Here is a 57,671-nt window from a genome sequence, read left to right as displayed (position 1 = left end):
GTACGGGTCGGCGCGTAGATCGGGTCCGGGTTGATCACATACTGCAGGTTGGGCATCAGCCGGATGCCCTTGTGCACCGCCCAGCCATAGCTGAGCTCGGCGATGATCTCGTCGGCGTTCGGCCCGCCGCTGCCACCGTTGCGCGCGCGGCGGTCGCGCAGGAAAGCGATCTGCTCATCGCTGAAGTGGGTGTTGGAGACGAACATCGCCAGCGTGTCCTGGTCGCGGCCGGCGAAGGTGCCGGTCTTGACGAAGCCGACCGCGGCGAACTGGTCCACCGGCGCTTCGTTGCCGGTATTCACGTAGGCGCGCGCGAACAGCGCCAGATTGCGCTTGCCCTCGCCGCGCCACACGGTCTGGTCGGCCATCGCGTACCAGCCTGCGCGTGCGCCCGCCTGCATCGCCGTGGGCTTGCCGGTCAGCGCGGCCGAGTTGCCATTGGCATCGAAGTAAGAGCTCTTGCCGCCGTCGGTATTACGGTACATGCCCACCCGGTAGGTGCGCGGCAGCCGGTCGTTGGCGAAGCTGGTCTGGTAGCCGGCTTCATAGGCGGTGATGGTGCCGGTGCCTTCGCCAACCGAGAAATCCAGCCCGTTCTTGCCGGCCTTGTTCAGCTCGTTGTTGTAGTCGAACGCGCCGCCCTGCACGTACCAGCGATCATTCACGTCGTAGCGCAGGATGCCGGCCCAGGACGAGTTGGGGAACGCGGTGATGCCCAGGTCGGTGATCGCGCCATACGGGGTGAGGCACATCGCGTTGCTCATGAACACGCAGTTGAGCGCGGAGTTGTTGAAATAGCTGTTCACCGGCGCGCGGCCGGCGGTGATGCTCAGCCCGTTGTCGAAGCGGTGGCGTACGGTCAGCCGGGTCAGGCGGCCACCCGCCACCGGCCGCCAGGTCTGCTGCGCGCTGATCGAATTGCCGATCTTCTCGCGGGCCAGGTTGCGCCCGGCAAACCAGGCCCACTGCGCGTCCACGTCGGTGTTGTGCACGCCGAACAATGCATCCAGGTCGAACTTCGACTGGGCCATGATCCAGTACGAACCTTCGGTGCCCTGCTCCACCCCGCCCACAGGGTTGGAGGCAACGTTGCCGACGAGATCCAGGGTCAGGTCGACGCCCTTGGGCAGGGTGCCCTCGGCGGCCGCCGGGGCGGCCAATGCAGCGCTCAGCAACAGCGCCAGCGGTGTGTGACGGAGGATGGACATGAAAACTCCCTCCCCGCTGCCGTGGGCAGCGGGTTCAATGCAGTCAGGTGGGCGCCGCGGGCCACCCGCGGCGCGTCAGTCAGGCTTCGCGCACGCCGAGGTGGCGCAGGCGGGCGCGGCGGGTGCCGATCTGGGCAGCCATCACTTTCTCGTCCAGCTTGCCTTCCCACTTGGCGATCACCAGCACGGCGATCGCGTTGCCGACCAGGTTCACGAACGTCAGGCCTTCCGCCAGGATGCGGTGGATGCCCAGGATCAACGCGATGCTGGCTACCGGGATGGTACCGGTGGTGCCAAGCGTCGCTGCCAGCACCACGAACGCGGCGCCGGCCACGCCGGCAGCGCCCTTGGAGGTCAGCAGCAGCACCGCGATCAGCCCGAACTGGTGCCACACGGTCAGCTCGGTATTGGTCGCCTGGGCCAGGAACAGCGCCACCGTGGTCAGGTAAAGGCAGGTGCCATCGAGGTTGAACGAGTAACCCGCCGGAATCACGAAGCCGACCACGCCTTCCTCGCAGCCCAGCTTCTTCATCTTCTCGATCAGGCGCGGCAGCACCGTTTCGGTGGAGGTGGTGGCTGCCACGATCACGATTTCATCGCGCAGGTAAGCCAGCAGCCGCCACAGGCTGGCGCCGGTCCACCAGCACACCGCGCCGAGCACGAACACCGTGAACGCCGCGCAGACCACGAAGAATTCGATGATCAGCTCGCCCAGCGACAACAGCGAACCGGCGCCGAACTGGCCGACGGTGAAGGCGATGGCACCGAACGCACCAATCGGCGCAAAGTACATGACGTAGCCGATGATCTTGAACAGTGCCGACGACGTGCCTTCGACGACCTTCATCACCGGCGCGCCGCGCTCACCGATGGACGCCAGCGCCACGCCGAACAGCACCGCCACGAACAGCACCTGCAGCACGTGCGCCTCGGTGAATGCACTGACCAGTGTGTTGGGGATGATCGCCATGATGTAGGACACGATCGACTGGTCGTGCGCGGAATGCACGTAGCCCTGGATGCTGGCCATGTCGATGGTGGCCGGGTCGATGTTCATGCCGGCGCCGGGCTGCCACAGATCGACCGCGACCAGCCCGACAATCAGCGCCAGGATGGTGATCACCTCGAAATAGATCAGCGACTTCAGCGCGAGCCGACCGACGCTGCGCATGTCGCGCATGCCGGCGATGCCGTGCACCACCGTCACGAAGATGATCGGGCCGATCATCATGCGGATCAGCTTGATGAAGGCATCGCCGAACGGCTTCATCGCCGAACCCCAGTCCGGCTGAAGCCACCCCAGCACGACGCCGATGATGGTGCCGGCCAGCACCTGGAACCACAGCTGGCCAAAGACGCCGAAGCGGCCCTGCCGCTTCTCAACCACAGTCATAACAACCCTCCCAGGTCACAAGAATAGAGACGTCGTGCGTATTCAGTCGAACAGCACGCCGTCGAACAGCTTTCGGGCGGTGCGCAGGATGGCCGCAGCGGTCACCTGCCCGTGCGCGTCGCGCTCCAGCACGCAGCCGGTGCTGCCGCTGGGGTGTTCGATATCCAGTTGCAGCCGGCTGCCATCGGGCACTAGTGCGAGCGCTTGGGCCGGTGAGCCGGGCAGCAGGCAGGCCGTGGCCACGGTGACCGCGCCGAGCACCCCGATGGACGCGTGGCAGCGGTGTGGAATGAACGAACGCACGCAGAGCGCGCCACCGTCTCGCGGGGCCGCCACCAGCATCATCTTGGGTACCGACTGCGCGCTGACATCGCCCAGATTCATCAACGGCCCGGCCTGCAGGCGGATCGCCTCCAGCCGCGCCTTCAACGTAGCGTCGGCATCCAGCGTGGCGCGGTCCTCGTAGCCGCTCACGCCCATGTCGCTGGCGCGCAGCACCACGCAGGGCATGCCGTTGTCGATCAGGGTGAGCTCCACCCCGTCGATCACATCGACGTCGCGGCCGGTTGGCAGCAACGCGCCGCAGCTGGAACCGGCGATGTCGGCGAAGGTCAGCGGAATCGCCGCCGCCGTGCCCGGCACCCCGTCGATCCGCGCCGGACCGTCGTAGCGCACCTGGCCGCCGGGGGTCTGTACGTTGGCGGTGGCCATCTTGCCGGTGTTCACCATGAAGATGCGCACGTCGGTGCTTTCGCCGGTGGGTTGCACGAGCCCCCGTTCAAGGGCGAACGGCCCGACCCCGGCCAGCAGGTTGCCGCAGTTCTGCGCATCGCTCACCACCGCCTGGTCGACGAACACCTGCAGGAACAGGTAATCCACGTCCGCGCCGGGGTGGCGGGAAGGCGATACCACTGCGACCTTGGAGGTCAGCGGATCGGCGCCGCCCATGCCGTCGATCTGGCGTGGGTCCGGCGAGCCGTAGGCGCGCAGCAGGAACGCATCGCGCGCGCTCGCATCGGGCGGCAGGTCGGCGGCCAGGAAGTAGCCGCCCTTGGACGTGCCGCCGCGCATCCACATGGCCGGCACACCTTTACTCATACCGCAGGCCCTTGGCCGCCAGGCGTTCGCGCATCGCGTAGATGTCCAGGCCCAGCTCGCCCTTGGCCAGGCGTTCGCGCTTCTCGGCCTCGCGGGCTTCGCGCGCCCGCGATTCGGCCGCCACCCGCGCCGCATCGGCACGCGGCACGATGCACACGCCGTCATCGTCGGCGATCACCACGTCGCCGGGGTGGACCAGCGCACCGCCGCACACCACCGGCACGTTGACCGAGCCCAGTGTTTCCTTGACCGCACCCTGCGCGTGGATCGCCCGGCTCCAGACCGGAAAGCCCATTGCAGTAAGGTCGCGCACATCGCGCACGCCGGCATCGATCACCAGCCCACGGCAGCCGCGCACCTGCGCCGAGGTGGCCAGCAGGTCGCCGAAGTAGCCATCAGTGCAGTCGCTGGTTGGCGCCACTACCAGCACATCACCTTCGCGCAGCTGCTCGATGGCCACATGCATCATCCAGTTGTCGCCGGGGGGCACTGACACGGTGACGGCGCTGCCGGCGATGCGCGCGCCGCTGTAGATCGGGCGCAGCCGCGAGTGCAGCAGGCCGCTGCGGCCCTGCGCCTCATGCGCGGTGGCCACACCTGCCTGGGCCAGGACCTGGAGTGCGCCGGCAGCGGCGCGTTCGACACGGGTGACGACGCGGGACATCCATCCATCCTTCAATGACGATGATGCAGTGTTGTCCTCCAGCGCTGACCCCTCAAGATCGATTTCCGAAACAGCCATTTGGTTTGGTTATAGTTGATCCATGAACCGGCCCTTTGAACTGAACCTGAAGCATCTGCATGCGCTGGTTGCGGTGCACCACCACGGCGGCATCAGCGCCGCCGCGCCACACGTGAATCTCTCCCAGCCCGCGTTGACCCAGGCGATTGCGCGGTTGGAGAACCAACTGGACGCCCCCCTCTTCGACCGCCAGCCCGGCGGCATGGCACCGACGGAAGCAGCGGAACTGCTGGTGCCCCGCATCGAGCGCGCTTTGGGCTACATCGCTGATGGCGTGCGCCTGGCACGGCGTGCACAGCGCCTGCCCGCTTTGCCCGCAGTGGAACGCCGCGTCACGCTCGGCCAGCTGCGCGCACTCGTGGCGGTGGACGATGCCGGCAGCTTCACCCTGGCCGCAGCGCGCGCCGGCATCTCGCAACCAGCGATCTACCGCGCCGTGCATGAGCTGGGTACCGCCATCGAAACCCCGCTGACCGAACGCCACGGCAAGACCGTGCAGACCACCCCGGCCGCTACCCGCATGCTGCGGCTGGTGCGGCTGGCGCTGTCTGAACTGGCAGCCGGCCTGGACGAAGTGGCCCTGCTGCGCTCCGAACAGGGCGGCAGGGTCACGCTCGGCGTGATGCCGCTGGCCCGCGCGATCCTGCTGCCGCAGGTACTGGCGCGCTTTGCCCGCGCCCACCCGGGCGCATCGGTCAATGTGATCGAAGGGCCTTATGCGGAACTGCTGGGCGATCTGCGTGCAGGAAGCCTGGATCTGTTGATCGGTGCGATGCGCGACACCCTGCCCGTACGCGATGTCGCGCAGGAAGGCCTGTTCGACGATGACCCGGTGATCGTCGCGCGCAGCGGGCACCCGCTGGCCGGCAGCGACCCGCTTGAGTTCGACCGGCTGTTGGCGTTTCCCTGGGTGATCGCCGCCACCGGCGCGCCTGTGCGCGCCCGTTGGGAACGCATGTTCCGCCAGCATGGCCATGAACCGCCTCGCCTGCGCATCGAATGCGGCTCGGTGCTGATCACCCGCGGCCTGCTGCTGGAAGACGACTGGCTCACCCTGATGTCACGCGACCAGTTCGTGATCGAACGCCGCGCCGGCCTGCTCAGCGAGATAGGCAGCGCCGGCGACGACCTGCGCCGCCGCATCGGCCTCACCACCCGCGCCGACTGGCACCCCACCCGCCTGCAGCAGGCGTTCGTGGACACCTTCCGCGCCGTCTGCGCCGACCGCAGCCACGACGCCGACAACGCGTGGCCGTTCCGATATCCACGACGCTGACAATGATCACGTGCGGTGCGGCATGCATGATCAATCGGCGACCAGACAAAAACCCCCGGCTCTCACCGGGGGTTTTCGTTCAACACATCAGCCGATCAGGCTCAGGCGGCAACCGTCTTGGCCACGTCCTGGTAATCCTCGATCTGGTCGAAGTTCATGTAGCGGTAGATGTCCTTGCTGCTGGCATCCAGCACGCCGATGTCGGCCATGTACTCTTCCCTGGTCGGGATGCGACCCAGGCGCGAGCAGATCGCGGCCAGCTCGGCCGAACCCAGGTACACGTTGGAGTTGCGGCCCAGGCGGTTCGGGAAGTTGCGGGTCGAGGTCGAGAACACCGTCGCGCCCTCGCGCACCTGTGCCTGGTTGCCCATGCACAGCGAGCAGCCCGGCATTTCCATGCGTGCACCGGCGGTGCCGAAGGTGCCGTAGTGGCCTTCCTTGGTCAGCTCCGAGGCATCCATCTTGGTCGGCGGGGCCACCCACAGCTTGGTCGGGATGTCGCGCTTGCCTTCCAGCAGCTTCGCAGCCGCACGGAAGTGGCCGATGTTGGTCATGCACGAACCGATGAAGACTTCATCGATGGCTGCACCGGCCACGTCCGACAGCGTCTTGACGTCGTCCGGATCGTTCGGGCACGCCACGATCGGCTCGTGGATGTCGGCCAGGTCGATCTCGATGACGGCGGCGTATTCGGCGTCGGCATCCGGCTGCAGCAGCTCCGGGTTGGCCAGCCAGGCTTCCATCTTCTCGATGCGGCGCGCCAGCGAACGGGCGTCCTGGTAACCCTCGGCGATCATCCACTTCAGCAGCGTGATGTTGCTGGTGAGGTACTCGATGATCGGTTCCTTGTTCAGGTGCACCGAGCAACCGGCGGCCGAACGTTCGGCCGAGGCATCGGACAGTTCGAACGCCTGCTCGACCTTCAGGTCCGGCAGGCCTTCGATTTCCAGGATGCGGCCGGAGAAGATGTTCTTCTTGCCGGCCTTAGCCACGGTCAGCAGGCCGGACTTGATCGCGTACAGCGGAATGGCGTTGACCAGGTCACGCAGGGTCACGCCCGGCTGCATCGTGCCCTTGAAGCGCACGAGCACCGATTCGGGCATGTCCAGCGGCATCACGCCGGTGGCTGCCGCGAAGGCCACCAGGCCGGAGCCGGCCGGGAACGAAATGCCCACCGGGAAACGGGTGTGCGAATCGCCGCCGGTGCCGACGGTGTCGGGCAGCAGCATGCGGTTGAGCCAGCTGTGGATCACGCCATCGCCCGGACGCAGCGACACGCCGCCACGGGTGGAAATGAATTCCGGCAGCGTGTGGTGGGTCTTGACGTCCACCGGCTTCGGGTACGCCGCGGTGTGGCAGAACGACTGCATCACCAGGTCGGCCGAGAAGCCCAGGCAGGCCAGGTCCTTCAGCTCGTCGCGGGTCATCGGGCCGGTGGTGTCCTGCGAGCCGACCGAGGTCATCTTGGGTTCGCAGTAGGTGCCCGGGCGCATGCCCTGGCCTTCCGGCAGGCCACAGGCGCGGCCAACCATCTTCTGCGCCAGCGAGAAGCCCTTGCCGGTATCCGGCGGGTCCATCGGCAGGCGGAACAGGTCGGTCGGGGCCAGGCCCAGCGCTTCGCGTGCCTTGGCGGTCAGGCCGCGGCCGATGATCAGCGGAATGCGGCCACCGGCGCGCACTTCGTCGAACAGCACGTCGGACTTGACCTGGAACTCGGCAATGACCTGGCCGTCCTTCAGCGCCTTGCCGTCGTAGGGACGCAGCTCGACCACGTCACCCATGTTCATCTGCGACACGTCCAGCTCGATCGGCAGCGCGCCGGCGTCTTCCATGGTGTTGTAGAAGATCGGAGCGATCTTCGACCCCAGGCACACGCCACCGAAACGCTTGTTCGGAATGAACGGAATGTCTTCGCCGGTGAACCACAGCACCGAGTTGGTGGCCGACTTGCGGCTCGAACCGGTACCGACCACGTCGCCCACGTAAGCCACCAGGTGGCCCTTTTCCTTCAGCGATTCAATGAACTTGACCGGGCCGCGCTTGCCGTCTTCTTCCGGCTCGATGCCATCGCGCTTGTTCTTGAGCATCGCCAAGGCGTGCAGCGGGATGTCCGGGCGGGTGGTCGCATCCGGGGCCGGCGACAGGTCGTCGGTGTTGGTTTCGCCGGTCACCTTGAGCACGGTGATGGTCAGGCTCTGCGGCACTTCCGGGCGGCTGGTGAACCACTCGGCATCGGCCCAGCTCTGCAGCACGCCCTGGGCGTTTGCGTTGCCGGCCTTGGCCTTTTCCTGCACGTCGTGGAACGCATCGAACACCAGCAGCGTGTTCTTCAGCGCGGTGGCGGCGATCGCGCCGACCACGGCGTCGTCCAGCAGCTGCACCAGCGGCGCGACGTTGTAGCCGCCCAGCATGGTGCCCAGCAGTTCGGTGGCGCGCTCGCGCGAGATCAGCGCGTTGGTTTCGCTGCCGAAGGCAATGGCGGCCAGGTACGAAGCCTTGACCTTGGCGGCGTCATCAACGCCGGCCGGCACGCGGTGGGTGAGCAGGTCGAGCAGGAACCCGGCCTCGCCTGCCGGCGGGTTCTTCAGCAGTTCGATGACGTCGGCCGTCTGCTGGGCGTTCAGCGGCAGCGGCGGGATGCCAAGCGCGGCGCGCTCGGCTACGTGGTGGCGATAGGCTTCCAACATGACAACTCCCGGGAAATTCTTTGAAAAAAACTTCGGTTGAATACGGCGGTTGAGTAACGGGCTCAGGCGTGCGGCACGATCAGCTTCAGGCCCTTGAAGTAGTCGCGGTAAAATGTGTCGTTCCAGGTGATCAGGCCGTCGCACTGCAGCAGCGCGTGCGCGCCGACCATGAATTCGTCGATGCTTCGGCCACTGGCGCCGCGCTGGCGGTGGCGGCGGTGCATTTCACCGGCCCGCAAGGCCGACTTGGCCTCCAGCGCATTGAAATGGACACCCATTTCCTCCAGCGCCTCCAGTACCTCGGCGCCGCCCCGCAGCGAAGCGCAGATCTCGGCCAGCGTCGCGCCGCACACCACCACCCGCCCGCCAACCAGGCTCTGGCGCAGGCAGGCCTCCACGGCATCGGCCTGCGGGCCGTTGCTCAGCAGTTCGACCAGGACCGGCGAATCCACGGCGATCATCACGGTTTACCCCTCGTCGCGCACCGCGCGGACGGCGGCCCCGGACGAATCAAATCCGTCCAGTGCGAACTTGCCGCGGGCACGTGAAATGGCGTCATCGACGCTCTTGCGAAGGATGATCCGGCTGCCGTCCAGTTCGACTTTGAGCTGGGTTCCCTTGGTGAGGCCCAGTGCGTCCCGAACCGCCTTGGGCAGGGTGATCTGGCCGCGTTCGGCGACGGTGGCTTCCATGGAGTAGGTCCGGCTTGGTATGTACGAATTATACATACTTTGCATTCCATACCGCCAGTGCGGGCCCCCTAGTCCGGCTGAACGGAACGATGCGGTACGCCGGCCGTGGAGGATGTGCCAGGCCTTCGCAGCGCCCTAACAAAAAACAGGCAAGGATGGGCGCGCAGGTCGAACGATGACGGGGGTCACCGTTTTACGTTCTGGAGAACGTCATGACCATCCAAGCGCCCCACTACGATCACATCGGCATGGCCTTGGAGCCGCCCGCACTGTATGTTCCGCCGCGCCTCCACGGCAGCAACATTGCGCGCCTTCATACCGTCCTTCCGCTTCCCGAAGGGGCGGAACTTGACTGCCTGCTCAACGGCAGCCCAGAAGCGGTGGAAGGGCTCAGCCTGTTCCATTACCCGACGTCAACCGGGGTGTATGTCGATGACCGGTTCCTGGAACATTACACGGGCCCATGGCCAGCGATAGTGGAAGTCCGTTATCTGAAGAACGGCCGGCCGGCAGACCTGGTTCGGCTGCCACTGTTGAACACGCTCACGGCTGTACCGACCCATCTGCGCGTGTACGTGTCCGGCAGCCCGGTCCAGGTGCCACCGGAGGGCCATGTCGCGGTACTGCAGACCAACCCCTACCTGTACGACGCGGACGGGGTACCCCTTCCGTTCGGGTACGGCACCGCCATCGAACTGCTCGATCCGCATCCGGGCATCGAACACTACGACAACACCTTCACCATCACCCACAGGGCGGTTCCCGGCCATTACAGGGTCCGGATCACAACCCAGTGGTCATTGGAGCAGACGGTCAGCTTCACCGTGCTGGCCAGCGCGTCGCTTTGAGGACCCCTGCACCGGGGCGTCTATCCGGATGTACAGGCCGCAAGGCCAGCACTGACACGAAAACTACATGCGAATGTATAACCTTGCGTTCTGGGCCTGCGGCGCTGCGGCCCGCCCGGCATCGGCCATACTGGTGGCCTGCCCGGCCGGGCACAGCGCCCGCCGGCCATCGCAAGCGGGCCTGGAAACGGGCCACTGCAAGCCATCCGCAAGAGGAGTCACCCCCGCATGAGCGATTCGTTCTCCACCCGCAGCCAGCTGGACGTCGGCGGCACCACCTACGACTATTTCAGCCTGCCCAGGCTCGGACAGCAGTTCGACATCTCCCACCTGCCCTATTCGATGAAGATCCTGCTGGAGAACCTGCTCCGGCACGAGGATGGCGGGGTCACCGTCAGCAAGGATCACATCGAAGCGGTGGCGCGCTGGGATCCCAAGGCCGAGCCGGACATCGAAATCGCCTTCATGCCTGCGCGTGTGGTCCTGCAGGACTTCACCGGCGTGCCGTGCGTGGTCGACCTGGCTGCGATGCGCGATGCGGTGGTCAAGCTGGGCGGCCGCCCGGAGCAGATCAACCCGCAGATTCCCTCCGAACTGGTCATCGACCACTCGGTGCAGGTGGATGTGTTCGGCACCCCTGACGCGCTGGACCTCAACGGCAAGATCGAATTCCAGCGCAACCAGGAACGCTATGGCTTCCTGCGCTGGGGCCAGAAGGCGTTCGACAATTTCAAGGTGGTGCCGCCCAACACCGGCATCGTCCACCAGGTAAACCTGGAGAACCTGGCACGGGTGGTGATGACCGCCGAAAAGGGCGGCAGGCAGGTCGCCTACCCGGACACCGTGTTCGGCACCGACAGCCACACGACCATGATCAATGGCATCGGCGTGCTGGGCTGGGGCGTGGGTGGCATCGAGGCCGAGGCGGCCATGCTCGGCCAGCCCTCGTCGATGCTGATCCCGCAGGTCGTCGGCTTCAAGCTCACCGGCCGCTTGCCTGAAGGCGCCACCGCCACCGATCTGGTGCTCACCGTTACCCAGATGCTGCGCAAGCACGGGGTGGTGGGCAAGTTCGTGGAGTTCTTCGGCGAAGGCCTGCAGCACCTGCCCCTGGCCGACCGCGCCACCATCGGCAACATGGCCCCCGAATACGGCGCCACCTGCGGCATCTTCCCGATCGACAACGAATCGCTGAACTACCTGCGGCTGTCCGGCCGCAGCGAGGAGCAGATCGCGCTGGTCGAAGCCTACGCCAAGGCCCAGGGCCTGTGGCACGACGCCAACACCGCCCACGCCAGCTACAGCGCAACGCTGGAACTGGACATGGGCGAGGTCAAGCCCTCGCTGGCCGGCCCCAAGCGCCCGCAGGACCGCGTGCTGCTGGAAGACGTCAAGCAGAACTACCGCGACAACCTCGGCGGGCTGACCACCAACCGCGACAAGCGCAACGAAGAGGTCTCCACGTTCGTCAACGAAGGCGGCGGCGCGGCGGTCGGCAACGAGCAGCTGGCCAAGGGCTATGCCGATGTCGAGCATGACGGCACCCGCTACCGGCTCAAGGACGGCGCGGTGGTCATCGCCGCCATCACCTCCTGCACCAACACCTCCAACCCGGCGGTGATGATCGGCGCCGGCCTGCTGGCCCGCAATGCCGCGGCCAAGGGGCTGGACCGCAAGCCGTGGGTGAAGACCTCGCTCGGCCCGGGCTCGCGCGTGGTCACCGACTACCTTGAGAAGGCCGGTGTGCTCAGCGAGCTGGAAAAAGTGGGGTTCTATGTGGTCGGCTATGGCTGCACCACCTGCATCGGCAATTCCGGCCCGTTGCCTACCGAAGTCAGCGCCGCCATCGCCAGCGGCGACCTGGTGGTCACCTCGGTGCTGTCGGGCAACCGCAACTTCGAGGGCCGCGTGCACCCCGAAGTGAAGATGAACTACCTCGCCAGCCCCCCGCTGGTGGTCGCCTACGCGATCGCCGGTACCACCGACATCGACCTCACCACCGAGCCGCTCGGTACCGGCAGCGATGGGCAGCCCGTATACCTGCGTGACATCTGGCCGAGCAACAAGGAAATCGGCGATGTCATCGCCGCCACCATCGGCCCGGAGATGTTCAAGCAGAACTACGCCGACGTGTTCAAGGGCGACAGCCGCTGGAACACCATCCAGTCGCCCGATGGCGACCTGTACGAGTGGGATGGCAGCTCCACCTACATCAAGAACCCGCCGTACTTCGATGGCATGACCATGCAGGTCGGCCATATCGAGGACGTGCACGGGGCGCGGGTAATGGGCCTGTTCGGCGACTCGATCACCACCGACCACATCTCACCGGCCGGCAACATCAAGAAGGACTCGCCGGCAGGCCGCTTCCTGCAGGAGCGCGGCGTGCAGCCGGCCGACTTCAACAGCTACGGCAGCCGCCGCGGCAACGACGACGTGATGGTGCGCGGTACCTTTGCCAACATCCGCATCAAGAACCTGATGTTCGGCGGCGAGGAAGGCGGCAATACCCTGTACTTCCCGAAGGCGGGCGGCGAGCCCCAGAAGCTGGCCATCTACGATGCGGCCATGAAGTACAAGGCCGAAGGCGTGCCGCTGGTGGTGTTCGCGGGCAAGGAATACGGCACCGGCTCCTCGCGCGACTGGGCGGCCAAGGGCACCAACCTGCTGGGCGTGAAGGCCGTGATGGCCGAGAGCTTCGAGCGCATCCACCGCTCCAACCTGGTTGGCATGGGCGTGCTGCCGCTGCAGTTCCAGGCCGGCGAGAACGCCCAGAGCCTGGGCCTGGACGGCTCGGAAACGGTGGACATCACCGGCCTGGCCGATGGCGCCAGCAAGACCGCCACAGTGACCGCCACCAAGGCCGACGGCACCGCAACGACCTTCCAGGCCCACGTGATGCTGTTGACCCCGAAGGAAGTGGAGTACTTCAAGCACGGCGGCCTTCTCCAGTACGTCCTGCGCCAGCTGGCAGCCCGCTGAGCCGGCCCCTGCCCCTCCCCCGCGCAGGGGGCGTGTCGACGCCCCCTGCACGCGATGTTCACAGGTTCTTCGCGTTTTCCATTCGGACCGGTATGCTGCCGGGGACCGAAACGACGGATACTGTCCGTCGGCATCACACCATCAACGTTTCCTGGAGGGGGAATAATGAGTCTGGAACGTCCCTGGCTGCAGAGCTATCCCGACGGCGTACCCGCCGAAATCGACGTCAACGAGTTCCATTCGGTATCAGCCGTATTCGATGCGTCGGTGGCCAAGTTCCGCGACCGTCCCGCCTACTCCAGCTTCGGCAAGGTCCTCACCTACGGTGAAACCGATGCCCTGGTCGAGCAGTTCGCCGCCTATCTGCTGGGCGAGCTGAAGCTCAAGAAGGGCGACCGCGTCGCCCTGATGATGCCCAACTGCCTGCAGTATCCGGTGGCCACCTTTGGTGTGCTGCGCGCCGGCCTGACGGTGGTCAACGTCAACCCGCTGTACACCGCCCGCGAGCTCAAGCACCAGCTGGTCGATTCCGGCGCCGCCGTACTGGTGGTGGTCGACAACTTCGGCGACACCGTGCAGCAGGTCATCGCGGACACGCCGATCAGGCAGGTCATCACCACCGGCCTGGGCGACATGCTCGGCCTGAAGGGCGTGGTGGTGAACTTCGTGCTGAAGTACATCAAGAAGATGGTGCCCAACTACACCCTGCGCGGCGCGGTCCGCTTCAACCAGGCACTGAAGCTGGGCAGCGGCCACACCCTGCCGAAGGTGGAGCTGGACCACGACGACGTGGCCTTCCTGCAGTACACCGGCGGTACCACCGGGGTTGCCAAGGGTGCCATGCTGACCAACCGCAACCTGGTGGCGAACATGCAGCAGGCGTCGGCGTGGATTTCCGCGTCGGGCATCGAGATGGGCAAGGAGTGGATCATCACCGCCCTGCCGCTGTACCACATCTTCGCGCTGACGGCGAACGGGCTGGTTTTCATGAAGTTCGGTGGCTGCAACCACCTGATCACCAACCCGCGTGACATGAAGGGCTTCGTGAAGGAGCTCAAGGCCACCCGCTTCACCGCCATCACTGGCGTCAACACCCTGTTCAACGGTCTGCTCAACACCCCCGGCTTCGACGAGGTCGATTTCTCCTCGCTGAAGGTCACCCTGGGTGGCGGCATGGCGGTGCAGCGTGCCGTGGCCGAGCGCTGGAAAAAGACCACCGGGGTGACTCTGGTCGAAGCCTACGGCCTGACCGAGACCTCGCCCGCAGCCTGCATCAACCCGCTCAACCTGGCCGAGTACAACGGCGCGATCGGACTGCCGATCCCGTCCACCGACGCCTGCGTGAAGGATGACAACGGCGTCACCCTGGCCCCCGGCGACGTGGGCGAGCTGTGCATCCGCGGCCCGCAGGTGATGAAGGGTTACTGGCAACGCCCGGAAGAGACCGCCAAGGCGATCGATGCCGATGGCTGGCTGCACACCGGCGACATGGCACGCATGGACGAACACGGCTTCTTCTACATCGTGGACCGCAAGAAGGACATGATTCTGGTGTCCGGCTTCAACGTGTACCCGAACGAAGTCGAAGACGTCATCGCAATGATGCCCGGCGTACTCGAAGTGGCCGCAGTAGGCGTGCCGGATGAAAAGTCCGGCGAAGTGGTCAAGGTAGTCATCGTCAAGAAGGACCCGAACCTGACCGCCGAAATGGTCAAGGAACATGCCCGCGCCAACCTGACCGGCTACAAGCACCCGCGCATCGTCGAGTTCCGCAAGGAACTGCCGAAGACCAACGTGGGCAAGATCCTGCGGCGCGAGCTGCGCGACACGCCCGCCGCGTAAGTAGGAAGGCCACCGCAGGAATTGAACGCCCGCACGGCATCGCCTGCGGGCGTTTTCTTGTCCGCAGATTCGTCCCATTCCTAAGCCGGCCCATTAACTTGCGCGCCGCCGGCGCAGCGCGATGCGAATCACTCGATTCCCTTGCGGCATAAGGCTGAACGAGATTCTGGCCGGCATTTCGGGCTGCCGTGGACATTATCAATGGCATTTGCATTCCGGCCCGGGTTGGCGGTGTAGGATCGCGGCGTGTGGACCCGTCCGGCCTGCCGCCCACCGTCCTCCCTGCAGGCCAACCCCGCCGAGGTAATCCCCATGCAATCCATCGAAAAGCTTCCGTATTCCCGCGGCTATGCGACCATCCGCACCGAATCGACCCCGGACGACGCCGCCCACTGGCTGTTCATGCACGCCGATGCCGCCACCGGCATCCGTCCCTGCTGCCGCAAGGACATGCTCGATGAAATGTGGAGCGTGATGAGCCAGATCACGCTGTCCCCGGCCGAGCGCAACAGCGGCCGGCTGCGCCACTTCGTGCTGGCCTCCGATGCCACCGCGTACAACCTGGGTGGCGACCTTGCGCTGTTTGCCCAACTGATCCGGGAAGGCAACCGCGACCGCCTGCTCGCCTATGCACAACGCTGCGTGGAAGGGGTGCACCACCTGCACACCGGCTTCGGTGGCGACGTGCGGTCGATCGCGCTGATCCAGGGCGATGCATTGGGCGGCGGTCTGGAAATGGCGCTGGCCTGCCACACCATCATCGCCGAGGAAGGCTGCGGCATGGGCCTGCCCGAAGTACTGTTCGGGCTGTTCCCGGGCATGGGCGCTTACTCGTTCCTGTGCCGCCGCGTGGCTCCGCAGCTGGCCGAGAAGATCATCCTGGACGGACGCGTCTACTCGTCCGAAGAGATGCATGCCATGGGCGTGGTCGACGTGCTGGTGCCGAAGGGCCAGGGCGTCAAGGCCGCCGAGGACCTGATCCGCCAGCAGCAGCGCACCCCGCGAACCTACCTGGCAATGAACGCCGCACGCAACCTGGCCCAGGCGGTGGGCTATGACGAACTGCTGGAAATCACCCGGATCTGGGTGGATTCGGCACTGGCCCTGGAAGACAAGTCGCTGCGCACCATGGATCGGTTGATCAAGGCGCAGACCCGTCGTGCCCAGTCCGATGCGGCGTAACTGCGCCATTGCAAGCAGGGGGTTCCAGTAAAAAAGCCCGGTAGGAGCCGGGCTTTTTTTCAGCGCATGTCGATGCCGCCGTCATCCGTGGATGAGGCACCCGGGCGCCTGCGCTCTTCAAGCGCCTGCCTGCCTTCCTTCACCGCCGTGCGGATCAGCTTCATCCGCTCGCACCATTCGCTCTTGAGCTGCCAGTCGGCCATGTGCATCACCTCGCCGGCACGGTAAGCCACCCGCACCAGACCCAGGTTGCTGGCCACACCCTTGATGGCGTGCGCCTGCTCACGCAGGTGTACCCAGTCGCCGCGTTCGCCCGCTTCCATGGCCACGCCCACGCACTGGGTAGCGTCGGCCAGGCACTGGCGGATGAACTCCTGTTCGAAGCCCTCGCCCATCCCCAGCGCGGCCAGTTCATCGAGCACGCCGGTATCAAGCACACCCACTGCCACCGGCGTGGATGGCACCACAGCGGTGCGTGCCTTCAGGCCGTCGTTGGCGGCGATCTCGGCCAGCGTGTCCAGCAGCTTCACCGGCACGACCGGCTTGCCGAAGAAGGTGTGCGCGCCGGCCTGGGTGCACTGCTGGATGGATTCGGGGGTGACATCGGCGCTGAGCACCAGCACCGGGGTAAGCGGCGCGCCCCCGGCCTGCAGCACGCGAAGCTCCTTGAGCATGTCCAGCCCGCTCATGCCCGGCATGTGCAGATCTACGATGGCCACGTCGTAGTCGCTCTCGGCCATCGCATCGAGCACCGCTTCGCCGCCGTTGACGCAGACCACCTTGTGGCCGGCCTTCTGCAGCAGCCGCTGCAGCACCAGCCGGTTGGCCTGGTGGTCGTCGGCCACCAGCACCTTCATGCTGCGCACCCGTGCCCGGTGGCGCAGGAACGGGTCGGCGAAAGCGATTACATTGTCCTGCGCACCCTGCGGGCCGTTGCCCAGGACGGCCGGGGTGAACTCGCCGGCCACCACCGGGGGCAATGCGAAGGGCAGTTCGAACCAGAAGCAGCTGCCCTGCGGCGGGTTTTCGGCATAGCCGATCTGGCCGCCCATGGCTTCCACCAGCCCGCGTGAGATCGAGGTGCCCAGCCCGCTGCCCTCGTGGCGACGCCCCAGGCTGACATCGGCCTGCTCAAACGCCTGGAACAGGCGCGCGCGCATTTCCGGGCCCACGCCCATGCCGGTATCGAGGATGTCGAAGCGCAGGCGAACCTGGCCATGGGCCTCCTCACCTGCCGGTGAGACGCGAATTTCGACCCTGCCGTGCTCGGTGAACTTGACTGCGTTGCCCGCCAGGTTGAGCAGGATCTGGCGCAGGTGGCCCAGGTCACCACGCAGCAGGCGCGGTACGCCGGAGGCCACCTTGACCTGGTAGTCGAGCCGCTTCAAGCGTGCCTGCGGCATCAGGATCAGGCCGATCGACTGCACCACGTCGTCCAGCGAGAAGTCCTCGGCCACCACCCGCAGCTTGCCCGCTTCGATGGCCGAGATGTCGAGCACCTCTTCCACCAGCGCCAGCAGACTGCGCGAAGACGCCTGGATCGTGTTGACGCACTCACGCTGCTCTTCATCCAGCGTGGTGGTGGCCAGCACCTCGGTCATGCCCGACAGGCCATTGAGCGGAGTGCGGAATTCGTGGCTCATGTTGGCCAGGAAGCGGCTCTTGGCCTCGCTGGCGCGGCGCGCCTCGTCCATGGCGTGGGTGAGCTGGCGCAGCAGGCTGGCGAAATACAGCGGCACCGCCGCCAGGCCCAGCCACAGGCCGAAGCCCAGCCGCGCATTGGCCTGCCAGTAACCGGTAGCCAGTACGGTCACGCCGAAGCTGACCAGCGCCATCCCCACGGCGGCGTACAGGTACTTGTTGCCGTAGCGCATGCCGTTGCCGACCGTGACCCACATCACCACGATGTAGACCCACGCCAGCGGCTCGCCCATCTGCACCATGCCCGCGGCGATCAGCCCGTAGTCGGCCAGCATGCCGGCCACCCGGCGCGGATCGGAGCGCTGCGGGCGTGCCAGCAGCCACGAGAACAGCAGCACCGACAACGCCAGACCGGTCAGCACGATGCCCAGCACCACCTGGTACTGATGGTGTGGCAGGTCGTTGCGCACGCCGGGCATGAGCACATACGCAAGAATCAGCACGATCAGCACGATGCGCACGATCGCCTGGCCGTGTTCGCTGTCGGGACGATTACCGAGCTGGCGCCTCAGCAGCGCAAGGCCAGGGAGCGCGCCGAGCCGCTGCTTCAGAGCCTGGAACGGACTGTGCATGTCACATCCCCGGGCGGGAGGACGCAGTCGAATGCTGCGCGCAGATATCGTCGAGCTGCTGCCTGCCGCGCAGCAGCGCATCCACGCAGCGCGGGTCGAACAGGCGCCCGCGTTGTGCGTACAGGTAGGCCAGGGTGGCTTCCATCGTCCATGCTTCCTTGTATGGTCGCGGCGAGATCAGGGCATCAAAGACATCGGCCACCGCCACGATCCGCGCTTCCAGCGGGATCGCGTCGCCGACCAGGCCGTCGGGATACCCGCTGCCGTCGTAACGTTCGTGGTGGCGCAACGCGATCAGCGCGCCCACCTGGATGAACCGGTTCTGGCTGCCACTGAGCAGTTCGTAACCAATGCGCGGGTGCCGGCGCATGATGGCCAGCTCCTCGTCGTTGAGTTTGCCCTGCTTGAGCAGCACGGCATCGGGAATGGCGATCTTGCCCATGTCGTGCAGCGGCGCGGCCATCTCGATGAGCCTGACCTCTTCTTCCGGCAGGCCGAGCTGTTCGGCGATCAGCCCGGCCACGTGCGCCATGCGCTCGAGATAGGCACTGGTCCCCGCATCACGGAACTCGATCGCGCGGGCCAGCCGCGAAAGCGTCTCGCGCTCGCGTTCCTCGACCTCGTGCATGCTGGCCAGCAGCCGCTGTTCAAGTGACAGCGCGCGTTGCTTCACGTTTTCCGACTGCTGGCGCAGCTGCAGCAGGTTGTAGCAGCGCGCGCGCAGCTCGCGCGGGCGGATCGGCTTGACCAGAAAATCGATGACGCCCGCTTCCAGCGCGGCCTGGCGGATCGGCTCGTCGCCGACCACGGTGATCAGGATCACCGGAATGTCGCGGTGCTTGGGCAGGCGGCGGAAGCGGCGGGCAAATTCCAGGCCATCCATCTCCGGCATACGGTAATCGAGCAGCAGCAGGTCCACCCCGTGCGATTCGCACCAGGCCAGCGCGGTGAGCGGGTCGCCGAAATCATGCACGCTCAATTCCGGCGCGATATCTTCGATGACATGCCGCAGCATGGTGCGCGCGGACGTTTGATCGTCAACGATGACAATATTCAAGGCTGCTTCCGTCGTCTTCCTGGACCACACTGGAACATGCTGCGGTAAGGATACTCCGCCGCTCTGTACACCGGCACCTTGCATTGGGACCACCTCCGCTCATGATTCCCCGGCCACCGCACCCATAGGGCGCATCAATGGGCCACGCGGAAACCATACTCGTCCGGCCATCGCAGGGGAACCCGCCCGGACGGCCCGGCACGGGCCATCCGGACCTGCGTCTCAGTTTTCGGGTCGCATATACGGGAACAGCAGCACGTCACGGATCGAGCTGCTGCCGGTCAGCAGCATTACCAGGCGGTCGATGCCGATGCCCAGGCCGCCGGTCGGGGCCATCCCGTACTCCAGCGCACGGATGTAATCGGCGTCGTAGTGCATGGCCTCGTCGTCACCGCCTTCCTTGGCCGTGACCTGGGCCTGGAAGCGGGCCGCCTGGTCTTCCGGATCGTTCAGCTCGGAGAAGCCGTTGGCCAGCTCCTTGCCGTTAATGAACAGCTCGAAGCGGTCGGTGTAGCCGGGCTGGTCGTCGTTGGCGCGGGCCAGCGGGGAGACCTCGACCGGGTGATCGGTGATGAAGGTCGGCTGCACCAGGGTGTGCTCGACGGTGGCTTCGAAGATCTCCAGCAGCAGCTTGCCCCAGCCGTAGGACGGCTTGACCCGGATCTTCAGGCGCTCGCAATGGCGCAGCAGCGCCTCGCGGTCGGTGCAGTCCGCTTCGCTGATTTCCGGGTTGTGGTGGCGCACTGCCTCGTCCATGCGCCAGCGGCGGAACGCCGGGGCCAGGTCGATGGTGGCGCCGTCCCACTCCACCGTGGTGGTGCCCAGCACCGTGCTGGCCACGTCACGGATCACGCCTTCGGTCAGGTCCATCACTTCGTTGTACGTGGCGTAGGCCTCGTACAGTTCCATCATGGTGAATTCCGGGTTGTGCCGGGTGCTGACGCCTTCGTTGCGGAAGTTGCGGTTGATCTCGTAGACGCGCTCCAGCCCACCCACGACCAGGCGCTTGAGGTACAGCTCCGGGGCCACGCGCAGGTACAGATCCAGGTCCAGCGCGTTGTGGTGGGTGGTGAACGGCTTGGCCGTGGCGCCGCCGGGGATGTAATGCATCATCGGCGTTTCGACTTCCAGGAAGTCGCGGTTGTCCAGCCAGGCGCGCATGGCGCGGATGATGCGCGAGCGCTTGATGAACACCTCGCGCGACTCCGGGGTCACGATCAGGTCCACGTAGCGCTGGCGGTAGCGCTGTTCGACGTCGGCCAGGCCGTGCCACTTGTCCGGCAGCGGGCGCAGCGACTTGGTCAGCAGGCGGATGCCGGTGGCCTTGACCGACAGTTCGCCGGTCCTGGTCCGGGTCAGCCCGCCTTCGACCGCGATGATGTCGCCCACGTCCCAGCCCTTGAAGGCGGTGTACGCGTCACCCAACGCATTGCCCTGCAGGAACAGCTGGATGCGGCCGGATTCGTCCTGGATCTGGGCGAAGCTGGCCTTGCCCATCACCCGCTTGGCCATCAGGCGGCCGGCCATCTTCACCTGGCGGTCGGTAGCTTCCAGCGCTTCGGCGGTCCACTGTTCGGCGTCGGAAAATTCATCCTGCAACTTGCCGGCGAAATCCTCACGACGGAAATCGTTCGGGTAGGCAATGCCCTGCCCGCGCAGCGCGGTCAGTTTCGCGCGGCGCTCGGCGATGAGGCTGTTCTCGTCGACGGGAGGCTGCGGCGCGGGGATCTGATCGTTCATGGCGTGGGTCTATGTCGGGGGAATATGGACAAGGGTCGTGCGGAACCCGGCGTGTGCCGGGGTGCAGCGGATCGGGCCGCACGGGGCGGCCCGACCGTCAGGCGTCAAGGCGTTTGGAACCGGCCTCCAGGCCCGACTTGAGGCTGGCCTCGACGAATTCGTCGAGGTCACCGTCGAGCACCTTCTGCGTATCGGAGCGTTCGATGCCGGTGCGCAGGTCCTTGATGCGGCTCTGGTCGAGCACGTAGTTGCGGATCTGGCTGCCCCAGCCGATGTCGGACTTGGTGGCTTCCACCGCGTCGCGCTCGGCGTTGCGCTTCTGGATTTCAAGCTCGTACAGCTTGGCGGCCAGCATCTTCATCGCATTGTCGCGGTTCTGGTGCTGGCTGCGGCCGGTCTGGCAGGCCACGACCGTATTGGTCGGGATGTGGGTGATTCGCACCGCCGATTCGGTCTTGTTGACGTGCTGGCCGCCGGCGCCGGACGAACGGTACACGTCGGTACGCAGGTCGGCCGGGTTGATGTCGATTTCAATGTTGTTGTCGACTTCCGGCGACACGAACACCGAGGTGAAGCTGGTGTGGCGGCGGTTGTCCGAATCGAACGGCGATTTGCGTACCAGGCGGTGCACGCCGGTTTCGGTCTTCAGCCAGCCGTAGGCATAGTCGCCTTCCACGCGGAGCGTGGCCGACTTGATGCCGGCCACATCGCCACCGGACACTTCCATCAGTTCGGTCTTCCAGCCGCGCGATTCGCACCAGCGCAGGTACATGCGCAGCAGGATTTCGGCCCAGTCCTGGGCTTCGGTACCACCGGCACCGGCCTGGATGTCGACGAATGCCGGGGCATTGTCCATCTTGCCGGAGAACATGCGCTGGAATTCCAGCTGTTCCACGTGCTTCTGGTACTTGTCCAGGTCGGCGACCACGGCCAGGGCAGTGTCTTCGTCCTGTTCGCTTTCCGCCAGTTCCAGCAGTTCGCCGGATTCGGCAAGGCCATCAAGGATGGAGGCGATGCCGCCCACGGTCTTTTCCAGGCTGGAACGCTCGCGGCCCAGGGTCTGGGCATATTCGGCGTTGTTCCAGATATCGGGGTTTTCCAGTTCCCGGGTTACTTCTTCCAGACGCTCTTTCTTGGCGTCGTAGTCAAAGATACCCCCTGAGCGAGAGCACGCGATCGGTGAGATCGGTGATTCGCTGGCGCACGGGATTGAGCTCGATCATATCGGCGGTAATGAAGGCTTGGGACAAGACCGGAATTGTAGCCCAGAGCGCTTGTTCATGTTGCTGTCGACGTCGCGGCGGGCCCCGTCGGTGCTGGCCCCTGCCCCAGTGCGGCGCGCAGCACCGGCAGCTGGCGGCGGCTGCATGGCAGCGCGCTGCCGTCCTTCAGGTGGGCCCTGGCCTCCCCGCTGTCCAACGGCTCGATGGACACCAGAAAGCCCAGGTTGAGCACGTAGCTGCGGTGGATCCGCACGAACCGGGCCGGGTCCAGCTTGGCCTCCAGCGCCGCCATCGTGCTGCGCAGCGGATACTCATGGCCGCGCACGTGCAGGTTCATGTAGTTGCCTGCGGCCTGGGCGTACTCGATGTCGGCGGTGGCCACCAGGAAATCCCGGCCGAGCTTGCGCACCAGGAAACGCTGCGGCCGCTCGACCGGCTCCTCCGGCGGGGCATCGTCGGGCGCAGCCAGCAGGTGGGCCTCACCCTGCCGGCGGCGGCCGAACCAGCTGAAGAAATGCTCCAGCGCCACGAAGCTGAAGAACGCGCGCACGTCCTTGAGGTATTCGTACAGGAGCCGGGTGGGCCACGCCGAGCCGTCCACGTAGTGCTCGCCTACGCTGGCGTAGGCCAGGTGGCGCAGCAGCATCATCCCGGCCACGTGCAGCAGCGACCAGCCCACGCTGGCCAGCAGGTACAGCGGCAGCCGGCGCTTCCAGGTATCGGTATGCAGTGGCCAGCGCTGGCAGCCCCACCACAGCAGCGGCAGAGTCAGCAGGATCATGCCGGCGCTGCTCAGCTCCCAGGTCAACGGTTCCCACAGCGCCAGCGCCTCGCCCCGGCGCTGGGCGTCCATCACCTCGACAACGGCATTGGCCACTGCACTGCCGAACAGGATGGCGGCCCACGCCAGCAGGCGGCTGGCGGGCCGCCAGCGTGGGGAACTGCGGTGGGGCACGTTCGGTTCCATGCATCGGGCGCCGGAGAGTCGGCGCCCGATTCTACGGCCTGACGCTCAGCGCACGTCGAACTCGCCCACCAGCACGGTGTCCGTGCTGTCCTTCAGGCGCATCGTCACCTGCTGGTCCTGCTGGCGCCGGGTGCCCCAGTGGGTACTCAGGCGCAGGGTCAGCGTGGTGGCCCCGGTCACCAGCTGCTGGCGGCTGCCGAAGTAGTTCGCCTCCACCTTGTAGCGGCCGGGCTTGGCCTGGCGCAGCGAGAACTGCTCCGGGCCATAGCCGCCGGTGAAGTCGCGCGACATCTGCCCTCCCTGGAAGGTGAGCCGGTTGCCGTAGTAGGCGCGCTCGCCGTTGGGGTCGGTCACCCACAGGTCCATGTCGCTGTTGTCACTGTCCCAGCTGAGCACCACGCGAAGGTCCAGCGGCATCGGACGACGCAGGCGCGGGTCCACCGCGCGTGCGTCCACCCCGGTGCGCGCCACCAGCGTGGTCAGCTCGTCCAGTGCGATCAGCGAAATTCCGTCGAAACGGTCGTCCCACGGCCGCTCCACCACCTCGTTGAACGCGGCCAGCGCCGCCTGCGGCTGGTTGTCGGCTTCCAGCGCCAAGGCCAGGTCGCGGAAGCTCTGCGGCTCTTCCTCGCCCAGCGCCAGCACGTCACGGAACACCGGTACCGCCAACGCCGGCGACTTGGCCTGCATCAGGCGGTAGCCCAGCACGCGCAGCACGTGGCGGTTCTCCAGCTGCATTTCGGCCAGGTTGGACAGCACCCGCAGCGCCAGGTCGCGCTGGCCGTGGGCGAACAGGATGTCGGCCACGTCCAGATAGAAGGCACTGCTGTCGGCATGCTGTTCGCGTTCCTGCAGGTACAGCGCGTACACCGCCTCCGGGCGTGCCGCGCGCAACCGGCGTGCGTAGGCCGAGTCAGGTGCCCAGGCGCCGACGGTGATGCGCAGCGCGCCCTGGTTTGCCCTGTCATCCGCATCGGCACCGGCATCGGCTTCCACCGCCGCTTCGGCCTGCGTGCGCCGTGCGCCGGTCAGCACCACGCGGTCCAGCGTGGTGGGCGCGGCCTCCGCCCGCTGGCGCTGTGCGCTTTCGGCGGCCAGCATCATCGCCGGCGCGGGCGGAGCCGGGGCGGCAGCGGGCATCGGCGCCATCACCTGCTTGCTCGATGCGGCCGGCGGAGGAGAGCCCTTCGGCCAGGCCCGGTTCCACCACTGTTCGCGTTCGGCGAACTGCAGGGCCAACTTGTCCAGGCGTGCACGGCGGGCGCTGGCCTCGTCATCCAGCTTCACCGCGTGCAGCCGGTCGTACGCCTGCCGCAGCGGTGCAGCCGGGCGGATGCCATAGCGCAGGTAGTCGTCCAGCGTTTCCAGCACCAGCAGCGAGGTATCGGCCCCGACCAGGCCAAAGCGCAGCGACAGCGCCTGGATCTGACCCTGGTTGCCCACGGGGTCTGCGGCCAGCTCCCGGCGCCGTGCGTCGGCCCAGGCGTGGGCAACCAGCGTCCCGGCGGTATCGCGCGCCTGCGCCAGTGGCACCGTCAGCGTCTGCCGGGTACCGCCTGCCGCCGGCACCTGCACCCGCAGCGCGCCATTGGCGTGCTGCATGCGCGCCAACAAGCGCACCCGGCCTTCGTCCGCTCGGTCGGCATCCACGATCAGGTCGCTCAGTCCATCGCCTTCGGCCTGCACGTAGCCCGGGTTGTCGCGCAGCAGGCGGGCTGCCATGGACGCCACATCCTGGCTGCCGTTCAACACCAGCAACTGCCCGTTCCCCGCACGCGTCCACGCACGCAGCCGGTCACTGTCGGTGCGCGCACCGGCGCCACTGAGCGCATACAGGCGCTGGTTCGCGCGCAATACAGGGCGCTCACGCTTGCCGTAGTTGGCCAGCCCGTCGCTGACCAGCAGGTACTCGTCGATATCGGGCTGCGCGGTCCAGTTGCCCAGCGCACTGGCGCCGTCGTAGGGCACGGCCTCCAGGTACCGGCGCAACGTGCTCCAATCGCCCTTGCGGATCGCGAAGCGGCGGGGCGGCTCGGCGCGATCGCGCAGCACGGTCAGCTGTACCTCGCCATTGCCGATGGCGGCGAAGTAACGCTCAAGCACGGCCAGTTCCGCGGCGGTGTCGCGATTGCCGGCCGAGCCGGACGCATCCCACAGCAATCCGACGCGATGCGGCAAGGTGCGTTCGCGGGTCTGCACCGGCACAGGCACCTGCACCATCACATAGTGGTCGCCATCGAAGTCGCCCCGCACCGCATCCAGCCCGCGCGGCAGCGGCAGCATCCAGCCCAGTTGATCCGGCAACTGCGTGCCGCTGCCCTGCCACCGGGCGCGCCAGGCGCCGTCGCGCAGTGCCAGGGCCAGCGTCGGCGGCCCGTGCGTCACCGGTACGCCGGTGGCGACCGCGTCCAGCCGCAGCTGTACCGACCTGGCCTGGCCCACGAACTGCAGCGGCAGCGTCCAGCGCAGGCCCTCCCTGCCCGCCGGCAGGGCCTCGCGCACGGTCAGCGCGACCCGGCGCGTGCCCAGCGGTGGAATGGGGTAGATGCGCAGGCGGAACTGATTGCCGGCGGTCTGCTCCAGCAGGCCCGGGTCAACCCGGCGGCGCTCGATGGCTTCGAACACCTGCCGTCCCTGCGCCTTGGGCACGGGCACCGCATCGCGCAGCACCCCGTCGATATCCAGCGCGAACGCGGTCACCTGCTGGCCCTCGGCCAGCGGAATCTCCAGCGCGCCCTCCAGCACGCGCCGGTTCGGGTTGCGGAACACCAGTTCGATGCGGGTTTCAGCCAGACCCGCCGCCACATGGCTGTCGATGCGCGCCTGTTCCAGCTCCACCGGCTGTTCCGCGCCGGCCACCTTCAGCAGCGGTTCGACCGCGCGCTGCGCCGCCGCCGACGGCATGCCCGCACCCGCACCCACCCACAGCAACACTCCCAACCCGATACGGCGCAGCACGCTTTCCATGTAACGCTCCTGATCCGATGACGACAGGTTGAACGCACCAGGACAGGAAACGGGGTTGGACAGCACGCCCCCCGCTGGTCCACGATCTCTCCCCCATGGAATGTTGTCGAAGAAGGATGTCCGCATGCGCCTGTCGCTGATCCCCCTGCTGCTTGCCGGCCTGCTCCCGGCCGCACACGCCGCACCAACCGGGGCGATCACGCCCGGCGTGGCCTTCAGCCATGAGGACTGGACCCTGGCCTGCGACAACACCCGAACCTGCCGCGCCGCCGGTTACCAGAACGAAGACACCGGCGGCGACCCGGTCTCCGTGCTGCTTACCCGGCGTGGCGGGCCGGACCAGCCGATCGGGGCCGAGCTGATGCTGGGCGAGTACGAGGAAAGCGACCTGCCGGCCACGGTCATCCTGCGCATCAACGGCACCGCGCTGGGCACCGTGGCGGACAACACCCGCTTCTCACCGGCGCAGGTGACCGCACTGCTCAAGGCGCTGGTGAAAGACAGCAGCATCGAGCTGATCGGCGACAATGGACGCCAGTGGACCCTGTCGGACCGCGGCGCATCGGCTGTACTGCTGAAGATGGACGAGTTCCAGGGCCGGCTCGGCACGCCGGGCGCGATCCTGCGCAAAGGCAGCCGCGCCGAAGCCAGCGTGCCGCCCTCGCTGCCCGTACCGGTGGTGACCCTGCCACGGCGCGTGGCGACGCGCCCGGCCGACGCAGCCCTGGCCAACGCGCCGGCACTTCGCGCCGCGCTTGCCGCAGCGACTTCGCAGGACGACTGCGAATCACTGCACCCCAGCGAGGGCACTTATGCGGACGAAGGCCCCCAGCCGATCGAGGTCAAGCGCCTGGACAACCGCCGGCTGCTGGTGTCCATGACCTGCTGGCGCGGCGCCTACAACGCGGGCAGCGGCTACTGGGTGGTCAACGACCACATGCCCTACCAGCCTGCTTACATCACCAACCTGGGCGTGGACGACGACGCGCTGACCATTTCGTCCTCGCACAAGGGCCGCGGACTGGGTGACTGCTGGTCCAGCGCCAGCTGGGCATGGACCGGCACCGCTTACGTCAAGACATCAGACAGCACCACCGGCCTGTGCCGGCTGGTCGCCGCAGGCGGTGCCTGGGACCTGCCGACACTGGTGACGAAGGTCCAGCCATAGCGCCAGGCGCTGCCCTGCCCTATGCGTCGGCGCAGTGCTCGACGATCAGCTGGATCGCACCGCCGCCCCGGTAGTCGTCGCTGACCAGGCGATAGGCGATGTGGACGTTGCTGGCCGGCGCGTTGCCGCGCCAGCCGCTGAAATGGATGGCGTTGATCGGCTCGGCACGGCCGGGCACGCGCAGGCTGAGCTTGAGGTGTTTTTCCTTCAGCACCTGCCAGCGCGCCACCTGGAAATGGCCATCGAACAGCGGTTCCGGGAAGCCCTGCCCCCACGGACCGGCCAGGCGCAGCGCTTCGGCATGCTGGAAATCCAGCTCGGCCGGGGCCAGTTCGCCGTCACTCAACAGCAGCTGCTGCAGCGCGGCCGGATCCATGCTCGCTTGAACCACAGCCACGAAAGCTTGCTGGAATTCCTGCAGCCGCGCATGCGGAAGGCTCAGGCCGGCGGCCATCGCGTGACCACCGAACCGGTCGATCAACCCCGGGTGGGCTGCGTTCACCAGCGCCAGCGCGTCACGGATGTGGAAGCCGGCAATCGAGCGCGCCGAACCGCGCAGAGAATCGCTGCCCGGTTCCGAGGGAGCAAATGCAATCACGGGCCGGTGCAGGCGATCCTTCATCTTCGACGCCACCAGGCCCACCACGCCCGGGTGCCATTCGGCGTCGAACAGACAGGCCGCAATCGGGCGCTCACCTTCGGCGGCCAGCGCCGCACGGGATACCGCAAGCTCAGCATCGTCGGTCATCACCTGCTGCACGGCACGGCGCTCGGCATTGATCTGCTCCAGCGTCTGGGCGATCTCCCGCGCCTGGCGGCGATCTTCGGTGAGCAGCAGTTCGATGCCCAGGGCCATGTCTTCCAGCCGGCCCGCCGCGTTCAGCCGTGGGCCAAGCGCGAACCCGATATCGGTGGCAGTGAGTCGCGCCGCATCGCGGCCACTGGCTTCAATAAGGGCCTGCAGGCCCACGCAGCCGTGGCCGGCGCGCAGCCGGCGAAGTCCAGCCGACACCAGCGCCCGGTTGTTCGCATCCAGCGCGACCAGGTCGGCCACGGTGCCGACCGCGACGAGGTCCAGCAGGGTCAGAAGGTCCGGTTCGGCACCCGTGGCAAACGCCCCCTGCACGCGCAGGTGCCGGCGCAGTGCCATCAACACATAGAAAATCACGCCGACCCCGGCCAGCGCCTTGCTCGGGAAGGCATCACCGTTGATGTTGGGATCCACGATGGCATCGGCCGGCGGAAGCTGTTCGCCCGGCAGGTGGTGGTCGGTGACCAGCACCTTCCAACCGAGCGCCTTGGCTGCGGTCACGCCGGCATGGCAGGCAATGCCGTGGTCGACCGTCACCAGCAGCCCGGGCTGCAGCGGGGCGAGCTCGGCCACCAGCGAGGGCGACAGGCCGTAGCCGTGCAGCATGCGGTTGGGCACCGCATGGACCACATCACGCGCGCCGAGCATGCGCAGGCCGCGCACGCCGACCGCACAGGCGGTGGCGCCATCGCAATCGAAATCACCTACGACAAGAATGCGCTCATCGGCCGCGATCGCCGCTGCCAGCAGGTCTACCGCGGCCTGCATGCTGCCCATCAGTTCAGGCGCGTGCAGCTGGGCCAGCTTGGGCTGCGCCTGCGCCGCATCGGTGACCCCGCGCGCCGCGTACAGGCGCTGCAGCAACGGCAGCATGTCGCCCGGCCAGTCGCCGAGGGCAGCAACAGGACGGCGTTGGATCTGGAGGGCATCAGCAGAGGTCAAGGCGGGCTCGATGAACAGCGCGAACGCCGATGGCCACCATGATACCCGGCATCAATCGTGCAGCTGTACCGGCTTCTTCCAGAACCGCCAGCGCTGGGTCTTGTCCAGCTCGAAACGGGCGCCATCTTCGAAATCCAGCACCAGCCGGCGCAGTTCACCGCGCTGCAATGCCGACAACAGCGGCCGGATCGCATCGTTGCCCAGCTGCTCCAACGAACGAAGCTGGCGCAGGTCAACCAGCGCATCCACCTGCTGGTCGCCATCGGCCAGCACGCCGGCCGCCTTGGCCAACGCCTGCAGCAGCGCATCGCGGCTGCGCACCTGCGCGTGGGCAGTTCGAACCGCCCCCGGCAGTTCACCGCCCCCCCAGAACCACAGCGAATTGACCGCCCGCTTGCCGGCCGCCAGACGTTCCACGTTCCACGGGTGCTGATGGAGCACCACTTGGGCCTCCGTCAACAATGCACGCCAGCGACGCCCGCCATCGCCTTCGGGCAGGTGGCCGAACAGGTCATCGCCAAGTACGTCATCGGGTGCTGCGAACACCGGCAGCAGGGTCTCCGGTGGCAGGCGCAGATACCAGCGCGACGGGGTCGGCGCATCCAGGCTGAATCCATACCCCGCGAACAACGGCTGCAGCGCCGGCAGCAATGCCGCTACGTCGTCGGCCTCAAGCCGCAACGTGTCGCCATGGCCCATCATCCGCGCGCCGTGCATGTCCGGCACCACGTTGGCCGGGTCCGCACGCAGCCACACACCATCGTGGGCATCGCCCACATCCAGCTGCCGGGTCAGTGCCGCCACCGGCCAATCGGCCGGCTGCAGCTGGAAATGCCGCTGCAGCTGGGCCCGCTCGCCGGCATCGACCCGGCTGCGCTCGGCACGGCCGAGCGCCCTGGCCACGTCATCAGGCAACGCCGCCGCCGGGAAGCGGCTGCGCGCCGGCAGCAACAGCGTTGCCGTGGCCATGGTCAGGTCAGTCCAGGTACTGGACGCTGACGATTTCGTACTCGCGCTGTCCGGCCGGGGCGTCGATCACGATGCTGTCGCCCTCGTTCTTGCCGATCATGGCACGCGCCACCGGTGAGGAAATCGCGATCAGGCCGAGTTTGATGTCCGCTTCGAGGTCACCGACGATCTGGTAGCGCTTCTCTTCATCGCTTTCCACGTCGGCCAGTTCGACCGTAGCCCCGAACACTACCTTGCTGCCAGCATTGAGCTTGGTGATGTCGATGATCTCGGCATGCGACAGCTCGCTTTCCAGCTGCTTGATGCGGCCTTCGATGAAGCCCTGCTCTTCGCGCGCGGCATGGTATTCGGCGTTCTCCTTGAGATCGCCGTGTTCGCGTGCCTCGGCAATGGCCGCGATGACCTTGGGGCGCTTGACCGACTTGAGATGGTCAAGCTCTTCGCGCAGACGCTGCGCGCCCTTCAGGGTAATCGGTGCTCTCATGCGTTCAACTCCTTGTGCAGCTCCTGCAGCGACCAGACCGGGCCGGTTCCGCGGAATTCCAGTGATTGCACCAGTGCCTTGGCGCCGGCGATGGTGGTCGAATAGGTGACGCGGTGCTGCAGCGCCTCGCGACGGATCGAGAACGAGTCATTGATCGCCGCGCGACCTTCGGTCGTGTTGACGATATACACGATCTCGCCGTTCTTGATCGAATCGACGATGTGCGGACGGCCTTCGACGACCTTGTTGACGATCTCGCACTGCATGCCGTGCTCCTGCAGCCACGCGGCGGTGCCACGGGTGGCCACCAGGCTGTAACCGCGTTCCAGCAGGGCCTGGGCCACCGGCAGCACGCGCTTCTTGTCCGGGTCGCGGACCGAGACGAACGCCTTGCCCAGCGGCGGGGCCTTGATGCCGCCGGCCTCCTGCGCGCGCGCGAAGGCGGCGCTGAAGCTGCGGCCCACGCCCATCACCTCACCGGTGGAACGCATTTCCGGCCCGAGGATCGGATCGACGCCCTGGAACTTGGCAAACGGGAAGATCGCTTCCTTGACCGAGTAGTAGTCCGGCACGATTTCCCTGGTGGCGCCCTGCTCGGCCAGGGTCTTTCCGGCCATGCAGCGCGCGGCGATCTTGGCCAGCGGCATGCCGGTGGCCTTGGACACGAACGGCACGGTGCGCGAGGCGCGCGGGTTCACTTCCAGCAGGTACACGATGTCCTCGCCGTTGTCGCCGGCCTGGATCGCGAACTGGGTGTTCATCAGGCCGACCACGTTCAGGGCCTTGGCCAGCTCCACCACCTGGCGGCGCAGCTCGGCCTGGGTTTCGGCCGACAGCGAGTACGGCGGCAGCGAGCAGGACGAATCGCCCGAATGCACGCCGGCTTCCTCGATGTGTTCCATCACGCCGCCGATCAGGACGTTGCCGTCCTTGTCGGCAATGATGTCCACGTCCACTTCCACGGCGTTGTCCAGGAAGCGGTCCAGCAGCACCGGCGAATCGTTGGAGACCTTGACCGCATCGCGCACGTAGCGCGCCAGGTCGGCTTCACCGTAGACGATTTCCATCGCGCGGCCGCCCAGCACGTAGCTCGGGCGCACCACCAGCGGGTAGCCGATTTCGCGGGCCAGCAGCAGCGCTTCCTGGTCGTTGCGGGCGATGCGGTTCGGCGGCTGCTTCAGGCCCAGCTTGTCCACCAGCTGCTGGAAGCGTTCGCGGTCTTCGGCCAGGTCGATGGAGTCCGGCGAGGTGCCGATCACCGGCACGCCATTGGCCTCGAGCGCCCGCGCCAGCTTCAACGGGGTCTGGCCGCCGTACTGCACGATCACGCCCTTGGGCTGCTCGAGCTCGACGATTTCCAGCACGTCTTCCAGCGTCAGCGGCTCGAAGTACAGGCGGTCGGAGGTGTCGTAGTCGGTCGAGACGGTTTCCGGGTTGCAGTTGACCATGATGGTTTCGAACCCGTCATCGCGCAGCGCCAGTGCCGCGTGCACGCAGCAGTAGTCGAACTCGATGCCCTGGCCGATGCGGTTCGGGCCGCCGCCGAGGATCATGATCTTGTCGCGGTTGCTGGGCGCTGCTTCGCACTCGTCCTCGTAGGTCGAATACAGGTAAGCCGTGCTGGTGGAAAACTCGGCAGCGCAGGAATCCACGCGCTTGTACACCGGGCGCACCTTGAGCGCACGGCGCAGCGCGCGCACGCCCGCTTCATTGGTGCCGGTCAGCTGGGCGAGACGCGCATCGGAGAAGCCGGCACGCTTGAGCCTGCGCAGACGGGCCGCGTCGAGTGCGTCCAGACCGTCGGCGGCCAGCTGGGTTTCGGCCTGGATGATCTCTTCGATCTGGTCCAGGAACCACGGGTCGATGTGCGACAGCGCGAAGACCTCTTCCACGCTGAAGCCGGCGCGGAACGCATCGCCCACGAAGAACAGGCGCTCCGGGCCCGGGGCCTTGAGTTCGCGCTTGAGCGTGGTGATGTCGTCTTCGTTGTGCAGATCCAGGCCGGTCGGGTCGAGGCCGATCTTGCCGGTTTCCAGGCCACGCAGGGCCTTCTGCAGCGATTCCTGGAAGGTACGGCCCATCGCCATCACCTCGCCCACCGACTTCATCTGGGTGGTCAGGCGGGCGTCGGCGGCCGGGAACTTCTCGAAGGCAAAGCGCGGGATCTTGGTGACGACGTAGTCGATCGACGGTTCGAACGACGCCGGGGTCAGACCGCCGGTGATTTCGTTCTTCAATTCGTCCAGGGTGTAACCGACCGCCAGCTTGGCGGCGACCTTGGCGATCGGGAAGCCGGTGGCCTTGGAGGCCAGCGCCGACGAACGCGACACGCGCGGGTTCATTTCGATGACAACGACGCGTCCGGTGGTCGGGCTGATTCCGAACTGCACGTTCGAACCGCCGGTATCCACGCCGATCTTGCGCAGCACGGCGATGGAGGCATCGCGCAGGCGCTGGTATTCCTTGTCGGTCAGGGTCTGGGCCGGGGCCACGGTGATCGAGTCACCGGTGTGCACGCCCATCGGGTCCAGGTTTTCGATCGAGCAGACGATGATGCAGTTGTCGGCGGTGTCGCGCACCACCTCCATCTCGAATTCCTTCCAGCCCAGCACCGATTCTTCCACCAGCACTTCGGTGGTCGGCGACAGTTCCAGGCCGCGGGTCACGATATCGACCAGCTCTTCGCGGTTGTAGGCGATGCCGCCACCGCTGCCGCCCAGGGTGAAGCTGGGGCGGATGATGGTCGGGTAGCCGACCCGGGTCTGGATCTCGATGGCTTCTTCAAGGGTGTGCGCCACGGCCGCGCTCGGGCATTCCAGGCCGATCTCGCCCATGGCCACGCGGAACAGCTCGCGGTCTTCGGCCATGCGGATCGCTTCGCGCTTGGCGCCGATCAGTTCGACGTTGTACTTCTCCAGCACACCGTGGTCGGCCAGGTCCAGCGCGCAGTTCAGAGCGTTATGGACAACCATAGTCGGCAGCAGTGAAACTGGCTATTCCTTCTCGATTATCTTTTCGACCGTCTGCCAGTTGATCGGCTCGATGTAGACGGCGTCGGCCATCTCCGGGTCGGTCATGATGGTGGCCGGATTGCTGTTGACCAGCACCACGCGGTACCCCTCGTCACGCAGGGCCTTGCAGGCCTGGGCGCCGGAGTAATCGAACTCACAGGCCTGGCCGATGACGATCGGGCCGGCACCGATGATGAGGATGGTTTTAAGGTCAGTGCGCTTGGGCATTGTCTTCTCTAAGTCAGTACAGCGTGTCAGGGGTCGCAGCGCCGCGCCGGAGGCAGCGGCGTCTCGAATCAGGCCTTGGCCTGCGCCATCAGAGTGATGAAGCGGTCGAACAGCGGGCTGACGTCGTGTGGACCCGGCGAGGCTTCGGGGTGGCCCTGGAAGGAGAACGCCGGCACGTCGGTGCGGGCGATGCCCTGGTTGGTGCCGTCGAACAGCGAGCGGTGGGTCACGCGCAGGGTGGCCGGCAGGGTCGCTTCATCCACCGCGAAGCCATGGTTCTGGGAAGTGATCATCACGCGGCCATCGTCCAGGTCCTGCACCGGGTGGTTGGCACCGTGGTGGCCGTGACCCATCTTGACGGTCCTGGCGCCGGAGGCCAGTGCCAGCAGCTGGTGGCCGAGGCAGATGCCGAACACCGGCACCTTCCTGTCCAGGAACACCTTGATTGCTTCAATGGCGTAGTCGCACGGTTCCGGGTCGCCCGGGCCGTTGGACAGGAACACGCCATCCGGGTTCATCGCCAGCACTTCGGCAGCCGGCGTCTGGGCCGGCACCACGGTGATGTCGCAGCCGCGTTCGGCCAGCATGCGCAGGATGTTGAGCTTGGCGCCGAAGTCATAGGCCACCACCTTGTACTGCGGGGCGGCGCTGACGAACGTGTTGAAATCCAGGTCGAGCTGGCCCTCGTTCCAGCTGTAAGCCTTGTCGGTGCTCGTTACCTTGGCCAGGTCCATGCCCTTCAGGCCGGGGAACTTGCGGGCCGCTTCCAGGGCGATGTCCACGTTGATGTCGTCACCGGCCATCAGCGCGCCGTTCTGCGCGCCGCGCTCGCGCAGGATGCGGGTGAGCTTGCGGGTGTCGATGCCGGAAATGGCGACCACGCCACGCTGCAGCAGCCAGTCCTGCAGCGAAACCTGGCTGCGCCAGTTGCTGGGACGGCGCGGCACGTCGCGCACGATCAGGCCGGCCGACCACACCTTGCGGGCTTCGTCGTCCTGGTCGGTAAGGCCGGTATTGCCGATATGCGGGTAGGTCAGCGTGACCATCTGCCGGGCGTAGGAGGGATCAGTCAGCACTTCCTGGTAACCGGTCATGGCGGTGTTGAACACCACCTCACCGACGGACAGGCCGGGCGCGCCTACGGATTCGCCCTCGAATACGGTGCCGTCTTCGAGGACGAGGATTGCGGCTTGGGTCACGGGAATCTCACTTTGGCTACCGAGGGGTCACCGAAGTCACGCCACGCTTCACGGAAAAGCGGTTGCAAAAAAGCGCGGACTGCGGTGCGGGACCGGTCCGGCTGTCGTGATTCGGCGAGCGGGAATTGTAAAGGCAACCCCCCTTCAACGCCAGCGTTTGCTTGCAATCGCCAGCGTACGGGAGCGTCCGGCCACCCTGGGGTTCAGGCGTGGCCGGTGCGCGTGTTCAGGTTGCGCTGGCGGCGAGCAGGTCGCGGACGCGGTAGCTGGCGGGGGCGCGCCCGTTCAGCTGCACGGCGGCGAACAGGGCGCCACGGGCGAAGATGTCGCGGTTGGTGGCACGATGGGCCAGTTCGATGCGCTCGCCAAGGCCGGTGAACTGGACGAGGTGTTCGCCGACGATGTCGCCGGCGCGCAGGCTGGCGTAGTGCGGCTGGGCACCGCCCTTCTGGGCGGCGGCGCCGAGGGTGAGCGCGGTGCCGGAGGGGGCGTCCTGTTTGTGGACGTGGTGGGATTCGACGATGTCGCAGTCCCAGCCGGCCAGGGCGTTGGCGGCGCGTTCGACGAGTTCATCGAGCACGGCCACGCCGAGGCTGAAGTTGGAGGCCCATACGAGCGGGATCCGGGTGGCGGCCTGGATCAGGGCCTGGCGCTGGGTTTCGCTGATGCCGGTGGTGCCGGAAACGAGCCCTGCGCCGCGCTCGACGCACAGGGCCAGGACGGGGTCGAAGCCTTCGGGCAGGCTGAAGTCGATGGCGACGTCGAACTGGGGCGCGCCGTGGAGTTCACTGGCGGCGAAATGCGGGACGCCGTCGACCACGCGCTGGGCGGGCGAGCGGCGGGTGACGGCGGCAACGACCTGCAGGTCGTCGCGTTCGGCCGCCAGGCGCAGCAGGGCCTGGCCCATGCGGCCGGAGGCGCCGTGGATGAGCAAACGGATGGGGGGAGTAGTCATGCCCGCAGGCTAGCGAAAGGGTTTGGATTGGGCAACGTTAAAATCAACGTCAACTTCAAACGTCAACTTCAAAAGCGTCGGCTCTGCGTTGCCGTCTGGCTGGGCGGGTCCGGGGTAGGCCCGCGGGGGACGCCGTGAACCCGTCCATGGGGGCTTGGTCGCGGCATCCATGCCGCTCACACCCCCGCAAACCTACCGCGGCCCCGCCCTCTTCAGATTGTCGATGACGGACAGCAAGAGCGTGGAGCCTGGATCAATCAATGCTGCTTGGGCGGTGTTGGACCACAGCTGTCGCAACCACCGCATCCACCGCCACTGCCGATGGCGGGTGGTGCGATCTTTCGGCCTAGTGCCTGAAGCCAGTTTGAGCGCTCGGGCTTGATCAGGCCCAGCGCTATTGCACCGCGCGCTTTGCGTACGGTGCCCGGGAACTGCTTTTTCAGCACTACCCAGGCGCTGATCAGGACGATCAGCGCGACGACGATGTACTGCAGGAGCAGGCCGGTGCCCATATCAGCCGCCGCCCAGGGCCACGGTCACCTGGTAGGTGACCAGTGCGGCGACGTAGGCGGCCGCGAACAGGTAGAAGGTGGCAAAGCCGACCTGCTTCCAGGAGTTGGTTTCGCGCTTGATGGTGGCCAGGGTGGAGATGCACATCGGGGCGTAGATGAACCACACCAGCAGGGACAGGCCGGTGGCCAGCGACCAGCCGTTGGCGACCACCGGGGTCAGGGCCTGGATGGCGGCGTCGTCGTCGGCGGCGGACAGGGCGTAGATGGTGGCCAGCGAGGAGACGGCCACTTCGCGGGCGCCCATGCCGGGGATCAGCGCGATGCAGATCTGCCAGTTGAAGCCCAGCGGGGCGAAGAATACGGCCATGGCGTGGCCGATCTGGCCGGCGAAGCTGTAGTCGATGGCCGGCATGGTGGCGTTTTCGGGGGCACCCGGGAACGACAGCAGCACCCACAGCAGGATGGTCAGCGCCAGGATGATGCCGCCCACGCGCTTGAGGAAGATCATGCCGCGCTCGTACAGGCCCACGGCCAGGTCGCGCGGGTGCGGGATGCGGTAGGACGGCAGTTCGAGCATGAGGGGGTGCTCGCTCTTGTCGCGGCGCCACTTCTTCATCACCCATGACATCACCAGGGCGCTGAAGATGCCGGCCGCATACAGGGCGAACAGGATCAGGCCCTGCTGGCTGACGAAGCCCCACAGGGTCTTCTGCGGGATGAACGCGCCGATCAGCAGGGCGTACACCGGCAGGCGCGCCGAGCAGGTCATCAGCGGCGCCACCAGAATGGTGGCCAGGCGGTCACGCGGGTCCTGGATGCTGCGGGTGGCCATGATGCCGGGCACCGCGCAGGCGAAGCTGGACAGCAGCGGGATGAACGAGCGCCCCGACAGGCCGGCCGAGGCCATCATGCGGTCGAGCAGGAAGGCCGCGCGCGGCAGGTAGCCCGACTCTTCCAGCGCCAGGATGAAGGCGAACAGGATCAGGATCTGCGGCAGGAACACCACCACTCCGCCCACGCCGGCGATGATGCCGTCGGTGAGCAGGCTGGTCAGCGGGCCCGGCGGCAGGTTGGCACCTACCACTTCGCCCAGCCAGCCGAAGGCGGCCTCGATGCCGTCCATCATCGGCGTGGCCCAGGCGAACACCGCCTGGAAGATCAGGAACATGACCACGATCAGGGTCATCAAGCCGAACACCGGGTGCAGCAGCCAGCGGTCCAGCGCGTCGTCGATCTTCGCGGTACGGGTGGGCATGCTGACCGCGGCGGCGAGGATGCCGCGCACCTGGGCGTGGTAGTCCGCTTCTCCGGCAACGGCCGCCACCAGCGGGGCATCCAGATGCGGCACCATCGCATCCAGCCGTTCGACCAGCGCGTGGGCGCCGTTGCGGCGCACCGCCACGGTTTCCACCACCGGCACGCCCAGTGCCTGTTCCAGCGCAGGCACGTCGATCTGGATGCCACGGCGCTCGGCCGCATCCACCATGTTCAGCGCCACGATCATCGGCTTGCCCAGCTCACGCAGTTCCAGCGCGAAGCGCAGGTGCAGGCGCAGGTTGGTGGCGTCGATCACGCACAGCAGCACGTCGGGCGCGGCCTCGCCCGGGTAGAAGCCCCGGCACAGGTCGCGGGTGATCGCTTCGTCCAGGCTGGCCGGCTGCAGGCTGTAGGCGCCCGGCAGGTCGAGTACGGCGAATTCACGCCCGGACGGCGCGCGCAGGCGGCCTTCCTTGCGCTCCACGGTCACGCCGGTGTAATTGGCGACCTTCTGGCGACTGCCGGTGAGCTGGTTGAACAGCGCGGTCTTGCCGCTGTTGGGGTTGCCGACCAGGGCAATGCGCAGGGTGGCGGCAGCGCTCATGCGGCCGCTCCTTCTGCCACCGGTGTGATGTCGATGCGCCTGGCTTCGGAAATCCGCAGCGCGAAACGGGTGAACCCGACCTGCACCAGCAGCGGTTCGCCGCCGATGGGACCACGGGCCACCAGGCGCACATCTTCACCTTTGACAAAGCCCAGTTCCCTGAGCCGGCGGGCGATGGCGTCGTTTGCATGGAGGTCGCGCACCGATTCCACCAGAGCGGAGCCGTGCAGCGGCAGATCGGACAACGTCACAGGTCGCCTTCGGTCGATAAGAATGGTTATCAATTCTAGCATCGCCGCGCCGCGTCATGGCCCGGCCACCGTGGGCCGCTATGATCCATACATGTATGGAGCAGGCGCAGGCCCCCGATGAGTGACGCTTTACGAATTGAACGCAGCGCGGCCGTGCTGACCCTGTGGCTCAACCGCCCTACCCTGCACAACGCCTTCGATGCCGGGCTGATCGCCCAGCTCACCGCCGCACTGGAAGCGGCCGGCCGCGACGAGCAGGTGCGTGCGGTGGTGCTGGCCGCCACCGGGGCCTCGTTCTCGGCCGGTGCCGACATGCAGTGGATGCGCGGCATGGCCGCCGCCAGCGAGGAAGACAACCGCCAGGATTCGCTGGCACTTGCCCGGCTGATGCGCACCCTGGATGAGCTGCCCAAGCCGACCATCGCCCGCGTGCACGGGGCGGCGTTCGGCGGCGGAGTAGGCCTGGTGGCCTGCTGTGACATCGCCATTGCCAGCACCACCGCCCGCTTCGGCCTGACCGAAAGCCGGCTGGGCCTGCTGCCGGCGGTGATTTCTCCCTATGTGATCGACGCGATCGGCCCCCGCCAGGCGCGGCGCTGGTTCGCCACCGGTGAGCATTTCGACGCCGACACCGCCCTGCGCATCGGCCTGGTCCACCAGCTGATCGAGCCTGAACGGATCGACGAAGCGGTCCAGCGCCAGCTGGGCCTGCTCGACAAGGCCGGGCCGATCGCCTCGTCGTCGGCCAAAGAACTGGTGCGCCGGGTCACGATCGGTCGCGACCGCGACGCAACCGACCGCGACAATGCCGCCCTGATCGCCCGCCTGCGGGTGTCCGAGGAAGGCCAGGAGGGCCTGGGCGCTTTCCTGGACAAACGCGCTCCCCATTGGGTTACCCAGGATTGAAGGACGTCCCATGCTCGACCATATCGGTATCCGCTGCAGCGATTTCGCGCGCAGCCTGGCCTTCTACCAGCAGGCCCTGGCCCCTCTCGGCATCCGCGTGGTGATGGAAGTCAGCGCCGAACAGACCGGCGCGGATGCCCACGCCGGGTTCGGCCGGACCGGCAAGCCCGATTTCTGGATCGGCAGCACGCCCGGGGCGCATGGCGGCGTGCATGTGGCCTTCAGCGCCGGCAGCCGCGCCGAGGTGGATGCGTTCCATCGCGCCGCGCTGGCCGCGGGCGGCCGCGACAATGGCGCACCCGGCATCCGCGGGCACTACCACCCCGACTATTACGGGGCATTCGTGCTGGATCCGGATGGCAACAATGTCGAGGCGGTCTGCCACCGGCCCACCTGACCACGCGCTGGCCGCTTTGCCGTCCATCCCGCGTATCCCCCTTTCATGGCCCACAGGGAAACCTGGGCCGCTCCACGTCGCCAGGAACTTCCGTGACCCCATCTTCCACCCGTCCACTGCAGGTTGTGCGTCTTCCCGCCCATGGGGAGCATCGGCATGGATGATTTCGTGCGCATCGTTGAAGTCGGTCCGCGCGACGGACTGCAGAACGAAGCCCAGCCGGTGGCCACCGCCGACAAGATCGAGCTGATCCGCCAGCTCTCGCTTACTGGCCTGCGAACCATTGAAGCCACCAGTTTCGTCAGCCCGCGCTGGGTACCGCAGCTGGCCGATGCCGCCGAGGTCTACGCCGGCATCGAACGCCGCCCGGGCATCGCCTACCCGGTGCTGGTGCCCAACGAGCAGGGTTACGATCGTGCCCGCGCGGTGGGCGTGGAGGAGGTGGCGGTGTTCACCGCCGCCTCGGAAACCTTCAACCGCACCAATACCAACGCCGGCATCGACGAATCGCTGGCCCGTTTCGCGCCCATCCTCGCGCGTGCGCGGGTCGACGGGGTCAAGGTGCGCGGCTACGTGTCCACCGTGCTCGGCTGCCCCTATCAGGGCGACGTCGCCACCAGCGAGGTGGTGCGGGTGGCGCGCGCGCTGCACGACATGGGGTGTTACGAAATCTCGCTGGGCGACACCATCGGCGTGGGCACGCCGCGCAAGGCGCGCGCCATGCTGCGGGCGGTAGCCAATGAAGTCCCGATGGCCGCCCTGGCCGTGCATTTCCACGACACCTACGGCCAGGCGCTGGCCAATATCGATGCCTGCCTGGACGAAGGCGTGCGCGTGGTCGATTCGGCCGTGTCCGGTGCAGGGGGTTGTCCCTATGCCAAGGGCGCCAGCGGCAATGTGGCCAGCGAGGACGTGGTGTACCTGCTGCACGGCATCGGCATGCGCACCGGCATCGATCTGCCGGCGCTGGCCGCCACCGGCCGCTGGCTGGCTGCACGGCTCGGCCGCGAGACCGGCAGCAAGGCCGGCAGGGCCCTGGCCGCGACATGAGCCGCCGCCGCCCGCGCACGGATGCAGCGGTCGGTGATCACCTCGCCGCGCATGTGCATGCGCTGGCGGCGCTGGAGCAGGCCCTGGCACAGCCACCGGGCGAGGACGTGCATGCCCTGCTTCGCCACGTGCAGCAGGCCCTGCAGGAAGCCATGGACGAACGCCAGCTGGCCTTGCGCCGTTACGCCGCCCTGTTCGATGCGGTCCCCGATCCGGTCAGCATTCTCAGCGAATCCGGGGTGGTGCTGGATCTCAACAAGGCCGGCGTGCGCGCCTACGGGCGCAGCCGCGAAGACATCATCGGCAAACCGATCGAACTGCTCAACCCGGACCTGCCCAGCGACCACCTCGGCCCGGTCTGGGAAGCGCTGCACCGGGGTGAAACCTATGTCATAGAGGTCACCAACATGCGCGGCGACGGCAGCCGCTTCCCGGTGGAGGTGCATTCGGCCGGCTTCGAGCACCAGGGCGAGCACTGCATCGTGGCGGTGGCCCGTGACCTGAGCAGTCGCTGGCAGGCCGAATCGCGCTACCGGCTGCTGATGGAATCCATCGACAAGGGCGTGATCCTGTTCGACCGCGACCTGCGTGTGATTTCCGCCAACCCCGCCGCGCACCGCATCCTGGGCACACACGGCAATGGCGGCAGCCTGGCTGCGATGCTCGCTCCCGATGACTGGATCAGCGTGGACGAACATGGCCACCCGCTCACCCGCGACCAATGGCCCGCTGCTGAAGCGCTGCTGCGCGGGCGTATCGTCCGCAGCACCATTGTGGGCCTGTACCACCGCCCGCGCGGGCGCATGATCTGGATCTCCACCACCAACGTGCCGGTCTACAGCAATGGACGCGACTGCCCAGACCATGTGTTCGGGCTGTTCAGCGACATCACCGAGCTCAAGCGCAACAACACCCTGTTCGACCGCGCACAGTCACTGGCCCACATCGGCGGCTGGGAATGGGACCGCGGCCTGCAACGCCTGTACCTCACCGATGAAGCCGCGCGCATCCTTGGCCAGGAGCTGCCCTTGCAGGACATGGCGCACCTGATGGAGTGTCTGCGCCTGGACGACCGCGCGCAGCTGCAGCAGGCGCTGCTGGACGTGATCGACCGCCAGGTGCCGTTCGAACTGGAACTGCAGGGCCAGCGCAGCGACGGGCATTCGTTCTGGGTGCGCATGATCGGTGAAGCCGAGGCCGGCGACGTCAACGCCGCGCGCATCGCCGGCACCGTGCAGGACATCACCTCGCGCAAACACGCCGAGGAAACCCTGCGCATCCAGGCCCGCACCGACCCGCTCACCGGCATCATGAACCGCGATGCGGTGCTCACCGACCTGGCCACCCGCATGGGCAGCCCCACGCACTGCAAGGTGGGCGTGCTGTACATCGACCTGGACCGCTTCAAGACCGTCAACGACCTGCTTGGCCATAACGCCGGCGACGAGCTGCTGATCGATGCCACCCGGCGGATTTCCACCGCGATCGGCACCGAGGGCCTGGTGGCGCGGTTCGGCGGCGACGAATTCCTGGTGGTGTGCGATACCCGCGACCAGCCCGACCAGCCTGAACGCCTGGCCGAGGCCATCACCCGCGCCTTCGCCACCCCGTTCCGGTTCGGCGCCGACGAGTTCTCGGTCACCACCAGCATCGGCATCGCCCGCGCGCCACAGGACGGCCTGCGCCCGCAACAGCTGATCCAGAACGCCGACATTGCGATGTACGACTGCAAACGGCGCACGCGCAACGGCTGGCAGGTGTTTTCCCCGGAACTGGCGCAGCGCCAGCACGACCGCCTGCAGATCGAGAGCCGCCTGCACCGCGCGTTGGACGACGACGAGTTCCACCTGGTCTACCAGCCCCAGGTCAATCTGCACACCGGGCAGCTGGTGGCCGCCGAAGCGCTGATCCGCTGGCGCAACTCGCAGCTGGGCGAGCTGCGCCCGGACATCTTCATCGGGCATGCCGAAAGCACCGGTGACATCGTGCGGATCGGGCTGTGGGTGCTCAACGAAGCCTGCCGGCAGGTGCGTCAATGGCAGGACGAAGGCCTGGGCATCGTACGGGTGGCGGTCAACGTCTCCTACCGCCAGTTCGTCGGCGAGGACCTGGCGCGCAACGTGCGCCAGGCGCTGGACCAGTATGGTCTACCCGGCAGCGCGCTGGAACTTGAGTTCACCGAGCGGGTGCTGATCGAAGATGCGCCCGACACCCTGCAGACCTTCGCCCGCCTGCGCGAAATGGGCGTGCTGCTGACCATCGACGACTTTGGCGAAGGCTACAGCGCGCTCAATTACCTGCGCCGGTTGCCCATCCACGGGCTCAAGCTCAGCCAGATGTTCGTCGAAGGCGTGCCGGGCAACCGCTCGGACGTGGCCGTGTGCGAGGCTGTGTGCGGGATCGCGCGCAGCCTGGGCCTGGGCCTGGTGGCCGAAGGCATCGAATCAGAGGAACAGCGCCGGTTCCTGCACGACATGGGGGTCACCGTCGGCCAGGGGTTCCTGTTCGCGCCCGGACTGTCCCCGGACGAATTCGCCCGCCGCCTGCCGCTGCGCCGCTGAGCGCCGACCTGCGCTGCACAACGGCGGACGGCTCCGCATCCGCTAGAATCGGCGGCTCTTGAACCTGCAGGATCGTGCAATGCAGCTGTCTTCCGTCCGCGCCGTCGTCACCGGCGGTGTCTCCGGCCTCGGTCTCTCGGTGGCCCAGCATCTGGTCGCCCACGGCGCCAAGGTGGCCCTGTTCGACCTCAATGACGACAAGGGCGCCGCCGCCGTTGCCGGACTGGGCGCTGCCAACGCCCGCTACTTCAGCACCAATGTGAGCGACGAAGCCGCGGTGGCCGCGCAGATCGACGCCGCGCACGACTTCTTGGGCGGCCTGAACGCCGTGGTCAGCTGCGCCGGCATCCTGGGCGCTGGCCGCGTGCTCGGCAAAGAAGCGCCCATGCCGCTGGCCACCTTCCAGAACACCGTCATGGTCAACCTGGTGGGCAGCTTCAACGTGGCCAAGGCCGCGGCCAACCGCATGCAGCACAACCCCGCCGGCGACGATGGCGAGCGCGGCGTGATCATCAACACCGCCAGCGTGGCCGCTTATGAAGGCCAGATCGGCCAGGCCGCCTATGCCGCCTCCAAGGGTGGCGTGGTCGGAATGACCCTGCCGATGGCACGCGAGCTGTCGCGCTTCGGGATCCGCGTGATGACCATTGCCCCGGGCATATTCTGGACCCCGATGGTCGATGGCATGCCGCCGGCCGTGCAGGAATCACTGGCCGCGTCCATCCCGTTCCCGCCGCGCCTTGGCAAGCCGGAGGATTTCGCCGGCCTGGTCGGCCACATCCTGACCAACACCTACCTCAACGGCGAGACCATCCGCCTGGATGGTGCGGTGCGCCTGGCACCCAAGTAAGCAAGCACCACTACCTCCCACGAACCGACCTTCATTACATGAAAGCCAACGACATCAAGAAAGGCAACGTCGTCGAGTACAACAACGGCGTGTACCAGATCCGCGACATCGAGCGCAGCTCGCCGCAGGGTCGCGGCGGCAACGTCCGCTTCCGTTTCATCATGTACAGCGTGCCGGGTGGCAACAAGCTGGACGCCAGCTTCGACGCCGACGACAACCTGCCGGAAGTCGAACTGCTGCGCCGCCAGTCCACCTATTCGTACAAGGACGGCGATGCGTTCGTGTTCATGGACGATGAGGATTACACCCCGTACACGCTGGATGCCGACGTCATCGGCGACGACGCCGGTTACATCACCGACGGCCTGACCGGCATCTACGTGCAGGTCATCGATGACCAGCCGGTGGCCGTGCAGCTGCCGAGCAGCGTGGTGCTGGAAGTGGTGGAGACCCCGCCGGAAATGAAGGGCGGCACCGCGACCAAGCGCCCGAAGCCGGCCAAGCTGAGCACCGGGATCGAGATCATGGTGCCGGAGTACATCACCAACGGCGAACGCGTGCTGGTGAATACCGCAACGGGCGAGTTCGCAGGTCGCGCGGATTGACCGAGGTAGAGCCGGGCCCTGCCCGGCTTTCTTTATCGTTCGGCATTGCGTGGGACACGCATGGCGTGTCGCTACGCTCAGGGACGCGTGCTCTGCGCCGGCGCACCGGCGAAATCGCCACACCCATGGTATTGGCGGGCGCCCACGGTGAGCATCACCGTGGCGCCCAATTCCTGACCGCTCATGTTGTCCTGGCACACCGTGCGCTGGTAACTCAGCTTGATCTCGGTACCGTCGGCGGCCTTGCCCGACCACCCGTCCTTGCCCTGCGTGGGCGAGGCGATATCGTACTTCTGCTCACCGTAGCCGGTCTCCACGCGCAGCACCGGATTGGGCCCGTCGCTGACCTGCGCCAGCCAACCCGGCTCGTTGCCGGTGGCGCGGAAGGCCGGCGGCGCCTCGGTTCCGCCAGCGGGCGCCGCCGGCGCCAACGACCCACCCGCATCCGCCGCAGGGGCCTCGGCCGGCGCAGGCGTCCCGACCGCCGGGTCGGCCGCTGCTGAGTCCGCCTGCTGCGCAGGCTGGCAGGCCGCCAGCCCGAGGGCCGCGGCCGCGCTCAAGACAAGGGGAGAAATTCGCATGTTCGACTCCTTTGCCGATGTTCTGGGTCAGCCCCTGATCCTAGCCCTGCGGGTGTGACCGTGGGTGAAATGCGTAGGGATGCGCCATGCGTGTCTGCTTTCGTGCGGCACCGCGCGGACGCGCATGGCGTGTCCCCACCCTTAGTCCCGGGCCAGTTGGCGCATTCGGCTCCCCAACCAAGCAAGCGTTTCAACACTCGACAACGAGCTCCCCCAGTCACGCGCAGACCCAACAACGCCCAGGACGCTCGTCGTCTCCATTCTGGCCTCCAGCACACCGTGGAGGATCACCTGCGAACTGCGCCACAACATGTCGTAGATGACGCGCATCAGCAACGGCGAGAACGCGTCGGCAGTTTTCGACTTAGGTTTGATGCAGATTCAGATCTCAGCCAACACAGCTGCGGAGAGAAACATGCAGACAGGTGTCCAGCCAACAAGCCTTACGATTCTCCCTACATACAAATGTAATGCGTCCTGCAGGGACTGCTGTTTTCAGTCGAACCCACGATTATCAACGAGACTCTCCGGGAAGGCGATTCTCGATCGCATCAACGAAGCTAAAGCGAAATTTCCAAGCATTCGGCAGATCATATTCAGCGGAGGAGAGGCACTTCTCCTCAAGGGAGACCTGCATGATGCGGTGAGACTCGCGTCGGAACTTGGTCTTGGCACCCGTCTCGTCTCCAATGGATTCTGGGGGAAACGCCAACAAACCTCAGAGGCGTTTGCAAGGGACTTGAGGACCCCGGCCTCAAAGAGTTGAATCTGAGCACTGGCTTGGATCATCAAGAGTTCGTACCGGAGGAAAGCATCGTACAAGCTGCAGCCGCCGCAATCTCGCAACGAATCACAACATTGATCACAGTCGAGGTCGACTCTGCAGAGAGCAAATGCCTCGAATCACTCCTCGCCCATCCAAGCATTCATACCCTCAACAACACTGGACTGCTCCGTATCATTTCCAATAGCTGGATGCCTTACGACTCCAGCGAGAGCGCCCGCCACGCCCCAAACTCCGGAACCCAACTCCGTAAAGGCTGCTCCCAGATTTTCAACAACATCACCATCAAGCCGAATGACCGCCTCTCTGCATGTTGCGGACTCACACTTGAGCGCATTCCAGAACTTGACCTTGGGGCCAACTCCGGAAACAACATGAGGGAGCTGTACGACACGCAGCAGGATGACCTCATGAAAATATGGCTGCATCTCGACGGGCCACATCAGATCATCTCCGCATCGACTCCCGGCCACCTTCAGTCCAAGCTGGACGATGTGGTTCACATCTGCCAAGCATGCACCCTGCTGCATCGTGATCCGGAAATTGCAGCCTACGCGCAAGCAGCCGCAGTGCGAATGATGCCCGACCTGATCACCCGATTCACGATCCGCGTCGAAGCGGACAAGCACCTCAAGCGAGGAGTTACCCATGTCCAACCGTAGAGACTTCATCAAGCGGGGCATGCAAAGTGCCGCAGCTGCGGCCGCCGCCGCAGCACTTCCCGCCGGAGCAAGTCACCGCCACAGCATCGTCGATGGCACATGCGAAAGCCCCCCAATGATTGGGAAGCTTCTGATATCCAGATCGGGACTGCCTGCGGAGTTCTGGGACGCAAACAGCCGTATCGCAACCATAATCGCCCAAGCCCACTCAGAGAGCGACTCTGCTAGCAAGCTGTTGAGCGACCTGCCTGGATTCATGAACTCAGCCGGTTTCAATATCGGAAGTTCAGCAGTCACGGATGAAACGATCTCACTTTTGGCTGTAGCCGTGGACCCGGATTTCTCGAAGTTCATGCAGAATGGCGACTATTCATCTGCTTTTCGACTTCTGGAGGCATCCGGGCTCAGCACAGGCTTCAAGCCTGATTCCCTGAGCAGCAGGATTGAGGTGGCACTTAAGTCGAAGTCCGAGGAGATCGAGAACATCATTGCTGCCTCCCGCGCCAGCGGCACAACTTCGGAGCTTCTCCACCGACTGGCTACGACCTCTGGCGGAAACATCAGCCCCGAAGACCTTGCAGTAGTGAAGGACATCTTCGCCTCGAACCTCTCGACACGTAGCCAAGAGGCAGTCGTCGCGCTCAGCATTGCTGCCTTGTATGTAACCGTTGCCGCGTACGTTGTTCTTTGGGTGGCCGTGGGCGCGTGGGTGTTCACTTCAGGCCCGGATGACGAAAGTAACAACAATCAGCGTGCGAGCAGACAGAGGGAATCACGAATTTCCCGACTCGATCCCGACCTCATGCAAGACTATGAGAGAACGTTGAAGATTGCTTCGCTCACCGGAGACGAAGGCATTGCCCGAGAGGGAATTCTGAGGCTGCTCAGGGCTGAGAGCACGGCAATCATTTCTGCACTTCGAACGTGCGGCTATCTGTCCGGCTCACCATCCAACGACGAAGAGCTTGTCGATGTCGCTACACAGTACGCTGCGCGGGCAGCGGGAGTCAGCAAGTGAGCCCGTCTATTCTCTGGAACGAACGCATACCGTTGATAAACCCATGGTCGCTTGGGTCGGTAGCTGTACTGCTGGTCGCGGCCACCGGCTTCTTCTTCGTCTATGACTACGGTACCGGGTCGGGATTCGGGCTGATTGTGGCTGTACTACTTGTCCTGTATTTGATTGGAAGCATGCTCTGCTGCACGATCAAGATTACCGAGACGGAGCTCTCCGTAGGCGTCTTCCCATACAGGCGGAAAATTCCTATCGCAGATGTCCGAGCGGCGGACGCGCAAGCCTTGGGCTTCAATGACCCTCCGAAACTCCGATGGCGAAAGAATGGGATCGGCCTTCCCGGCGTTCACCTGGGTTGGTTCTCGACCTCCACCGCGCGACCGGTCTTCGCAGCAACGGCGGGCAAACGGAGCCGAGTTTTCATTCCAACGCGAACCAGCCACGACGTGCTGGTCTCATCCCGGTCTCCGGAGCGATTGGTGGTCGTTCTGCATTCGCTTGCGAGGTAGAGCCAGGCGCTGCCTGGCTGCCCTTCGCGCAAAGTAGGACCACGTCGCGATCCGACATTCAGCTAAGCAGGGCCGGGCTCTATCGGCGTTGGCGTTGGCGTTGGCGTTGGCGTTGGCGTTGGCGTTGGTGTTGCATTGGCGTCGGCCCTGGCCGTCGCCGTCGCCGTCGCCGTCAGCCCTCGCGCGCCAGTTGGCGCATCCGGTCGCCCAGCGTTGCCAGGGTGTCATCAATCGTCAGCAATTCGCGCTGTTGCGCCGCCGGCAACCTCGCCCGCATCTGCGCCTGCAGCTGCGCCCAGGCTGGCACGCCGCGTGCGCTGATTCGCCGGGTCGCGGCGGCTGCGGCTGCGCGTTCCTCGCCGATGGGCAGGCCATACCCTCCGCTGTCCACCAGCCCCACCGGATTGACCAGCTGCCCGGCATCGTCCAGCAGTGCCAGCAGCGCGGCCAGTGCGCTGTCGCCGCCCTCGCCCGCCATGCCCAGCGCGCGCTTGAGCCCGTCGCGCGCGCGCAGCTCTTCGCGGTAGCGCGCGGCCTGCTCCAGCAGCAGCAACGCTGACGTCGCGCGCAGTCCACCGCGCTCGGCCCATGCAGCGCGCTGCGCGGCCGGCAGCTGCAACCAGGTGCTGACGTTGCGGGTAGGCAGGTCAAGCTCCGCACGCGCCACATCGAACAACTGCTGGTAGTGCACCTGCGCCGACGGGAAGTAATAGCCCTGGCGCATCGCCTCGCGGCGATCATCCAGCACCGTGGCATCGGCGCGCCCTTCACGCGTCAGTCGGCGCAGCAGGCCGCCCGGGCTGAGCCGGTTCAGGCCGGGATCGGCCCAGCGCGGCACGCCTTCCTGCAGCAGCTTGCCGGTTTCCACCGCGCAGTTGTTGCTGATGAAGCGGTAGCGCCCGTCGTAGCTCCAGTGCACCTGTCCCACGCGTTCGATCAGGCTGGCGATATCCTCCGGCGCAAGCGCCAGCGGCACCGACTTCAGCCCGCGCAGCTCCAGCTGGGTGTACTCGTTGATCACCTGGTTGAGCGGCAGCACAAACAGCCGCGACGGATACGCGCCGGTCAGCCCGCGCCAGCTGGAAATCTGGACATCGCCGACGAACGCGCGGAACGACAGCACCCGGTGATCGGCCAGATCCAGCCGGCACGCCGGGCCACGCGGGCGCCCCGGCGCGCAGATCACCAAGCGCAGCATGCTGTGACCCCAGCGGCTCATCAGCTGGTCGTTGCCCTCAGCCAGCAGGTAGTCCACCGCATATACCCGCTGCGGATCCAGCTCCAGCAACGAGGCTTCGCCGGTGACATCGCCGGCCTGCACCAGCGCCACGCGCGGGTCGCACGCGGCCTGCGGCCCGGGGCCGATGTGATCTGCAAACCACGCCGCCAGCGCCGGGCGGCGACAGCCGTAATCCGCATCCAGCAGGTAATGCTCGGCATTGACCGCCAGGTACTCGGCCGGGCTGTGGCGCTCGTACGCGTCGGGGCTGCGTTCGGTGAATGCGTTGTCACCGCGTCCCCAACGCCACGGGTGCTGCTGCCAGCCGGCCAGGTCACGCCACCGGGCACTGGACGACCAGCGGCCGTCGGCGCTGCGGTCCAGCACGTGGGTCAATTCATGGATCAGCGCCGCCTGCACCGCGCGGGGCAGCGGTTGGTCTGGCTGCACCTCGTCCAGCAGCCTGCGCTGCAACGCGATCGCGTTCTTCCGGGTGCGGCCATGCACCGACTCGGGCAGCCGATCCGACCAGGACAGTGTTACCGGGGCGACGAAGCGCGCCTGCCATGACGCAGGCAGCAACGCAGGCGCCTGCTGCAGTACCTGCTCGGCGTTCGCCCGCTGGCCAGGATCAAGCCCGTCCGCCTGCAGCTGAAGCTGCAGGGCGGCATGGGCGGCCGGGGCGGCCAGCAACGCCGCCAGGACCGCCGCGCATCGGCGCAGGGCCCAGCGGCGCGGTTGCATCAGCGGGCCAGCAGGGCCTGGGCCAGCTGCATGTCGCTGGCGTCGCGCTGGGCGGCACCGGTTTCGCGCAGGTGCAGGAGCGCCGCTTCCAGGCGGGCGCCACGGATGGCGCCGTCGGTGGCCACGAACGCAGCTGCGTCTTCGCGGGCGTCCACCACCACCTTGTCGTCGTCCGAGCTGGACGAGCCGGCCGAGGAGGCACCGGACGCCGAACCCGCCGAGGAGCCGGCGAAGCTGGAGGCGAATGCCGAAAGCGGCAGGGCGAGCACGGCAAACAGCAGGATCGATCGCTTCATCTTGGGTTCGTTGAGGGCAGGAAGTGGCAAAGCGTATCGGCTGCGTGAAATTCTGTCGCCTGCTACAGGTCAAATACCTTGCCCGGATTCAGCAACCCTTGGGGATCAAACGTGCGTTTGACCGCCTTCATCAGCGCGATTTCCGCCTCGCCCCGGGTGCTGTCCAGGTAGCTCTTCTTGACCAGCCCGATGCCATGTTCGGCCGAGATACTGCCGTCGAAGTCCTTCAGCACCTGCGCCAGCAGCTTGGTCACGTGCTCGCACTGCTGCAGGAACTGCGCATCGTCGGTGGTATCGGGCTTGAGCACGTTGATGTGCAGGTTGCCGTCGCCGATATGGCCGAACCAGACCACGTCGAAGTGCGGGTACGCCTCGCCAATCAGCGCCTGGGTGCGTGCCATGAACGCCGGCATGGACGAAATCCGCACCGACACATCATTCTTGTACGGCTTGTAGCGCGCCACCGCTTCGGTGATCCCTTCGCGCAGGCGCCACAGCTGGGCGGCCTGCGCATCACTCTGGCTGACCACGCCATCGCTGACCCAGCCCTGCTCCATGCAGGCCTCGAACGCGGACATCGCTGCGGCCTCCTGCACCTCGTCGCCGGCGGCGAATTCGGTCACCACGTAGAACGGATGGACCTCGGCGAACGGCGCCTGTGCACCATGCGCCAGCACATGCTCGAGCGCCCGGTCGGTGAAGAATTCGAAGGCCTGCAGCTGCATGCGCTCGCGGAACGCGGCAAACACCTGCATCAGTACCTCGAACGATGGCAGCGCCAGCAGCATCACGTTGCTGGCTGGCGGCGGATCGGTGAGCTTGAGCGTGGCTTCCACGATCACGCCCAGCGTGCCTTCCGACGCAATCAGCAGCTGGCGGAAATCGTAACCGCTGGAATTCTTGATCAGCCCCTTGTTCAGCTCGAGCAGCTCGCCGTTGGCGGTGACCACCTTCAGCCCGGCAATCCACTCGCGGGTGTTGCCGTAGCGGATCACCCGGATGCCGCCGGCATTGGTGGCGATGTTGCCCCCGATCGAGCAGGAGCCGCGCGCGGCGAAGTCGACCGGATAGATCAGGCCGTGTTCGAGCGCTGCGTTGTGTACGGCCTCCAGCGCCATGCCGGCCTGCACGGTCAGCGTGCGGTCCACCGCGTCGAAGGCCAGTGGCTTGTTCATCCGCTCCAGGCTGAGCACCAGCTCGCCGTTGGCCGCGACCGCGCCGCCGCTCAGGCCGGTCCGCCCACCGGAGGGCACCACGGCCACGGCGTGGGCACTGGCCCAGCGCAGGATGGCCTGGACCTCTTCCACGCTGCCAGGCAATGCGACCGCCAGCGGCGCCGGCGTCCAGCGCCGGGTCCAATCCCGTCCGTAATGCTCCAGCTCGGCCGGCTCGGTGGTGAGCCGCAGCCCGGGGCAGTCCTGCAACAGCAAATCAAGGCGCGGATCGGTCATGTGAACAAGGGAGCCAGGGCAATCCCAAAGGGTAGCGCACGACTGTTAGTCGTGCGACCTCGCCCACAATTGGTCGCATCTGAAACCGTCAAACCACCCCATGGCGCACCGCACCATCCCCGCCCCGATCTGGCATAGTGGGCAGCTCCCGTCCAACATGCTGCCGCTTGCCCATGTCGCCGAAGAAGACCTCATTCCCGAAGCAGGATATCCGCGTGCTGTTGCTGGAGGGGGTGAGCCAGACGGCCATCGACGTGTTCAGTGCGGCCGGCTATTCGCAGATCGAACTGCACAGCAAGGCGCTGCCCGAAGACGAACTGAAGGCGCGCATCGCCGAAGCGCACATCGTCGGCATCCGCTCGCGCACCCAGCTCAGCGCCGACGTAATGGCCCATGCAAAGCGCCTGATGGCGGTGGGCTGCTTCTGCATCGGCACCAACCAGGTTGACCTGGAGGCGGCCGAACTGGCCGGCATCCCGGTGTTCAACGCGCCCTACTCCAACACCCGCAGCGTGGCCGAACTGGTGATTGCCGAAGCGATCATGCTCACCCGTGGCATTCCGCAGAAGAACGCCGAATGCCATCGCGGCGGCTGGTCCAAATCGGCCGCCGGCAGCCATGAAGTGCGTGGCAAGACCCTGGGCATCATCGGCTATGGCCATATCGGCACCCAGGTCGGCGTGATGGCCGAAGCCATGGGCATGCAGGTGATCTTCCACGACATCGAAACCAAGCTGTCGCTGGGCAACGCCCGCGCCGCCGTCGATCTGGACGACCTGCTCGCCCGCGCCGATATCGTCACCGTGCACGTGCCCGAAACCCCGGCCACCCAGTGGCTGATCGGCGCGCCGCAGCTGGCGCGCATGCGCCCGGGCGCGCACCTGATCAATGCCGCACGCGGCACCGTGGTCGACATCGATGCGCTGGATGCGGCGCTGCGTTCGGGCCACATCGGTGGCGCGGCGCTGGACGTGTTTCCGGTGGAGCCCAAGGGCAACGGCGATGCCTTCGTGTCACCGCTGACCGCGCACGACAATGTCATCCTTACCCCGCACGTGGGCGGCAGCACCCTGGAGGCGCAGGACAACATCGGCGTGGAAGTAGCCGCCAAGCTGGTGCGTTACAGCGACAATGGCAGCACCCTGTCGGCGGTCAACTTCCCGGAAGTGACCTTGCCGGAGCACGAAGACAGCCTGCGCCTGCTGCACATCCACCAGAACGTGCCGGGCGTGCTGTCGAAGGTCAACGAGATCTTCTCGCGCCACAATGTCAACATCGATGGCCAGTTCCTGCGTACCGACCCGAAGGTGGGCTACGTGGTGATCGACATCACCGCCAGCGAAGCACAGGCCGCGGCCGTGCGCGAAGAGCTGGCCGCGATTCCGGGCACGTTGCGCACACGCGTTCTTTACTGATCGCGGAGGCGGCCGCGGACGTGCGCGCAAACGCGCACGGTAGGGTCGCATCCCAATCGACCGCCGATAAGGGTGGTCGGCGCGACGAAGGCATGACCTCCGAACGAAACGCGTTGTCTCCCCCAACGTACATGCCACCACCGAACGTTGCACCACAGTCGGCGGTCGATCGGGATGCGACCCTACCCGGTCACCGTGCCAACCAGCGCCTGGCCATCCGCGGCAACGAATCGTCCCCGTCCGGCGTCGCGATCGCGGCATTGGCTACGTCGGTGACGTCGCGCCATGCCAGCGCCAGCGACTCCTCGCTGATCGCGAAGGCCTCGCTGCCCACCGCCCGCACCACGTAGCGCGCGTCGTAGTGCCAGTGGCCGGGCACGTCATGCCGTTCCGGAATCCAGTGCTTGTCGATATCGAACAGCACCGCCCCGTCCTCCAGCACCAGCCCGGTCAGGCCGGATTCCTCCTCGGCCTCGGTCAGCGCCACCCTGGCCAGGTCGCGCACGCCGTCGGCATGGCCGCCCAGCTGCAGCCAGCGGTTCAACTTGCGGTGGTGGGTCAGCAGCACCCGCGCCCCATCGGCGCTGACCAGCCATGCACTGCCGGTGAAATGGCCAGCCAGGCGATCGCGCAGGAAGGGGTTTTCCGGGTCGTCCAGCAATGTGCTGAATTCGTCAGCCAAGGCGGCGTGTTCGGGGTGCCGGCGAGCGTAATCGGCCAGCTGGCCGCGCAGCGCGGCGTCAAGTGCTACAACGGATTCAGGGTTTGACGACATGGCAACCGGGCAATCGGGCGGATTTGGCAGATTATCGCCCGGCATGCTGCATTTGCGCTTGTGCGCAGGCTTCAGCTTTGGCTAAGGTACAGCGGGCCGCTCCTTGGGGGCGGCCGGTCACCAATCAAGGGCGCGGCAACGTATCGCGCACTTACCTATCTATTCGCGGGGCCCGCCCCGCACCAACGTCCACCTGGGAAGCACTGCATGCTGAAGTCTCTGTTGAGGGTCAAACCGGTCGAGCCGGCCGGGCACGTCGACGCCGGCGAACCGATTGAAGGCAGCCTGGATGGCGAAGCCTCGCTGAAAAGGACCCTCACGGCGAAACATCTCATCATGCTGGGTATCGGCGCCGTGATCGGCGCGGGTATCTTCGTGCTGACCGGCCAGGCGGCCGCCAACCACGCCGGCCCGGCGGTGATGCTGTCGTTCGTGATCGCCGGCTTCGCCTGCGCCCTGGCGGGCCTGTGCTACGCCGAGTTCGCGGCGATGATGCCGGTCTCGGGCAGCGCCTACTCCTACTCGTACGCGACCCTGGGCGAAGGCATGGCCTGGTTCATCGGCTGGTGCCTGGTGCTGGAATACCTGTTCGCTTCGGCGTCGGTCGCGGTGGGCTGGTCGGCATACCTCATCAGCTTCATCACCACCACGCTGAACATGCCGTTCCCGGACGCGCTCAGCGCGGCGCCGATCAGCTGGACCGGACAGGAGTTCATTGCGTCGGGCAAGCTGTTCAACCTGCCGGCGGTGCTGATCGTGGCGGCGGTGTCGGGCCTGCTGTACGTGGGCGTGACCCAGTCGGCGTTCGTCAACGCGATCATCGTGGCGATCAAGGTCACCGTGATCTGCCTGTTCATCGGCTTTGGCTCGCAGCACATCGACATGGCCAACTGGACCCCGTTCATTCCGGAAAACACCGGTGTACCCGGCGAGTTCGGCTGGAGCGGTGTGTTCCGTGCGGCCACCATCGTGTTCTTTGCCTACATCGGCTTCGATGCGGTTTCCACCGCAGCCGGCGAAACCAAGGACCCGCAGCGCAACATGCCGATCGGCCTGCTCGGCTCGCTGGCGGTGTGCACCATCGTCTACATCATCGTATGTGCGGTGCTGACCGGGATGATGCCGTACAACCTGCTGGGCACCGACAAGCCGGTAGCCACCGCGCTGGAACCGTATGCCAGCCTGTCCTGGCTCAAGACCGCAGTGGAGATCGGTGCCATCGCCGGTCTTTCCTCGGTGGTGCTGGTGATGATGATGGGCCAGACCCGCATCGCCTACACGATCTCGCGCGATGGCCTGATTCCGAAACTGTTCGGCAAGGTCCATAAGCGCTTCCGGACGCCCTACTGGGCCACGATCGTCGTTGGCGTACTGGCTGCTGCGCTGGCCGGCCTGATGCCGCTGAACGTGCTCGGTGAGCTGGTCTCGATGGGTACCCTGCTGGCCTTCGCCACGGTCTGCATCGGCGTGCTGGTCCTGCGCTACACGCGCCCGGAACTGACCCGACCGTTCCGGGTGCCGCTGGTGTGGGTGATCTGCCCGGTGGGCGCGCTGTCGTGCCTGTTCCTGTTCTGGCAGGCGTTCGTGGTGCATTGGCACCTGTTCGTGGGTTGGACGGTGTTGGGCCTGCTGATCTACTTCGGCTACGGCATCCGTCACAGCAAGCTCAACAAGGTGTCGTGATCCCATGCTGAGACAACTGTGGGCCACCAAGCACCCGCACGCCGCCCATGAAGACGCCAACGGGCTGAGCCTGCGTCGCACCCTGGGCCCCTGGGGCCTGACCGCGCTGGGCATCGGCGCGGTGATCGGCGGTGGCATCTTCGTCATTACCGGGCAGGCGGCGGCCAACCATGCAGGCCCGGCGATCATGCTGAGCTTCGTACTGGCGGCGATCTGCTGCGCGTTCTGCGCGATGGCCTATGCGGAGTTCGCCTCGATGGTGCCGGTCTCCGGCAGCGCCTACACGTACACATACGCCACCTTCGGCGAGCTGGCGGCGTGGTTCATCGGCTGGATGCTGGTGCTGGAGTACGGCGTGTCGGCGTCGGCCGTGGCGGTCAGCTGGACCGGCTACTTCCTGAGCCTGCTCAGTCATTTCGACATTTACCTGCCTTCTGCGCTGGTCAGTGCGCCGCTGGATGCGCAGCTGCGCCCCACCGGGGCGATCGCGAACCTGCCGGCGGCGATCCTGGTGCTGCTGCTGACGTGGCTGTGCTACGTGGGCATCAGCAAGTCGTCGGCGATGAACATGGCGATGGTGGTGCTGAAGACGGGCCTGATCATCCTGGTGATCGTGGTCGGCTGGAAGTACGTGGACCCGGCCAACTGGACGCCGTTCATCCCGGCCAATGAGGGCCCGGGCAAGTTCGGGTTCGAGGGCGTGCTGCGCGGTGCGGCGATGGTGTTCTTCGCTTACATCGGGTTCGAGGCGGTGTCGGTGGCGGCGCAGGAATCGCACCGGCCGCAGCGCGACATGCCGATCGGCATGCTGCTGTCGCTGGTGATCTGCACGATCCTGTACATCGCGATGGCGGCGGTGATGACGGGGCTGGTGCCGTACACGCTGCTGGGCACGGACGAGCCGGTGGTGACGGCGGTGGCGGCGCACCCGACGCTGGGCTGGCTGCGGGTGGTGGTGGAGATCGGTGCGTTGATCGGGCTGTCGTCGGTGGTGCTGGTGATGGTGATCGCGCAGCCGCGCATCTTCATGATCATGGCCAACGACGGGCTTCTGCCGAAGGTGTTCACGACGATCCACCCGAAGTACCGCACGCCGCACATCAATACGGTGATCACGGGCATCGGCATTGCGCTGCTGGCGGCGCTGTTCCCGTTGGATGTGCTGGGCGAGCTGACGTCGATGGGGACGCTGATCGCGTTTGCGGCGGTCTGCGCGGGCGTGCTGATCCTGCGCCGCACGCAGCCGGACCTGCCGCGCCCGTTCCGCATTCCGGCGGCCTGGCTGATCTGCAGCCTGGGCGTGCTGAGCTGCCTGGCACTGCTGTCGGCAATGACGATGCACAACTGGATGCTGATGGGGATCTGGACGGTGATCGGGTTCGCCATCTACTTCGGTTACAGCTACAAGCACAGCCGCCTGCGCGGCTGAACGGCTACTACAACGGCAACGGCCAGAGCCAGAGCGTCGGCTCTGCCGTTACCGTCGGTTTGGGCGGGTCGGGGTTGGGTTTTGGGGGGGCGCCCCCAACCCAACCAAGGGGGGGTGGGGGCCCCAACCAGCGGCGCGCCACCCCCCCCCACCCAACCCCCCCCCCCCCCC

Annotated in this window: 44 protein-coding genes and 1 pseudogene (1 of these 45 only partly in view); 18 read left to right on the top strand and 27 right to left on the bottom strand. The window is 66.4% G+C overall.

Going from position 1 to position 57,671, the window contains the following annotated elements; all coding sequences use genetic code 11:
* From ACGFZ3_RS04955 to ACGFZ3_RS04940, 4 genes are all read right to left on the bottom strand, one after another.
* Positions 1-1,208: the 5' portion of a carbohydrate porin gene (locus tag ACGFZ3_RS04955; protein WP_392917181.1), read on the bottom strand. The gene continues 73 nt to the left of window position 1, outside the view; the window shows 1,208 of its 1,281 coding nt (coding positions 1-1,208); it begins with the start codon at positions 1,206-1,208; its stop codon lies off the left edge, out of view.
* 79 nt (positions 1,209-1,287) lie between these two features.
* The gene (dctA, locus tag ACGFZ3_RS04950; protein ID WP_392917178.1) at positions 1,288-2,601 is read right to left on the bottom strand and encodes a C4-dicarboxylate transporter DctA; all 1,314 of its coding nucleotides are present in this window, start codon (positions 2,599-2,601) and stop codon (positions 1,288-1,290) included.
* A gap of 42 nt (positions 2,602-2,643) precedes the next feature.
* Positions 2,644-3,699, bottom strand: coding sequence for a 4-oxalomesaconate tautomerase (locus ACGFZ3_RS04945; protein WP_392917175.1), 1,056 nt, complete (start codon positions 3,697-3,699; stop codon positions 2,644-2,646).
* The gene (locus tag ACGFZ3_RS04940; protein ID WP_392917172.1) at positions 3,692-4,363 is read right to left on the bottom strand and encodes a 4-carboxy-4-hydroxy-2-oxoadipate aldolase/oxaloacetate decarboxylase; all 672 of its coding nucleotides are present in this window, start codon (positions 4,361-4,363) and stop codon (positions 3,692-3,694) included. The genes ACGFZ3_RS04945 and ACGFZ3_RS04940 overlap by 8 nt, the downstream gene beginning before the upstream one ends.
* Before the next feature lie 100 nt (positions 4,364-4,463).
* On the opposite strand from ACGFZ3_RS04940, the gene ACGFZ3_RS04935 reads away from it, so the two are divergent.
* Positions 4,464-5,717 (top strand): LysR family transcriptional regulator, encoded by a 1,254-nt coding sequence (locus ACGFZ3_RS04935; protein ID WP_392917169.1) that lies wholly within the window; start codon positions 4,464-4,466, stop codon positions 5,715-5,717.
* A 101-nt stretch (positions 5,718-5,818) separates the two neighbouring features.
* Here the strand turns inward: ACGFZ3_RS04935 and acnB are convergent, their stop codons facing one another.
* From acnB to ACGFZ3_RS04920, 3 genes are all read right to left on the bottom strand, one after another.
* Positions 5,819-8,404: a bifunctional aconitate hydratase 2/2-methylisocitrate dehydratase gene (acnB, locus tag ACGFZ3_RS04930; RefSeq protein WP_392917165.1), complete on the bottom strand. Its 2,586-nt coding sequence runs from the start codon at positions 8,402-8,404 to the stop codon at positions 5,819-5,821.
* Between the two features lie 62 nt (positions 8,405-8,466).
* The gene (locus tag ACGFZ3_RS04925; RefSeq protein WP_392917601.1) at positions 8,467-8,865 is read right to left on the bottom strand and encodes a type II toxin-antitoxin system VapC family toxin; all 399 of its coding nucleotides are present in this window, start codon (positions 8,863-8,865) and stop codon (positions 8,467-8,469) included.
* Positions 8,866-8,871: 6 nt separating this feature from the next.
* Complete coding sequence (locus ACGFZ3_RS04920; protein WP_392917162.1) at positions 8,872-9,096, bottom strand: AbrB/MazE/SpoVT family DNA-binding domain-containing protein; 225 nt, start codon at positions 9,094-9,096, stop codon at positions 8,872-8,874.
* Positions 9,097-9,308: 212 nt separating this feature from the next.
* Between ACGFZ3_RS04920 and ACGFZ3_RS04915 the strand changes: the two genes are divergently transcribed.
* The 4 genes from ACGFZ3_RS04915 (at position 9,309) to ACGFZ3_RS04900 (ending at position 15,950) form a co-directional block, all read left to right on the top strand.
* The gene (locus ACGFZ3_RS04915) at positions 9,309-9,944 is read left to right on the top strand and encodes a hypothetical protein (protein WP_392917159.1); all 636 of its coding nucleotides are present in this window, start codon (positions 9,309-9,311) and stop codon (positions 9,942-9,944) included.
* A 228-nt stretch (positions 9,945-10,172) separates the two neighbouring features.
* Complete coding sequence (acnA, locus tag ACGFZ3_RS04910) at positions 10,173-12,926, top strand: aconitate hydratase AcnA (protein WP_392917156.1); 2,754 nt, start codon at positions 10,173-10,175, stop codon at positions 12,924-12,926.
* 165 nt (positions 12,927-13,091) lie between these two features.
* Positions 13,092-14,768 (top strand): long-chain fatty acid--CoA ligase, encoded by a 1,677-nt coding sequence (locus ACGFZ3_RS04905; RefSeq protein ID WP_392917153.1) that lies wholly within the window; start codon positions 13,092-13,094, stop codon positions 14,766-14,768.
* Positions 14,769-15,080: 312 nt separating this feature from the next.
* On the top strand, positions 15,081-15,950 hold the full coding sequence (locus ACGFZ3_RS04900; protein ID WP_392917150.1) for a crotonase/enoyl-CoA hydratase family protein: 870 nt from the start codon (positions 15,081-15,083) through the stop codon (positions 15,948-15,950).
* Positions 15,951-16,009: 59 nt separating this feature from the next.
* Here the strand turns inward: ACGFZ3_RS04900 and ACGFZ3_RS04895 are convergent, their stop codons facing one another.
* The 6 genes from ACGFZ3_RS04895 to ACGFZ3_RS04870 all read right to left on the bottom strand — a co-directional run bounded on the left by ACGFZ3_RS04895 (position 16,010) and on the right by ACGFZ3_RS04870 (position 26,177).
* A complete protein-coding gene (locus ACGFZ3_RS04895) occupies positions 16,010-18,223 on the bottom strand; it encodes a response regulator (protein WP_392917147.1) in 2,214 nt (737 codons plus the stop codon).
* Position 18,224: 1 nt separating this feature from the next.
* Entirely contained in the window at positions 18,225-19,364 is a 1,140-nt protein-coding gene (locus ACGFZ3_RS04890; RefSeq protein ID WP_392917144.1) for an HD domain-containing phosphohydrolase, read from the bottom strand.
* 138 nt (positions 19,365-19,502) lie between these two features.
* Complete coding sequence (gene lysS, locus ACGFZ3_RS04885; protein WP_392917141.1) at positions 19,503-21,020, bottom strand: lysine--tRNA ligase; 1,518 nt, start codon at positions 21,018-21,020, stop codon at positions 19,503-19,505.
* A 97-nt stretch (positions 21,021-21,117) separates the two neighbouring features.
* Positions 21,118-22,243, bottom strand: a protein-coding gene (prfB, locus tag ACGFZ3_RS04880; RefSeq protein ID WP_392917598.1) for a peptide chain release factor 2 whose coding sequence is annotated in 2 segments (ribosomal slippage) — positions 21,118-22,167 and positions 22,169-22,243 — 1,125 coding nt in all. Because the reading frame shifts where the segments join, the coding sequence is not laid out codon by codon here.
* Positions 22,244-22,298: 55 nt separating this feature from the next.
* Positions 22,299-23,210 (bottom strand): LytTR family DNA-binding domain-containing protein, encoded by a 912-nt coding sequence (locus ACGFZ3_RS04875; RefSeq protein WP_392917138.1) that lies wholly within the window; start codon positions 23,208-23,210, stop codon positions 22,299-22,301.
* 45 nt (positions 23,211-23,255) lie between these two features.
* Entirely contained in the window at positions 23,256-26,177 is a 2,922-nt protein-coding gene (locus ACGFZ3_RS04870) for a VIT domain-containing protein (protein ID WP_392917135.1), read from the bottom strand.
* A gap of 124 nt (positions 26,178-26,301) precedes the next feature.
* On the opposite strand from ACGFZ3_RS04870, the gene ACGFZ3_RS04865 reads away from it, so the two are divergent.
* On the top strand, positions 26,302-27,345 hold the full coding sequence (locus ACGFZ3_RS04865; RefSeq protein ID WP_392917132.1) for a DUF1176 domain-containing protein: 1,044 nt from the start codon (positions 26,302-26,304) through the stop codon (positions 27,343-27,345).
* A gap of 19 nt (positions 27,346-27,364) precedes the next feature.
* Here ACGFZ3_RS04865 and recJ read toward each other — a convergent pair whose 3' ends face one another.
* From recJ to ACGFZ3_RS04820, 9 genes and pseudogenes are all read right to left on the bottom strand, one after another.
* A complete protein-coding gene (gene recJ / locus ACGFZ3_RS04860) occupies positions 27,365-29,098 on the bottom strand; it encodes a single-stranded-DNA-specific exonuclease RecJ (RefSeq protein WP_392917130.1) in 1,734 nt (577 codons plus the stop codon).
* A 51-nt stretch (positions 29,099-29,149) separates the two neighbouring features.
* Complete coding sequence (locus ACGFZ3_RS04855; RefSeq protein ID WP_392917127.1) at positions 29,150-30,067, bottom strand: phosphoglycerate mutase; 918 nt, start codon at positions 30,065-30,067, stop codon at positions 29,150-29,152.
* 7 nt (positions 30,068-30,074) lie between these two features.
* The gene (greA, locus tag ACGFZ3_RS04850; protein ID WP_392917595.1) at positions 30,075-30,539 is read right to left on the bottom strand and encodes a transcription elongation factor GreA; all 465 of its coding nucleotides are present in this window, start codon (positions 30,537-30,539) and stop codon (positions 30,075-30,077) included.
* Positions 30,540-30,547: 8 nt separating this feature from the next.
* Positions 30,548-33,790: pseudogene (gene carB / locus ACGFZ3_RS04845) on the bottom strand (carbamoyl-phosphate synthase large subunit).
* Positions 33,791-33,858: 68 nt separating this feature from the next.
* On the bottom strand, positions 33,859-34,989 hold the full coding sequence (carA, locus tag ACGFZ3_RS04840; protein ID WP_392917124.1) for a glutamine-hydrolyzing carbamoyl-phosphate synthase small subunit: 1,131 nt from the start codon (positions 34,987-34,989) through the stop codon (positions 33,859-33,861).
* Between the two features lie 226 nt (positions 34,990-35,215).
* Positions 35,216-35,944 carry a 4-hydroxy-tetrahydrodipicolinate reductase gene (dapB, locus tag ACGFZ3_RS04835; protein WP_392917121.1) on the bottom strand — a complete coding sequence of 243 codons (729 nt, stop codon included), beginning with the start codon at positions 35,942-35,944 and terminating at the stop codon, positions 35,216-35,218.
* Positions 35,945-36,201: 257 nt separating this feature from the next.
* Positions 36,202-36,456 carry a DUF6587 family protein gene (locus ACGFZ3_RS04830; protein WP_392917118.1) on the bottom strand — a complete coding sequence of 85 codons (255 nt, stop codon included), beginning with the start codon at positions 36,454-36,456 and terminating at the stop codon, positions 36,202-36,204.
* A 1-nt stretch (position 36,457) separates the two neighbouring features.
* Positions 36,458-38,317, bottom strand: a complete 1,860-nt coding sequence (feoB, locus tag ACGFZ3_RS04825; protein ID WP_392917115.1) for a ferrous iron transport protein B — start codon at positions 38,315-38,317, stop codon at positions 36,458-36,460.
* Entirely contained in the window at positions 38,314-38,568 is a 255-nt protein-coding gene (locus ACGFZ3_RS04820; protein ID WP_392917592.1) for a ferrous iron transport protein A, read from the bottom strand. Before ACGFZ3_RS04820 ends, feoB begins: the two co-directional genes overlap by 4 nt.
* Before the next feature lie 117 nt (positions 38,569-38,685).
* On the opposite strand from ACGFZ3_RS04820, the gene ACGFZ3_RS04815 reads away from it, so the two are divergent.
* The 6 genes from ACGFZ3_RS04815 to yeiP all read left to right on the top strand — a co-directional run bounded on the left by ACGFZ3_RS04815 (position 38,686) and on the right by yeiP (position 44,937).
* Positions 38,686-39,474, top strand: a complete 789-nt coding sequence (locus ACGFZ3_RS04815; RefSeq protein ID WP_282245588.1) for an enoyl-CoA hydratase-related protein — start codon at positions 38,686-38,688, stop codon at positions 39,472-39,474.
* A 10-nt stretch (positions 39,475-39,484) separates the two neighbouring features.
* The gene (locus ACGFZ3_RS04810; protein WP_392917110.1) at positions 39,485-39,871 is read left to right on the top strand and encodes a VOC family protein; all 387 of its coding nucleotides are present in this window, start codon (positions 39,485-39,487) and stop codon (positions 39,869-39,871) included.
* Positions 39,872-40,027: 156 nt separating this feature from the next.
* Positions 40,028-40,921, top strand: coding sequence for a hydroxymethylglutaryl-CoA lyase (locus ACGFZ3_RS04805; protein ID WP_392917107.1), 894 nt, complete (start codon positions 40,028-40,030; stop codon positions 40,919-40,921).
* Positions 40,918-43,482, top strand: a complete 2,565-nt coding sequence (locus tag ACGFZ3_RS04800) for an EAL domain-containing protein (protein ID WP_392917104.1) — start codon at positions 40,918-40,920, stop codon at positions 43,480-43,482. The genes ACGFZ3_RS04805 and ACGFZ3_RS04800 overlap by 4 nt, the downstream gene beginning before the upstream one ends.
* 79 nt (positions 43,483-43,561) lie before the next feature.
* A complete protein-coding gene (locus ACGFZ3_RS04795) occupies positions 43,562-44,332 on the top strand; it encodes an SDR family NAD(P)-dependent oxidoreductase (RefSeq protein WP_392917101.1) in 771 nt (256 codons plus the stop codon).
* Between the two features lie 38 nt (positions 44,333-44,370).
* Entirely contained in the window at positions 44,371-44,937 is a 567-nt protein-coding gene (yeiP, locus tag ACGFZ3_RS04790) for an elongation factor P-like protein YeiP (protein ID WP_392917098.1), read from the top strand.
* A 77-nt stretch (positions 44,938-45,014) separates the two neighbouring features.
* Here yeiP and ACGFZ3_RS04785 read toward each other — a convergent pair whose 3' ends face one another.
* Positions 45,015-45,518, bottom strand: coding sequence for a hypothetical protein (locus ACGFZ3_RS04785; protein WP_392917095.1), 504 nt, complete (start codon positions 45,516-45,518; stop codon positions 45,015-45,017).
* Positions 45,519-45,837: 319 nt separating this feature from the next.
* Between ACGFZ3_RS04785 and ACGFZ3_RS04780 the strand changes: the two genes are divergently transcribed.
* The 3 genes from ACGFZ3_RS04780 to ACGFZ3_RS04770 are packed head-to-tail and all read left to right on the top strand — an operon-like array spanning position 45,838 to position 47,982.
* Entirely contained in the window at positions 45,838-46,284 is a 447-nt protein-coding gene (locus ACGFZ3_RS04780) for a radical SAM protein (RefSeq protein WP_392917092.1), read from the top strand.
* Entirely contained in the window at positions 46,281-46,964 is a 684-nt protein-coding gene (locus ACGFZ3_RS04775) for a hypothetical protein (protein WP_392917089.1), read from the top strand. The genes ACGFZ3_RS04780 and ACGFZ3_RS04775 overlap by 4 nt, the downstream gene beginning before the upstream one ends.
* Positions 46,951-47,982: a twin-arginine translocation signal domain-containing protein gene (locus tag ACGFZ3_RS04770; RefSeq protein WP_392917086.1), complete on the top strand. Its 1,032-nt coding sequence runs from the start codon at positions 46,951-46,953 to the stop codon at positions 47,980-47,982. Before ACGFZ3_RS04775 ends, ACGFZ3_RS04770 begins: the two co-directional genes overlap by 14 nt.
* Positions 47,983-48,660: 678 nt before the next feature.
* On the opposite strand, the gene ACGFZ3_RS04765 is transcribed toward ACGFZ3_RS04770, so the two are convergent.
* The 3 genes from ACGFZ3_RS04765 to ACGFZ3_RS04755 form a co-directional block, all read right to left on the bottom strand.
* Positions 48,661-50,451, bottom strand: coding sequence for a DUF4105 domain-containing protein (locus tag ACGFZ3_RS04765; RefSeq protein WP_392917084.1), 1,791 nt, complete (start codon positions 50,449-50,451; stop codon positions 48,661-48,663).
* Positions 50,451-50,747 (bottom strand): DUF2388 domain-containing protein, encoded by a 297-nt coding sequence (locus ACGFZ3_RS04760; protein ID WP_068851491.1) that lies wholly within the window; start codon positions 50,745-50,747, stop codon positions 50,451-50,453. Before ACGFZ3_RS04760 ends, ACGFZ3_RS04765 begins: the two co-directional genes overlap by 1 nt.
* Positions 50,748-50,809: 62 nt before the next feature.
* Positions 50,810-52,198: an FAD-binding oxidoreductase gene (locus tag ACGFZ3_RS04755; RefSeq protein ID WP_392917081.1), complete on the bottom strand. Its 1,389-nt coding sequence runs from the start codon at positions 52,196-52,198 to the stop codon at positions 50,810-50,812.
* Positions 52,199-52,371: 173 nt separating this feature from the next.
* On the opposite strand from ACGFZ3_RS04755, the gene serA reads away from it, so the two are divergent.
* Entirely contained in the window at positions 52,372-53,613 is a 1,242-nt protein-coding gene (gene serA, locus ACGFZ3_RS04750) for a phosphoglycerate dehydrogenase (protein ID WP_392917078.1), read from the top strand.
* 190 nt (positions 53,614-53,803) lie between these two features.
* Here the strand turns inward: serA and ACGFZ3_RS04745 are convergent, their stop codons facing one another.
* Entirely contained in the window at positions 53,804-54,388 is a 585-nt protein-coding gene (locus ACGFZ3_RS04745) for an NUDIX hydrolase (protein WP_392917075.1), read from the bottom strand.
* Between the two features lie 207 nt (positions 54,389-54,595).
* Here ACGFZ3_RS04745 and ACGFZ3_RS04740 point away from each other — a divergent pair, with 207 nt between their 5' ends.
* Complete coding sequence (locus ACGFZ3_RS04740) at positions 54,596-56,071, top strand: amino acid permease (protein ID WP_392917072.1); 1,476 nt, start codon at positions 54,596-54,598, stop codon at positions 56,069-56,071.
* A 4-nt stretch (positions 56,072-56,075) separates the two neighbouring features.
* Positions 56,076-57,500 carry an amino acid permease gene (locus ACGFZ3_RS04735; RefSeq protein WP_392917069.1) on the top strand — a complete coding sequence of 475 codons (1,425 nt, stop codon included), beginning with the start codon at positions 56,076-56,078 and terminating at the stop codon, positions 57,498-57,500.
* Positions 57,501-57,671 lie beyond the last annotated feature (171 nt).

This window comes from Stenotrophomonas sp. NPDC047960, from assembly GCF_043204395.1.
Classification (GTDB): domain Bacteria; phylum Pseudomonadota; class Gammaproteobacteria; order Xanthomonadales; family Xanthomonadaceae; genus Stenotrophomonas.
Note: the sequence above shows the minus strand (reverse complement) of the source record. Positions and strands in the feature narration are given on the sequence as shown.

Coding starts and splice junctions, on each gene's coding strand:
- dctA (WP_392917178.1), bottom strand. CDS start 2,601: ATGACTGTGGTTGAGAAGCGGCAGGGCCGCTTCGGCGTCTTTGGCCAG.
- ACGFZ3_RS04945 (WP_392917175.1), bottom strand. CDS start 3,699: ATGAGTAAAGGTGTGCCGGCCATGTGGATGCGCGGCGGCACGTCCAAG.
- ACGFZ3_RS04940 (WP_392917172.1), bottom strand. CDS start 4,363: ATGTCCCGCGTCGTCACCCGTGTCGAACGCGCCGCTGCCGGCGCACTC.
- ACGFZ3_RS04935 (WP_392917169.1), top strand. CDS start 4,464: ATGAACCGGCCCTTTGAACTGAACCTGAAGCATCTGCATGCGCTGGTT.
- acnB (WP_392917165.1), bottom strand. CDS start 8,404: ATGTTGGAAGCCTATCGCCACCACGTAGCCGAGCGCGCCGCGCTTGGC.
- ACGFZ3_RS04925 (WP_392917601.1), bottom strand. CDS start 8,865: ATGATCGCCGTGGATTCGCCGGTCCTGGTCGAACTGCTGAGCAACGGC.
- ACGFZ3_RS04920 (WP_392917162.1), bottom strand. CDS start 9,096: ATGGAAGCCACCGTCGCCGAACGCGGCCAGATCACCCTGCCCAAGGCG.
- ACGFZ3_RS04915 (WP_392917159.1), top strand. CDS start 9,309: ATGACCATCCAAGCGCCCCACTACGATCACATCGGCATGGCCTTGGAG.
- acnA (WP_392917156.1), top strand. CDS start 10,173: ATGAGCGATTCGTTCTCCACCCGCAGCCAGCTGGACGTCGGCGGCACC.
- ACGFZ3_RS04905 (WP_392917153.1), top strand. CDS start 13,092: ATGAGTCTGGAACGTCCCTGGCTGCAGAGCTATCCCGACGGCGTACCC.
- ACGFZ3_RS04900 (WP_392917150.1), top strand. CDS start 15,081: ATGCAATCCATCGAAAAGCTTCCGTATTCCCGCGGCTATGCGACCATC.
- ACGFZ3_RS04895 (WP_392917147.1), bottom strand. CDS start 18,223: ATGCACAGTCCGTTCCAGGCTCTGAAGCAGCGGCTCGGCGCGCTCCCT.
- ACGFZ3_RS04890 (WP_392917144.1), bottom strand. CDS start 19,364: ATGCAAGGTGCCGGTGTACAGAGCGGCGGAGTATCCTTACCGCAGCAT.
- lysS (WP_392917141.1), bottom strand. CDS start 21,020: ATGAACGATCAGATCCCCGCGCCGCAGCCTCCCGTCGACGAGAACAGC.
- ACGFZ3_RS04875 (WP_392917138.1), bottom strand. CDS start 23,210: ATGGAACCGAACGTGCCCCACCGCAGTTCCCCACGCTGGCGGCCCGCC.
- ACGFZ3_RS04870 (WP_392917135.1), bottom strand. CDS start 26,177: ATGGAAAGCGTGCTGCGCCGTATCGGGTTGGGAGTGTTGCTGTGGGTG.
- ACGFZ3_RS04865 (WP_392917132.1), top strand. CDS start 26,302: ATGCGCCTGTCGCTGATCCCCCTGCTGCTTGCCGGCCTGCTCCCGGCC.
- ACGFZ3_RS04855 (WP_392917127.1), bottom strand. CDS start 30,067: ATGGCCACGGCAACGCTGTTGCTGCCGGCGCGCAGCCGCTTCCCGGCG.
- dapB (WP_392917121.1), bottom strand. CDS start 35,944: ATGACTACTCCCCCCATCCGTTTGCTCATCCACGGCGCCTCCGGCCGC.
- ACGFZ3_RS04830 (WP_392917118.1), bottom strand. CDS start 36,456: ATGGGCACCGGCCTGCTCCTGCAGTACATCGTCGTCGCGCTGATCGTC.
- feoB (WP_392917115.1), bottom strand. CDS start 38,317: ATGAGCGCTGCCGCCACCCTGCGCATTGCCCTGGTCGGCAACCCCAAC.
- ACGFZ3_RS04815 (WP_282245588.1), top strand. CDS start 38,686: ATGAGTGACGCTTTACGAATTGAACGCAGCGCGGCCGTGCTGACCCTG.
- ACGFZ3_RS04810 (WP_392917110.1), top strand. CDS start 39,485: ATGCTCGACCATATCGGTATCCGCTGCAGCGATTTCGCGCGCAGCCTG.
- ACGFZ3_RS04805 (WP_392917107.1), top strand. CDS start 40,028: ATGGATGATTTCGTGCGCATCGTTGAAGTCGGTCCGCGCGACGGACTG.
- ACGFZ3_RS04800 (WP_392917104.1), top strand. CDS start 40,918: ATGAGCCGCCGCCGCCCGCGCACGGATGCAGCGGTCGGTGATCACCTC.
- ACGFZ3_RS04795 (WP_392917101.1), top strand. CDS start 43,562: ATGCAGCTGTCTTCCGTCCGCGCCGTCGTCACCGGCGGTGTCTCCGGC.
- yeiP (WP_392917098.1), top strand. CDS start 44,371: ATGAAAGCCAACGACATCAAGAAAGGCAACGTCGTCGAGTACAACAAC.
- ACGFZ3_RS04785 (WP_392917095.1), bottom strand. CDS start 45,518: ATGCGAATTTCTCCCCTTGTCTTGAGCGCGGCCGCGGCCCTCGGGCTG.
- ACGFZ3_RS04780 (WP_392917092.1), top strand. CDS start 45,838: ATGACGCGCATCAGCAACGGCGAGAACGCGTCGGCAGTTTTCGACTTA.
- ACGFZ3_RS04770 (WP_392917086.1), top strand. CDS start 46,951: ATGTCCAACCGTAGAGACTTCATCAAGCGGGGCATGCAAAGTGCCGCA.
- ACGFZ3_RS04765 (WP_392917084.1), bottom strand. CDS start 50,451: ATGCAACCGCGCCGCTGGGCCCTGCGCCGATGCGCGGCGGTCCTGGCG.
- ACGFZ3_RS04760 (WP_068851491.1), bottom strand. CDS start 50,747: ATGAAGCGATCGATCCTGCTGTTTGCCGTGCTCGCCCTGCCGCTTTCG.
- ACGFZ3_RS04755 (WP_392917081.1), bottom strand. CDS start 52,198: ATGACCGATCCGCGCCTTGATTTGCTGTTGCAGGACTGCCCCGGGCTG.
- serA (WP_392917078.1), top strand. CDS start 52,372: ATGTCGCCGAAGAAGACCTCATTCCCGAAGCAGGATATCCGCGTGCTG.
- ACGFZ3_RS04745 (WP_392917075.1), bottom strand. CDS start 54,388: ATGTCGTCAAACCCTGAATCCGTTGTAGCACTTGACGCCGCGCTGCGC.
- ACGFZ3_RS04740 (WP_392917072.1), top strand. CDS start 54,596: ATGCTGAAGTCTCTGTTGAGGGTCAAACCGGTCGAGCCGGCCGGGCAC.
- ACGFZ3_RS04735 (WP_392917069.1), top strand. CDS start 56,076: ATGCTGAGACAACTGTGGGCCACCAAGCACCCGCACGCCGCCCATGAA.